General features: G+C 70.9%; 47 protein-coding genes, 1 rRNA gene and 1 riboswitch (1 of these 49 running past the window's edge). Of the genes, 25 read left to right on the top strand and 23 right to left on the bottom strand.

From position 1 onward, the window contains the following. Positions 1-657, bottom strand: partial view of a response regulator transcription factor gene (locus ACWEF2_RS21565; protein ID WP_453817746.1) — the 5' portion only. The gene continues 51 nt to the left of window position 1, outside the view; only the first 657 of its 708 coding nucleotides appear in the window; its start codon is at positions 655-657; the stop codon falls past the left edge of the window. A 35-nt stretch (positions 658-692) separates the two neighbouring features. Then, positions 693-1,883 carry an L-2-hydroxyglutarate oxidase gene (gene lhgO / locus ACWEF2_RS21560; RefSeq protein ID WP_453817744.1) on the bottom strand — a complete coding sequence of 397 codons (1,191 nt, stop codon included), beginning with the start codon at positions 1,881-1,883 and terminating at the stop codon, positions 693-695. 421 nt (positions 1,884-2,304) lie between these two features. Between lhgO and ACWEF2_RS21555 the strand changes: the two genes are divergently transcribed. Genes ACWEF2_RS21555 through thpR form a run of 3 tightly spaced genes read left to right on the top strand, consistent with a single transcriptional unit; the run spans position 2,305 to position 4,905 of the window. Continuing rightward, a complete protein-coding gene (locus ACWEF2_RS21555) occupies positions 2,305-2,763 on the top strand; it encodes a MarR family winged helix-turn-helix transcriptional regulator (RefSeq protein WP_453817742.1) in 459 nt (152 codons plus the stop codon). Then, complete coding sequence (locus ACWEF2_RS21550; RefSeq protein ID WP_453817740.1) at positions 2,670-4,376, top strand: MFS transporter; 1,707 nt, start codon at positions 2,670-2,672, stop codon at positions 4,374-4,376. The genes ACWEF2_RS21555 and ACWEF2_RS21550 overlap by 94 nt, the downstream gene beginning before the upstream one ends. Next, on the top strand, positions 4,333-4,905 hold the full coding sequence (gene thpR / locus ACWEF2_RS21545; protein WP_453817738.1) for an RNA 2',3'-cyclic phosphodiesterase: 573 nt from the start codon (positions 4,333-4,335) through the stop codon (positions 4,903-4,905). The genes ACWEF2_RS21550 and thpR overlap by 44 nt, the downstream gene beginning before the upstream one ends. Before the next feature lie 122 nt (positions 4,906-5,027). On the opposite strand, the gene ACWEF2_RS21540 is transcribed toward thpR, so the two are convergent. After that, the gene (locus tag ACWEF2_RS21540) at positions 5,028-5,996 is read right to left on the bottom strand and encodes an aldo/keto reductase (protein ID WP_453817736.1); all 969 of its coding nucleotides are present in this window, start codon (positions 5,994-5,996) and stop codon (positions 5,028-5,030) included. Between the two features lie 228 nt (positions 5,997-6,224). Between ACWEF2_RS21540 and ACWEF2_RS21535 the strand changes: the two genes are divergently transcribed. The 3 genes from ACWEF2_RS21535 to ACWEF2_RS21525 all read left to right on the top strand — a co-directional run bounded on the left by ACWEF2_RS21535 (position 6,225) and on the right by ACWEF2_RS21525 (position 11,407). Next, on the top strand, positions 6,225-7,280 hold the full coding sequence (locus tag ACWEF2_RS21535; RefSeq protein ID WP_453817734.1) for a hypothetical protein: 1,056 nt from the start codon (positions 6,225-6,227) through the stop codon (positions 7,278-7,280). Positions 7,281-7,611: 331 nt separating this feature from the next. After that, positions 7,612-10,884: an SCO7613 C-terminal domain-containing membrane protein gene (locus ACWEF2_RS21530; RefSeq protein WP_453817732.1), complete on the top strand. Its 3,273-nt coding sequence runs from the start codon at positions 7,612-7,614 to the stop codon at positions 10,882-10,884. 106 nt (positions 10,885-10,990) lie between these two features. Beyond that, on the top strand, positions 10,991-11,407 hold the full coding sequence (locus tag ACWEF2_RS21525) for a DUF2530 domain-containing protein (protein WP_453817730.1): 417 nt from the start codon (positions 10,991-10,993) through the stop codon (positions 11,405-11,407). 121 nt (positions 11,408-11,528) lie between these two features. Here ACWEF2_RS21525 and ACWEF2_RS21520 read toward each other — a convergent pair whose 3' ends face one another. Together ACWEF2_RS21520 and ACWEF2_RS21515 are read right to left on the bottom strand one after the other, a co-directional pair. Then, positions 11,529-14,762 carry a sacsin N-terminal ATP-binding-like domain-containing protein gene (locus ACWEF2_RS21520; RefSeq protein ID WP_453817728.1) on the bottom strand — a complete coding sequence of 1,078 codons (3,234 nt, stop codon included), beginning with the start codon at positions 14,760-14,762 and terminating at the stop codon, positions 11,529-11,531. Between the two features lie 139 nt (positions 14,763-14,901). Then, positions 14,902-15,717, bottom strand: a complete 816-nt coding sequence (locus ACWEF2_RS21515; RefSeq protein WP_453817726.1) for a DUF3027 domain-containing protein — start codon at positions 15,715-15,717, stop codon at positions 14,902-14,904. A 306-nt stretch (positions 15,718-16,023) separates the two neighbouring features. Here ACWEF2_RS21515 and ACWEF2_RS21510 point away from each other — a divergent pair, with 306 nt between their 5' ends. Beyond that, positions 16,024-17,739 carry an MFS transporter gene (locus ACWEF2_RS21510; protein ID WP_453817724.1) on the top strand — a complete coding sequence of 572 codons (1,716 nt, stop codon included), beginning with the start codon at positions 16,024-16,026 and terminating at the stop codon, positions 17,737-17,739. A gap of 121 nt (positions 17,740-17,860) precedes the next feature. Here the strand turns inward: ACWEF2_RS21510 and ACWEF2_RS21505 are convergent, their stop codons facing one another. Both ACWEF2_RS21505 and ACWEF2_RS21500 read right to left on the bottom strand, forming a co-directional pair. After that, positions 17,861-18,259 (bottom strand): cold-shock protein, encoded by a 399-nt coding sequence (locus ACWEF2_RS21505; RefSeq protein ID WP_355596836.1) that lies wholly within the window; start codon positions 18,257-18,259, stop codon positions 17,861-17,863. A gap of 90 nt (positions 18,260-18,349) precedes the next feature. Then, the gene (locus ACWEF2_RS21500) at positions 18,350-18,967 is read right to left on the bottom strand and encodes an HAD family hydrolase (protein WP_453817721.1); all 618 of its coding nucleotides are present in this window, start codon (positions 18,965-18,967) and stop codon (positions 18,350-18,352) included. Positions 18,968-19,136: 169 nt separating this feature from the next. Between ACWEF2_RS21500 and ACWEF2_RS21495 the strand changes: the two genes are divergently transcribed. The 5 genes from ACWEF2_RS21495 (at position 19,137) to ACWEF2_RS21475 (ending at position 27,265) form a co-directional block, all read left to right on the top strand. Further along, positions 19,137-19,820, top strand: coding sequence for a TetR/AcrR family transcriptional regulator (locus ACWEF2_RS21495; protein WP_453817719.1), 684 nt, complete (start codon positions 19,137-19,139; stop codon positions 19,818-19,820). After that, positions 19,817-22,189 (top strand): helicase-associated domain-containing protein, encoded by a 2,373-nt coding sequence (locus tag ACWEF2_RS21490; protein ID WP_453817717.1) that lies wholly within the window; start codon positions 19,817-19,819, stop codon positions 22,187-22,189. Before ACWEF2_RS21495 ends, ACWEF2_RS21490 begins: the two co-directional genes overlap by 4 nt. A gap of 117 nt (positions 22,190-22,306) precedes the next feature. Further along, positions 22,307-23,065 carry a hypothetical protein gene (locus ACWEF2_RS21485; protein WP_453817715.1) on the top strand — a complete coding sequence of 253 codons (759 nt, stop codon included), beginning with the start codon at positions 22,307-22,309 and terminating at the stop codon, positions 23,063-23,065. A 128-nt stretch (positions 23,066-23,193) separates the two neighbouring features. Beyond that, positions 23,194-24,840, top strand: a complete 1,647-nt coding sequence (locus ACWEF2_RS21480; RefSeq protein WP_453817713.1) for a DNA repair helicase XPB — start codon at positions 23,194-23,196, stop codon at positions 24,838-24,840. Between the two features lie 364 nt (positions 24,841-25,204). Then, positions 25,205-27,265 (top strand): HelD family protein, encoded by a 2,061-nt coding sequence (locus ACWEF2_RS21475; protein WP_453817711.1) that lies wholly within the window; start codon positions 25,205-25,207, stop codon positions 27,263-27,265. An 85-nt stretch (positions 27,266-27,350) separates the two neighbouring features. On the opposite strand, the gene groL is transcribed toward ACWEF2_RS21475, so the two are convergent. The 5 genes from groL to ACWEF2_RS21450 all read right to left on the bottom strand — a co-directional run bounded on the left by groL (position 27,351) and on the right by ACWEF2_RS21450 (position 32,385). Continuing rightward, on the bottom strand, positions 27,351-28,976 hold the full coding sequence (gene groL, locus ACWEF2_RS21470; protein ID WP_453817709.1) for a chaperonin GroEL: 1,626 nt from the start codon (positions 28,974-28,976) through the stop codon (positions 27,351-27,353). A gap of 318 nt (positions 28,977-29,294) precedes the next feature. After that, positions 29,295-29,495, bottom strand: a complete 201-nt coding sequence (locus ACWEF2_RS21465) for a cold-shock protein (RefSeq protein WP_127936975.1) — start codon at positions 29,493-29,495, stop codon at positions 29,295-29,297. Between the two features lie 366 nt (positions 29,496-29,861). Next, positions 29,862-30,137 (bottom strand): MoaD/ThiS family protein, encoded by a 276-nt coding sequence (locus ACWEF2_RS21460; RefSeq protein ID WP_453817707.1) that lies wholly within the window; start codon positions 30,135-30,137, stop codon positions 29,862-29,864. Between the two features lie 22 nt (positions 30,138-30,159). After that, on the bottom strand, positions 30,160-31,458 hold the full coding sequence (gene thrC, locus ACWEF2_RS21455) for a threonine synthase (protein ID WP_453817705.1): 1,299 nt from the start codon (positions 31,456-31,458) through the stop codon (positions 30,160-30,162). Between the two features lie 14 nt (positions 31,459-31,472). Continuing rightward, positions 31,473-31,613, bottom strand: a riboswitch (SAM riboswitch). 214 nt (positions 31,614-31,827) lie between these two features. Further along, the gene (locus ACWEF2_RS21450; protein ID WP_453817703.1) at positions 31,828-32,385 is read right to left on the bottom strand and encodes an RNA polymerase sigma factor; all 558 of its coding nucleotides are present in this window, start codon (positions 32,383-32,385) and stop codon (positions 31,828-31,830) included. 96 nt (positions 32,386-32,481) lie between these two features. On the opposite strand from ACWEF2_RS21450, the gene ACWEF2_RS21445 reads away from it, so the two are divergent. Both ACWEF2_RS21445 and ACWEF2_RS21440 read left to right on the top strand, forming a co-directional pair. Beyond that, a complete protein-coding gene (locus ACWEF2_RS21445) occupies positions 32,482-33,912 on the top strand; it encodes an alpha,alpha-trehalose-phosphate synthase (UDP-forming) (protein WP_453817846.1) in 1,431 nt (476 codons plus the stop codon). A 64-nt stretch (positions 33,913-33,976) separates the two neighbouring features. Further along, complete coding sequence (locus ACWEF2_RS21440) at positions 33,977-35,284, top strand: MFS transporter (protein ID WP_453817701.1); 1,308 nt, start codon at positions 33,977-33,979, stop codon at positions 35,282-35,284. Here the strand turns inward: ACWEF2_RS21440 and ACWEF2_RS21435 are convergent. The 3 genes from ACWEF2_RS21435 to ACWEF2_RS21425 all read right to left on the bottom strand — a co-directional run bounded on the left by ACWEF2_RS21435 (position 35,262) and on the right by ACWEF2_RS21425 (position 37,124). Beyond that, on the bottom strand, positions 35,262-35,858 hold the full coding sequence (locus ACWEF2_RS21435; RefSeq protein ID WP_453817699.1) for a hypothetical protein: 597 nt from the start codon (positions 35,856-35,858) through the stop codon (positions 35,262-35,264). The two genes, ACWEF2_RS21440 and ACWEF2_RS21435, sit on opposite strands and share 23 nt — an antisense overlap. 35 nt (positions 35,859-35,893) lie before the next feature. Beyond that, positions 35,894-36,661 carry a trehalose-phosphatase gene (otsB, locus tag ACWEF2_RS21430; protein ID WP_453817844.1) on the bottom strand — a complete coding sequence of 256 codons (768 nt, stop codon included), beginning with the start codon at positions 36,659-36,661 and terminating at the stop codon, positions 35,894-35,896. A gap of 217 nt (positions 36,662-36,878) precedes the next feature. Further along, positions 36,879-37,124 (bottom strand): DUF3263 domain-containing protein, encoded by a 246-nt coding sequence (locus ACWEF2_RS21425; protein ID WP_355596990.1) that lies wholly within the window; start codon positions 37,122-37,124, stop codon positions 36,879-36,881. A 254-nt stretch (positions 37,125-37,378) separates the two neighbouring features. Between ACWEF2_RS21425 and ACWEF2_RS21420 the strand changes: the two genes are divergently transcribed. Then, positions 37,379-38,182: an SAM hydrolase/SAM-dependent halogenase family protein gene (locus ACWEF2_RS21420; protein WP_453817697.1), complete on the top strand. Its 804-nt coding sequence runs from the start codon at positions 37,379-37,381 to the stop codon at positions 38,180-38,182. A 32-nt stretch (positions 38,183-38,214) separates the two neighbouring features. Here ACWEF2_RS21420 and ACWEF2_RS21415 read toward each other — a convergent pair whose 3' ends face one another. The 5 genes from ACWEF2_RS21415 to ACWEF2_RS21395 form a co-directional block, all read right to left on the bottom strand. After that, the gene (locus ACWEF2_RS21415; protein ID WP_453817696.1) at positions 38,215-39,231 is read right to left on the bottom strand and encodes an ABC transporter ATP-binding protein; all 1,017 of its coding nucleotides are present in this window, start codon (positions 39,229-39,231) and stop codon (positions 38,215-38,217) included. After that, positions 39,215-40,261 (bottom strand): ABC transporter ATP-binding protein, encoded by a 1,047-nt coding sequence (locus tag ACWEF2_RS21410; protein ID WP_453817694.1) that lies wholly within the window; start codon positions 40,259-40,261, stop codon positions 39,215-39,217. The genes ACWEF2_RS21415 and ACWEF2_RS21410 overlap by 17 nt, the downstream gene beginning before the upstream one ends. 9 nt (positions 40,262-40,270) lie before the next feature. Beyond that, positions 40,271-41,314 (bottom strand): ABC transporter permease, encoded by a 1,044-nt coding sequence (locus tag ACWEF2_RS21405; RefSeq protein ID WP_453817692.1) that lies wholly within the window; start codon positions 41,312-41,314, stop codon positions 40,271-40,273. Next, complete coding sequence (locus tag ACWEF2_RS21400; protein ID WP_453817690.1) at positions 41,307-42,245, bottom strand: ABC transporter permease; 939 nt, start codon at positions 42,243-42,245, stop codon at positions 41,307-41,309. The genes ACWEF2_RS21405 and ACWEF2_RS21400 overlap by 8 nt, the downstream gene beginning before the upstream one ends. 159 nt (positions 42,246-42,404) lie before the next feature. Then, on the bottom strand, positions 42,405-44,030 hold the full coding sequence (locus ACWEF2_RS21395) for a peptide ABC transporter substrate-binding protein (protein ID WP_453817688.1): 1,626 nt from the start codon (positions 44,028-44,030) through the stop codon (positions 42,405-42,407). A 487-nt stretch (positions 44,031-44,517) separates the two neighbouring features. Between ACWEF2_RS21395 and ACWEF2_RS21390 the strand changes: the two genes are divergently transcribed. From ACWEF2_RS21390 to ACWEF2_RS21375, 4 genes are all read left to right on the top strand, one after another. Then, positions 44,518-45,477 (top strand): ABC transporter permease, encoded by a 960-nt coding sequence (locus ACWEF2_RS21390; RefSeq protein ID WP_453817686.1) that lies wholly within the window; start codon positions 44,518-44,520, stop codon positions 45,475-45,477. Next, positions 45,470-46,324 (top strand): ABC transporter ATP-binding protein, encoded by an 855-nt coding sequence (locus ACWEF2_RS21385; protein ID WP_453817684.1) that lies wholly within the window; start codon positions 45,470-45,472, stop codon positions 46,322-46,324. Before ACWEF2_RS21390 ends, ACWEF2_RS21385 begins: the two co-directional genes overlap by 8 nt. 53 nt (positions 46,325-46,377) lie before the next feature. Further along, a complete protein-coding gene (locus ACWEF2_RS21380) occupies positions 46,378-46,899 on the top strand; it encodes a YbhB/YbcL family Raf kinase inhibitor-like protein (protein WP_453817682.1) in 522 nt (173 codons plus the stop codon). A 99-nt stretch (positions 46,900-46,998) separates the two neighbouring features. Next, a complete protein-coding gene (locus ACWEF2_RS21375) occupies positions 46,999-47,178 on the top strand; it encodes a hypothetical protein (RefSeq protein ID WP_355596791.1) in 180 nt (59 codons plus the stop codon). A 49-nt stretch (positions 47,179-47,227) separates the two neighbouring features. On the opposite strand, the gene ACWEF2_RS21370 is transcribed toward ACWEF2_RS21375, so the two are convergent. Then, positions 47,228-48,550, bottom strand: a complete 1,323-nt coding sequence (locus ACWEF2_RS21370; RefSeq protein ID WP_453817680.1) for a KamA family radical SAM protein — start codon at positions 48,548-48,550, stop codon at positions 47,228-47,230. Between the two features lie 162 nt (positions 48,551-48,712). Between ACWEF2_RS21370 and ACWEF2_RS21365 the strand changes: the two genes are divergently transcribed. The 5 genes from ACWEF2_RS21365 (at position 48,713) to ACWEF2_RS21345 (ending at position 56,030) form a co-directional block, all read left to right on the top strand. After that, positions 48,713-49,312 (top strand): DUF1707 SHOCT-like domain-containing protein, encoded by a 600-nt coding sequence (locus tag ACWEF2_RS21365; RefSeq protein WP_453817678.1) that lies wholly within the window; start codon positions 48,713-48,715, stop codon positions 49,310-49,312. Between the two features lie 99 nt (positions 49,313-49,411). Next, positions 49,412-50,419 carry a phosphate acyltransferase PlsX gene (gene plsX, locus ACWEF2_RS21360; protein WP_453817841.1) on the top strand — a complete coding sequence of 336 codons (1,008 nt, stop codon included), beginning with the start codon at positions 49,412-49,414 and terminating at the stop codon, positions 50,417-50,419. Between the two features lie 43 nt (positions 50,420-50,462). Continuing rightward, positions 50,463-52,820 carry an HAD-IC family P-type ATPase gene (locus tag ACWEF2_RS21355; RefSeq protein WP_453817677.1) on the top strand — a complete coding sequence of 786 codons (2,358 nt, stop codon included), beginning with the start codon at positions 50,463-50,465 and terminating at the stop codon, positions 52,818-52,820. Beyond that, complete coding sequence (gene argS, locus ACWEF2_RS21350) at positions 52,817-54,544, top strand: arginine--tRNA ligase (protein WP_453817675.1); 1,728 nt, start codon at positions 52,817-52,819, stop codon at positions 54,542-54,544. Before ACWEF2_RS21355 ends, argS begins: the two co-directional genes overlap by 4 nt. Positions 54,545-54,701: 157 nt before the next feature. Beyond that, positions 54,702-56,030 (top strand): hypothetical protein, encoded by a 1,329-nt coding sequence (locus tag ACWEF2_RS21345; RefSeq protein WP_453817673.1) that lies wholly within the window; start codon positions 54,702-54,704, stop codon positions 56,028-56,030. A 41-nt stretch (positions 56,031-56,071) separates the two neighbouring features. Here ACWEF2_RS21345 and ACWEF2_RS21340 read toward each other — a convergent pair whose 3' ends face one another. After that, positions 56,072-56,464, bottom strand: coding sequence for a cell division protein SepF (locus tag ACWEF2_RS21340; RefSeq protein WP_453817671.1), 393 nt, complete (start codon positions 56,462-56,464; stop codon positions 56,072-56,074). A gap of 191 nt (positions 56,465-56,655) precedes the next feature. Between ACWEF2_RS21340 and ACWEF2_RS21335 the strand changes: the two genes are divergently transcribed. Next, a complete protein-coding gene (locus tag ACWEF2_RS21335; RefSeq protein ID WP_453817669.1) occupies positions 56,656-57,444 on the top strand; it encodes a PhzF family phenazine biosynthesis protein in 789 nt (262 codons plus the stop codon). Positions 57,445-57,604: 160 nt separating this feature from the next. Here ACWEF2_RS21335 and rrf read toward each other — a convergent pair. Beyond that, positions 57,605-57,671: ribosomal RNA gene (gene rrf / locus ACWEF2_RS21330) — 5S ribosomal RNA — on the bottom strand; the annotation flags it as partial.

Here is a 57,671-nt window from a genome sequence, read left to right as displayed (position 1 = left end):
GATCAGCCGGGGGTCGGTGTTGTCGATCTTCCGGCGGAGCACGGAGACGTAGGACTCCACGATTCCGGCGTCGCCCCGGAAGTCGTAGTCCCATACGTGATCAAGAATCTGGGTCTTGGACAGCACCCGCCCGGCGTTCGCCATGAAGTAGCGCAGGAGCTTGAACTCCGTCGGCGACAGCGCCACGGACCTCCCCTCACGCCACACCTCGTGGCTCTCCTCGTCGAGCTCTATGTCGGCGAAGGTGAGCCGGGGCGGCCTGGCGAACAGGTCTCCCTGGCCGGTACGGCGGAGCACGGCCCGGATCCGGGCCACGACCTCCTCCAGGCTGAACGGCTTGGTCACGTAGTCGTCCCCGCCGACCGTCAGCCCCCGGATCTTGTCCTCCACCGCGTCACGGGCGGTGAGGAAGACCACGGGCGTGTCGGTGCCGCCACCCCGCAGGCGTCGCACCACGTCGAAACCGTCCATGTCCGGGAGCATCACGTCGAGCACGATGAGGTCGGGGCGGTGGCGCTGGACGGCCGCGACGGCCTCTGTTCCACTGCCTGCCGTGTTCACCCCGAATCCGGCGAATCGCAGGCTCGCGGCCAGCAGTTCGAGGATGTTGGGTTCGTCCTCGACGATCAGGAGGCGGGCTTCCGGGGAGTCGGTCACAGGATTTATCTTCACCCGCCCAGATGAAAAAGGAGTTAACTGGCCAACACTGAGGTTAACCCCACGATATGCCGGGCAATCGCCAAACTGGACGTCGCCGCAGGGGAGGGGGCGTTCCTCAGCAGAACCACTCGGCCATGCACATCGATCGCGAAGTCATCCAGCATGCCGCCGTCCCTGGCCACGGCCTGGGCGCGGACCCCGCCCGCCGTCCTGACCAGATCGGCCCCGGTGAGCGCGGGAACGTAACGGCGCGCGGCCGTCAGGAAGGACCTCTTGGCCAGCGAGCCGAGCACCTCCCGCACCCCGGTCCGCCAGTGCCGGGCGGCGAGCCGCCGGGTGCCCTCCCAGGCCAGGATCCGGCGCAGATCGCCGAGGTCGACGTCGCCCCAGGAGTAACCCTCCAGCGCCAGGGCCATGACCGCGTTGGGACCGACCAGCACCTCACCGTCGATCCTGCGGGTCAGGTGCACCCCGAGGAACGGGTAGCGAGGGTCGGGCACCGGGTAGATCAGGCCGCGGACCAGATCTCTCGCCGCACCGGCCAGCGCGTAGTACTCCCCGCGGAAGGGAACGATCCGCACGTCGCCCGCGGCCCCGGCCATCCGGGCGACGGTGTCGGTGCCGAGCCCGGCGCAGACGATGAGCCGGTCGAAGCTGAGCTTTCGCCGTCCCGCCAGCACGTCCACCCCGCTCGCGGTCTCCCGCAGCGCGCGGACGGGGTGCGACAGCAGGACCGACCCGCCGGAGGCGGCCACGTCCTCGGCCAGCCGGCGGGCGACGGCGGGAAAGTCGGCGATCGCGGTGTGCGGGGAGTGCACGGCCGCCACCCCGACGGCGTGCGGCTCGATCTCGCGCAGCGCCAGGGCGTCCAGCTCCGCGATGCCGGGGACGCCGTTGGCGCGGGCGCGCTCGGCGATCCTCCGCAGCCCCGCCCTCTCGGCCGAGGTGGAGGCCACGACGAGCTTGCCGACCTCCTCGTAGGGGATGCGGTGCTCGGCGCAGTACTGTCTGAGCAGGGCCACGCCCTCCCGGCAGAGCCCCGCCTTGAGCGAGCCCGGCTGGTAGTAGATCCCCGCGTGGACGACCCCGCTGTTGTGCCCGGTCTGGTGGGCTCCGACGCGGTCCTCCTTGTCGAGGACGGTCACCCTGGCCCCACGGGTCCGTGCCACCTCCCTGGCGACGGCCAGGCCGACGATCCCCGCACCGACGACCCCGACGTTCACCGCGCCGCCCTCTCGATCACAACACCGACCATCGCAACACCGACCTTCGCCATGCCGACCATAGCCACGCCGGGCAACCGCGCGGGAGCCGACGGAACAGGACGCCCCGGTCAGCGGAGCGGACCTGCTCGAAAACCGGTGGCACCCCTCCCCGGCAGGGGAGGTTCATATCCGGCCATATTGGTGATCGTAGTCATACGACCACTGCCGCCTCGCCCAGATCGCAAGGTTCGGCCGAACCACCGGAGTGGCCGGAGTGGTCGGAGCGACCGGAGTGGCCGGACCATCAGGTCGTGGCCCCGTCGCCGGGTTGGGGATCCCCCCGGCGTCTGGCACGCTGTACGGCCCGCGCCCAAAAAAGCCCGCCCGGAGGGAATCACATGCGTAGGTATATAGTTAGCAAAGGTAATGACATATGCTAATGAACCACCCACCCAGGAAGGACCTCGTCGCGAACCTGCGCAGCGACGCCGGTCTGGCTTCGGCACTGCGCGTGTCACTGGCACGGCTGAACAGACGCCTGCGCAGGCAGGCCGCGGGGCACTCACTGACCCCCACCCAGGTCGCGACGCTCGTCGCGGTGGAACGGCATTCCGGGATAACCCCCGGCGAGTTGGCCGAACACGAGAAGGTACAACCACCTTCGATGACGCGCGTGATCACCTCCCTGGAAGAGCGGGGGCTGGTGTCCCGCAGCCCGCACCCGTCCGACCGGCGTCAGGTGACCGTGAGCGTGACCGAGCAGGGCGCACTGCTGCTGAAGGAGGAGCGCCGCCGCAAGGAGGCGTGGCTGGCGCAGCGGCTGAGGGAACTGTCTCCCGAGGAGAGGGCGGTGCTCCGGCAGGCGGCTCCGATCCTGGAGAAGCTCAGCCGGAACTAGCCGAGCCCGAGGAACCCAGGGCCTCGGCGCCCCCACTGGACGCCGAGGCGCACGTTTCCGACGCCGAGCGAGACGAGGAGAAGGACCACGGGGGAGACCTCTCCCCGGCGGGCGTCGAGGAACGTGCCCCCCAGAACGACACGGGGGACAAGGGCACCAGGGGTGTCGGAGGTACCTCCGACACCGGGAACACCGGGAACACCGCCGGGACCGGGGAAACTCTCAGGACCGGCGACGCCCCCGAGACCGGCGACACCCTCAAGACCGAGAACGCTCTCAAGACCGACGACACCCTCAAGACAGGCGACACCCCCGAGACCGAGGACACCGCGACCGCGACCGCGCGGGCGACGCCGGAGGCGCGGGGCGGCATGTTCCGCTCGCTGCGCATCCGCAACTACCGGATGTTCGCGCTCGGCGGGGTGGTCTCCAACGTCGGCGGGTGGATGCAGCGCACCGCGCAGGACTGGCTGGTGCTGGAGCTGACGCACGGCAGCGCCACCGCGCTGGGCGTGACGACCGCGCTGCAGTTCCTGCCGCAGCTGCTGTTCGGGCTCTGGGGCGGCATGCTCGCCGACCGCTACGCCAAGCGGCCGCTGCTGATCGTCTCCCAGTGCCTGATGGGCGTGCTCGCGCTCACCATGGGCGTGCTCACCCTGACCGGTCACGCGCAGGTCTGGCACGTCTACGTGATGGCCTTCACCCTCGGCCTCATCCTCTGCGTCGAGATACCGACCCGGCAGGCGTTCGTGGTCGAGATGGTCGGACGGCGGGATCTGTCCAACGCCATCGCGCTGAACTCCTCCAGCTTCAACCTGGCCCGCGTGGTCGGCCCGGCCCTCGCGGGTGTGCTGATCTTCGCGCTCGGCGGCACGGGACCGATCTTCCTGGTCAACTCGCTGTCGTTCCTCGCCGTGCTCGGCGGTCTGGCGCTCATGCGCACCTCGGAGCTGACCACCCCCGATCTGGTGCCCAGGGCCAAGGGACAGCTCCGCGAGGGGTTGCGCTACGTGCTGCACCAGCCGGACCTGCTGATGCCCATCCTGCTGGTCGCCTCCGTGTCACTCTGGGCGCAGTCGTTCTCGATGTCCATCGCGCTGATGGCCCGGGGGACCTTCGGCGCCGGCGCGTCGTCCTTCGGCCTGGCCTCCAGCATGTTCGCGGTGGGCGCGCTGGGCGGCGCGCTGATGGCGGCCCGGCGGGTACGGCCCAGCCGGAAACTGCTGATCGGCGGCGCGATATCGTTCGGCCTGTTCCAGATCGCCACGGGGCTGGCCCCCTGGTACCCGGTCTACCTGCTCCTCCTCGTTCCCGCCGGGATCGCGCTGATCTCGGTCAACACGGCGGCCAACACCAGCGTGCAGCTCACCGCCTCGCCGGAGATGCGTGGCCGGGTGACGGGCATCTACGTGCTGGTGTTCACCGGCGGCGCCCCGATCGGCTCGCCGCTGATCGGCTGGGTCTCCGAGCTGGGCGGCCCCCGCGCGGGGGTCGTGGTCGGAGGCATGCTCACCCTGATCGGCGTCGGCACGGTGATAATGCTGACCAAGGCCATCGGCAGGAGGTCGCATGCGGCTGTTCGTGGGGGTGCTACCGCCTTGGCAGGCGCGTGACGAGCTGACCCGCGCGCTCGGCCCCCACCGGGCCGCGTGGCCCGCTCTCCGCTGGCTGGATCCGGCGAACTGGCACGTGACGCTCTCGTTCCTGGGAGAGGTGCCCGAGGAGATCCTGCCCGAGCTGGACACCAGGCTCGCCCGTGCCGCGGCGCGCCAGGCGCCGATGACGCTGTCGTTCGCGGGGGCCGGCGCCTTCCCCTCCGCCCGTCAGGCGCGGGTCCTCTGGGCCGGCGTGTACGGCCCCCGCCCCCGGCTCATCCGCCTCGCCGGCTCCCTGGGGGCGGGGGCGCGACGGGCGGGAGCCGTACAGACGGACCGGCGGCAGCTCAAGCCGCACCTGACCCTGGCCAGGTCCCGCACCGATGTCGACGTGCGGGACCTGGTCGAGGCGTTCGAGGCGTTCGCCGGAACCGCATGGGAGGCGCGCACCGTACACCTGGTGAGAAGCCGTCTCGGGCCCGTGGTCCGCTACGAGCCGATCGCCGAGTACGCCCTGTCGGCCTCGGCACCCGGCGGGCGGAGCTAAGCTCCAGGACGTGGATCGTCCCCGTCGCTGGCTCCTCCCCCTGGTGCTCACCCTGCTCGTGCTTCTTGTGGTGATCGGCGCCTTCGTCTCCTAGTGCGGTGACCACACACCTTTCCCACCTGTCACCAGGCGTACTCCTCGGGGGCCGTCCTGAACCCCGGGAAGATCTCGTCGAGCTGGGTGAGGGCCTTCTCGTCCAACCTGATCTCCAGGGCCCTGGTGGTGCCGTCGAGCTGGTCGAGGGTGCGCGGGCCGATGATCGGGGCGGTGACGACCTTCTGGTGGAGCAGCCAGGCCAGGCCGACGTTGGCCGGCTCCTCGCCGAGCTCGTCGCAGAACGCCTCGTACCGCTCGATCTCGCCTCGGTGCTTCTCCAGCTCCTTGGTGATCTGCTCAGAGGCCGACCTCCCCTTGTCGATCTTCCTAAGGATGCCGCCGAGCAGGCCGCCCGCGAGGGGGCTCCACGGGATCAGGCCCAGCCCGTAGTCCTCGCAGGCCGGGATGACCTCCAGCTCTGGGGCTCTGACGATCAGGTTGTAGTGCGACTGCTCCGAGACCAGGCCGAGGGTGTTGCGACGGGCCGCCGTCTCCTGGGCCTTGGCGATGTGCCAGCCCGCGAAGTTCGACGACCCGACATACAGGATCTTGCCCTGCTGCTTCAGGATGTCCATGGCCTCCCAGAACTCCTCGAACGGAGTGTTCCGGTCAATGTGGTGCGCCTGGTAGACATCGATGTAGTCGGTCTGCATACGCTTCAGCGAGGCATCGGCCGCGCGGCGGATGTTGAGCGCCGACAGCAGGTCCTCGTTGGGCCAGTCTCCCATCGAGCCGTAGAGCTTGGTGGCGATGACGGTCTTCTCGCGGCGCCCGCCCCCCTTGGCGAACCACCGTCCGATGATGTTCTCGGTGACGCCCTCGCCCCGCTTCCAGCCGTAGACGTTGGCGGTGTCGAAGAAGTTGATTCCCAGCTCATGGGCATGGTCCATGATCGCGAAGGAGTCCTCTTCCGAGGTCTCGGGGCCGAAGTTCATGGTGCCCAGACAGAGACGGCTGACCTTCAGACCGGTACGGCCAAGCTGCGTGTAATCCATGAACACACACTAAGCATCCGGAGTGCGCCCCCGTCGAGTCCCGCTCCCCTCACGGCCGTGTCCCGCCCCTGAATCCGCCGACGACGCCGGGAGACCCGCCCCCGGCGGACGGGCGAGTCCGCGGAGGAGCGACGACGGCCGGGGCGCTCCCGGGCAGGTGAGTCCAATCCCGGCCCGCGACCGTGGTGGCTTCCGCCGGTACGGCGCCACGCAGGGCATGATGGCTGGATGGTGAGTAGACCGGGGTATGTCGTCATTCGCGTGCTTGTGGTGGCCGCGCTGCTCGGGGTGGCGGCTCCACTCGGCCCGGGGGCGCGGGCGGACGGGGAGTCGCCTCTCTTCACCCTCAAGGACAGGCGGATCAACGAGTCGAGCGGCCTGGCCGTCTCACCGACGCACAAGAACGTCTACTACACCCACAACGACAGCTCCGCCGGGCCGGTCTTCTTCGCGGTCGGCGCCGACGGGCGGACCCGGGCCACGTTCACCCTCCGGGGGGCGGCGGCCCGCGACTGGGAGGGCATGGCGGCCTCCAAGGACCCCGAGACCGGTCAGGGGGTGCTCTGGTTCGCCGACATCGGCGACAACTTCGACGGAGCATGGCCCGATATCTCGGTCTACAAGGTGACAGAGCCCACCGTGCTGCGCGACGCCGTCCTCCCCGCCGTCCGCTACCGGTTCCGGTACGAGGACGGCGGCCACAACGCCGAGGGCGTCATGGTGCACCCCCGCACCGGGCGGCTCTACATCGTGAGCAAGGAGTTCTCCGGCTCGGTCTACGCGGCCCCGAAGCGGCTGCGCACCGACAGAACCAACGTGCTCCGCAAGGTCGGCTCCGCGCCCATCATGGCCACCGACGCGGCCTACGCCCCCGACGGATCGAGTTTCGTGATCCGTACCTACTTCTCCGCCACGGTCTACCGCGCGCCGGGGGACCAGATCGCCCGGATCTCGATGCCCCAGCTGGAGCAGGCGGAGTCGATCGCCTACACCCTCGACGGCAAGGCGCTGCTGACCGGCAGCGAGGGGAGGAACAGCCCGGTCTACCAGGTGCCGCTGCCCGAGAGCGTCCTGCGGGAGACGGCTCCGCCGCCCGCCCCCACACCGACGGGCGACACCGGCCGGCGCGGCGGCGTCGGTCAGGGCGGGGGCACCCCGCTGGCCGCCGACGCGAGGGAGGACGACGCCGACGCCGGGGTGCCGAGTTCGGCGGTGGTTCTCTGGCTGGCGGCAGCGGCCGGAGCCACCGGTCTCATCACCTTCATCGCCCGCCGTACCCGATAAACCCCTTCGGTGCGGCCGTGGCGTCCGATGCCGTTCTCCGCCGCCCCGGAGCCGCGACCGCCCACCGCGGAGTCGGTGTCGGCCGTCACCGGCCGAGGGATACTCAGCCGGGATTGAGTACCTCGCTGCAAGCGCCTCGTAACCTGCGTCCGGCATTCTCCGTACCATGCACGATCAAAGTCCGGTGCCGGAGCCGCGTCGCCCGCGCCCGGGAGTGAGCTGCCCGGAATGCGGCGCGCCTGTCACGGGGCCGCAGGGCACGAGGACCCGGGATCGTTGCCCGCGCTGCGCGCTGCCGCTCCACGGACCGGCGGCGGCCCAGCTGTGGCAGGTGGACAGGGCACTGGCCGATCTGCGGGTCAGGGAGGCGGACCTGCTGACCCGGCGCGACCACCTGCTCGGCCTGCTCCGCGCCGACCGGGCACGCTCGGCCCAGGACGCCCTCCGGAGCCCGGCAGCCGGGGAAGGCCGGGGAAACCCGCCGTCCCCCCCGCCTCCACGGCACACGGCGGAGCCTCCGCCGCGTAAGGACTTCTCCCCCAAGGCCGCGCAGAACCTCCTGCTGGGCCTCGGCGGCCTGCTGCTGGTCGTCGCGGCCGTGGTGTTCACGGTGGTCAGCTGGGGACACATCGGTATCGGTGGACGGGCGGTGATCCTCGCCGGAGTGACGGTGCTCACCCTCGCCACGCCCGGGCTCCTGGTGAGGCGCGGACTCACCGCCACCGCCGAGACGATCGCGATGTTCGGTGTCGCCCTGCTTTTCCTGGACGGCTACGCGGCCCGCCGGGTCGGCCTGGCCGGAGCCGACGGCCTCTCCCCGCTCGACTACGCCGCCCTGCTCTTCGGTCTGGTCGCGCTCGTCATGGCCGGATACTCGCGGCTGCTGCCGTTGCGGCTGCCGCTGCCGGTGGCGATCGTGCTCGCCCAGTTCCCCCTCCCGCTGCTGACGCTGGGGAAGACGGCCCCCTGGGTCACCGCCGCCCTCACGGTGACGGCCGCCGCCGACGCCGCTCTGCTGATGCTGGGCGCCGGGGCCAAGAGGGGGGCGGCACCGGGGGTTCCGGCGACGGTGAGGGGCTGTTTCGGGGTGACGTGGGCGCTGGGCGCGGCCTGCGGAGTCCTGGACTCGGCGCTGAGGCTGGGGGATTTCTCCCAGGTCGAGGGCCCGGCGGTCACCTTGGTCAAGGGGGTTCTGCTGGTGGCGGCGGCCGGGCTCGGGGTGGTCGTCGCCCCGAGGCTAAGGACGCCGGGGCTCGAACTCCTCGCCGCCGGATCGGCGTTCACGCTGGTCGCCGGGGTGGCCGCGCCCGTCTGGCCGCTGCTCCCGCCCGGCTGGCAGGTCGTGCCGTACACCGCCGGGGCGCTGATCACCGTGGCCGCCGCCCGGTACCTTCCGGGCCTGAACGATCCCCGGGTCCGTTCCTCCGGCGCGGTCTCCGCCGGATGCCTGGCCGTGCTCACCGCCGTCCCCTCCGCGCCAGCGGTGATCAACACGTTGCTCGCCCCGTTCACCAGGTTGGACGATGTGTGGGCGGGGCCCTACGTCCTCACCGGCGACTGGCGGATCGTGCCGCTCCCCTCCACCCCGATCGTGCTGGGGCTGCTGGCGCTCACCTCGGCGAGGGCGGCGTGGCGTCGATCGGCGAGGCCGGAACCCGTGGAACCGGGATCCGTGAAGCCGGAGCCCGCGGAAGAGGGCCCCATAGAGCGGGCGCCTGCCGGACAGGGGCCGGTGAGACGGCGGCCGACTCCCATGGGACTGTTCGCCCTGGTCACCGGTACGGTCGCGACGGCCGTCGCCCCGGTCGCCCTCGCCTGGGGCCATCCGGCGAATCTCGCGGTCCTTCTCGCCTTGACAGCCGTGCTCGTGGCCTGCCTGACCTTGACCGGGAACCCCCGGTGGGCGCGTGCCCTCACGGTCGCGGCCGTGCCGGTGGCCTCGGTCGCGGCCGCCACCGCGACCGCCGACCGAACCGGCACATACCTGGCGCTCGCCGTCCTGCTGGTCGCATGGGGTGCGGCGACGTTCACCGCCCGGGTGCCGGAGGTCGCCGCGACGGCCCTGGTCGTGGCGGTGCTCTCGGCGACCGGCCTGATCTGGGCGGTGACCACCGGGATCGGATGGCAGCCGGTGAGCGACGGGCTGTCGCTGGCCCTGGCGGTCGGCGCGGTACTGGCCGCGCTTCTCCACCTCCACCGATCCCGGCCACAAGCCGGAACGGCGCCGGATGAAACCCCCCAGCCCGAACGGCGGTCCGGGCCGACGGCGGATGGAGTCTCCGATCCTCGGCGGCGGGCCGGGGTGGTGCTGAGTGTGGTGCTGGCCGCGTCCGCGGTGCCACCGATACACGACGCCCTCGCCGGGATCCTCGGCTTCTACGGCCCGCTCGCCCACCCGTGGTCGGCTCCGGCCGCCCCCCACGCCCGCTATCCGCTCCTCATCGTGATCGCGGTTCTCGTCGCGGTCGCGGCGGTGACGGCCTCCTGGCGGCTCGCCGGGCGCAGGGGCGCGTTCGGGGCCGGGCTGGTGGCCTGGCCGGTGGTGTCGGCGGCACTGCCGGTCTCGGTCGGCCTGCCGTACGGGCTGGAGGTGGGGCTGTTCGTCGCGGCTCTCGGACCTTCGGCGTGGATGGCCGCGCGCAGCCGTACGAACTGGGTGTTCGGTGCCGCGGCGGCACTGGCGACGGTCTCGCTCGCGCTCTCCTGGGCGCTTGCGAGCCGATCCGCCACGCTGGTCGCGCTCCCGTCGGTTGCGGTGATCGCCGCGGCGACGGCCTTCCGGGGGCGGGAGCGGGCCGTACGGGCCGGTGGGGCCGCCCTGGCGGTGCTGCTCGCCGGCGCGGAGGCGCTGTCCGCCGGGATCGCCCTGGAGTGGCCGGTACGGCACGCGGCGTTCGCCGTGCTCGCCGTGGCCTGCGCGGCGACGGCGGTGGCCGGCGGGTTCCGGCGTTCGTCGTTCGCGGTGGGGGTGGAGGGGGCCGGGTACACCCTGGCCGTCGTGGGCCTGGCTCTCGCCGCAGACGGCCTGCCCCTGGCCTCCCTGGCATGTGCGACCGTCGGTGTGCTGATGGCGGGTACGGCGCTGCGGCCCGACCGCCGGTGGGCCGGATACGTGGGGACGGGCCTCCTGCTGACCGCCTCGTGGCTGCGGCTGCTCGCCTCCGACATCACCGTGGTCGAGGCGTACACGGTGCCGTTCTCGCTGGTCCTGCTGGCGTTCGGCTGGTGGCGGGCGCGTGGCCGTGCCGTCTCCTCCTGGGCCGCCTACGGGACCGGGCTCGCCTCCAGCCTGCTGCCCAGCACGATCGCGATGCTCGTCGGCACCGGCTGGGTACGGCCGCTGCTGCTCGGCGTGGTCTGCCTGGCCGTACTGTCGGCCGGGGCGCGTCTGCGGCTTCAGGCTCCGGCGCTGCTCGGCGGCCTCACCCTGACGGTCGTCGCCCTGCACGAGCTGGCGCCGTGGATCGCGCAGGTCGTGATGGCCGTACCGCGCTGGGTGCCGATGGCCGCCGGAGGGGTGCTGCTCGTCGTGCTCGGCGCGACCTACGAGGCGCGGCTACGGGACGTGCGCCGCCTGCGGGCGGCCGTCCTCCGCATGCGCTGACCATCCCGCGCTCCGGCCCGTACCCGGTACCGCAGACCGTGAAGGCGCCAGGCTCGGGAGCAGGGCGCGGACAGGACGGCGGCCGTCCGCCTCAGGGGTGAACCACTTGACGTTGCCCGGTATCTCCCGTGGCGACGCCCTGGAGATCGATCCGCGGCTTCACCGGGGGCGTTCCACCTGCGGCGAGGCCGCGTCGCCTACGCTGGAGCACGTGAACCAGCCTCGCCTCCCGGATCTCCAGCCGTTGAAGACCAACGACTCGGTCACGATCGGTGTGGGAACCGGTCTGTGGGCGGCGGCCCTGGTGGTGCTTCTGATCGCGCGGCCGGCTCCGGAGCACCAGTGGTGGATCTGGACCTGCGTGTCGGGCATATGCGGCGGCCTGTTCGGCCTGTGGTTCGTCCGCCGCCGCGACCGGCGGGACCCGCCTCCCACCCCGCAGGCATCGGACGGACAGGGAACGGCGACGCCGCCCGCCTCCTCCACGCCTCCGCCGTCCCGCCACGGTGACGTGGCACGCTGACACGGCGGCCGGCCCCGACGCGGCGACCGGGTGCCTCCGGGGTGGTGGGATGACGGCCGCCTGACCCGCCGAGCGCTCCGACCGGCCGGGCGGTGTCACACCGCCCGGCCGGGACGCGTGGTCAGGTGCCGGTCGACGCGGTCCAGCTGTCCAGGTCGGCCTCGGCGAGCAGCAGCGGGACCGCGGCCGGGTCGCGCAGCAGGGCCGCGACCGCGAGCCGGTCACCCCACTGTCCCGAGGCCCACGCGAGTCCGCGCGCCAGCCCCTCCACGCCCGAGGCGTGCACGGTGCCCTCGAAAAACCGCCAGGTGGAGGGGACGCCGTCCACCAGCAGCCTCTCGTGCTCCACATAGGTCGCGGGCGCGGTCGGCAGCAGTGACCGGACCGCCGCCGGGACCTCGCGGACCGCGCCCGTGGAGGTCACCTCACCGGCTGCCTCCTCCCCGGCCAGCGGCAGGTCGAGCAGCTCCGACAGCGCCTCGGCCAGGTCGAACGGGGCCAGGATCAGCGGCCGGCCCGCGACCAGCGGAAGCAGGTCCGGGGCCTCGACCACGACCGGCTCACCCGCCCCGCCTCCGCCCCCCTCCGCCACGCCGGACAGCAGGTGGCCGTCCTCGACGTCGACGACGACGATCTCACCGTTGAGGACGGCACGCACCGCCCGGGGCGGGGCGACGCGGGCGGGGGCGACCCCGGCGAGGGCCACCCACAGGGCGCGGAGCTGGGCCCGGTCCACCTCGACGGCCGGATCGCCCAGCAGTTCAAGGACCTCGTCGGGACCGCCGTGCGAGGCGAGCAGGTCGGGCAGCGTGGTCCGGACGCCGATCATCGCCAGCGCGGCCTCGTCGAGCCCGGTGGGAGCGTCGCCGTACAGGCCGAACAGCAGGGGGTCGGCGGCCGGAAGCCGCAGCTGGGTGGGACGCCGCCCGCCGAGCACCGGGTGGGTGGAGAGCCACCACGCGGTGTAGGAGGGCACCTCCACGACCTCGCCGGCGACCAGGACGCGGAGCGGGTGCAGCACAGCGCGGAGCGGCGGGCGGACGAGCAGGGCGAGGGCCGCGGACCAGTCCGCGACGTACTCCAGGTCACGGACGGCGGAGAACTCCCTGGCGACCGGCGGCACGTCCACCTCGGGCAGCAGGTCGAGAACGGCCTCCAGCCACTCGTCCTCGCGGTCCAGGTCGTGGTCGCAGTCATCGGGGTCGATCATGGCGTCGGTGTCGTTGACCACGGCGAAGCCGTCGAGCACCCCGGCCGCGGCCAGCACCCGGGAGCCGTACCGGTCCACCAGCCCGGGCGCGGCCGTGCCGAAGTGCGTCTCCTCGCCCAGCAGCCCGGCCAGCGCCCCCTCGGCCAGGAGCAGCTCACCGGCGGGGTACAGCTCGCCGTCGGCGCCGCGCAGAGCCAGGTCCGACAGCCATGGCTCCTCACCGGCGACCAGCCCGGCGGCGTCCACCAGGGCGAGCACCGCCTGGGCCACCGCCTCGGAGTCGGGGCTGTCCAGCGACTCGGCGACGGCGGCGCGGGTCAGCGGGTCCTCCAGGACGGTCCTGGGCGTCGCCTCGCCCGCGCCCAGTCGCAGCAGCAGCGGGTGGGCCGCCTCGGGGTGGACGACGCGCAGCCCGAGCGGGGCCAGCACGGCCGGGTCCAGCGCGGAGCCGTCGGTCAGCAGCAGCGTGCCCCTCGGGCCGCGGACCAGGCGGCCGTCGGCCAGCGGCACCGGCAGCGCGCCCAGCGCCTCGGGGTCGTCGGCGGGCAGCACCTCGTACAGCGACCGCCACCAGGCGGGTGCCCTGTCCTTGACGGCGTCGCCGGAGAGCATGTCCACGACGTCGGCGAGCTCCACCCGCCTGACGCCGAGCGAGGTGATCGCGGGGTGCCGGGACGGCCAGCCCGCGGGCAGCAGACCGGGAACCATGTCGGAGATCTTCTCCAGCAGCTCGCCCGGGGCCGCGACCACGGACGCCTGCCGCCCGGCCACGACCAGCTCACTCCCCTGGCCCGCCTCTTGGCCCGTCCCCCGGCCCATGCCGTGATCCGCGTCGCCGACCGGCCGCCCTTCACGGTCGGCCTGCGGGCTCTGGCCGTCGACGGACTCGCCGTCCATGGACCAGCCGTCGGTGGGCGGACCCTCGTGGTAGCTCTCACGGCCGGCGGGCAGGCCCCTGTCGGCGGCGGGCGGGGAGAGCGCGGGCAGCAGCGGGGTGGCGGGGAGCCTGCGCAGGATCGCCCGGCGGATCTGGGCGTCGAGCTCCCCCTTGCCCATCAGGCCGGGGACGAGGTCGAGCAGCCTGGGCGTGCGGGGCAGCCCGGCGAGCAGTTCGAGGTAGGCGTCGGCGGCGCGCTCGACCAGGAAGTCGGTCAGCGGGCCCATGGCCACGTGCCGCCGGTCGGTGGCCATGGGGAAGGAGGCGATCAGCAGCGCGGGCAGGTCGAGCGGCTCGTCGCTCGGCGTCGGCGCGTGCACCACGGGCGGCACCCGCGCGGGCAGCGGACGCGGCTCGCCCTCCACTTCACCGGCGGACGCGGCTCCGCCGACGGGTACGGCCCAGCGGACCAGCCAGTACGGCCGGGCCCGCTCCTCGGTCGGCCGGTCGGCGAACAGCTCGGTCACCTGCTCGGGGGTGAACCCCCCGGAGGCCGAGACCACCCGCCAGCCGTCGGGCAGGACCGTCCTGACCTCGCCGCCCAGGTCGATCTCGATCGCCTCAAGCGCGGGCAGTCCCAGCAGCAGCGCGGGGCTGGTCTCCTGGAGCATCCGCCGGACCGCGTCCTCGGCGGCCTTGTCGCGCAGCGGCAGCCGTACCAGGGTGTCGAACCCCGCCGGCACCTCCACCGGCCCCGAGGAGAACGGCAGGCGCAGCAGCGGCACGTGCCCGCCGCGCTCGGCGAGCTCCTTGGCCAGCGCGGGCTCGGCGGCCACCAGGGCCGCGGTCTGGTCGCGGGACCAGCGGACGACACCCGACCTGAGCGAGCCGATGACCGGCTCGTCGCAGACCGAGACCACGGCCGCGAAGCCGACGCCGAACCGGCCCGCCGCGCCCGACTCTCCGCGTTTGCCGGAGACGCGCAGCGTGGACAGGCCCTCGATCCCGGTGGCGTCCACCGGGGCACCGGTGTTGGCGGCCGACAGCACCCCCTCGCGCAGCGACAGCCGGAGCCGGCCGGGCACCCCGGCCCGGAGCGCGGCGTCGGCGGCGTTCTGGGCGAGCTCGACGATCAGCCGGTCACGGTAGCCGCCGAGCGCGAAGTCCTCCTCCGCGTTGGCGTCCTCGCGGAACCGCGCGGGCGATGCCGTCCAGGCCGCGAGTACGGCGGAGCGCAGTCGGTCGGTGCCGAAGATGTCAGCAGTCACAGCGATGAGTCCAAAGGTCGGGGGCCCCACAGGTCACGTCGCGTCGCGGATCGCCGGATCACCGGGCCGCGGGCGATTCGGCGGCCCGGCGGCTCGGCGCCCCTGCGGCCGGTGAACGGCCTGTGAGGACGGCGTCGGATCAGGAGTGGCCCAGCGGCTCGGCGGCGGTGTCGTCCACGGAGCCGGCCAGGTCGGCCTCCGAGGAGTCCTCGGTGAGGTCGTAGGCGTGGTCGTCGAGGATCGGTGAGGTCGGCTCGACCTGGTGCGGCAGCACGGCGGCCTCGGAGTGCGCGCCGCAGCCGTGGTCGGCGGCGACCACCCGGCCGTCGTCGGGAGCGTACTCGTTGGTGCAGACACCGAAGCCGATGCCCAGCGCGCCGGCGAGCGGCCAGTAGAAACCGCAGGTGGAGCACTGGGCGGGGGCTGCGTGCGCAAGCGGGGTGTGCGGGCCGGACTCGCCGGCGTGCCAGCGCCGCACGGCGCGGTCACGGCCGATCGGGGAGAGCACCCTGGCCCGGCCGAGACCGTACTCGAAGATCATTTGATGGTCGAAGTCGTCGTCGGTCTCGGTGAAGCCGGGCGCGAGCCGGGCGTCGTCCGCGGGGGTGGGCAGCAGGTCGCCCACGCCGAGGTCGCCGGGGCGCAGCCGCTCACTCCACGGCACCCAGTCGGGGGGCAGCAGCGCGCCCGCGCCGGGCAGGAGCACGACCTCGCTGACCGTCACGTTGCGCGCCCGGGAGGCACGGACGACGGTGACGGCCCAGCGCCAGCCCCGGTAGGCGTGATCGAGGCAGGTGAAGTAGTGGGTGACGATCCGCTCACCCTCGGCCTCGGCCCCGAGGTGCTCACCCACCTGGTCGGGCCTGACGTTCTCCTGGATCACAGAACGGGCCAGGTCGACGGCGGCGGCGCAGGCCGGGTCGAGGACGATGGCGCGGGTTCGGGGGCGGTTCACGAGTCCTCCTCCGCCGGCTTCGCAACCGGACGGCTGCTGTGCCTACTGCCTAGCTCGCTGCGCTGACTCACAGTTCATTCTCACCTATGCCCGGAGCGAACGGCACCGGATACCCGTTCATCGGCGACGTGCCGCCGGGACGGCCCGCGGGTCCGGCTCTGCGGGGCGACGCTCTCGGGACCGAGGGTACCCGCACCGGCCGGGAACGGGGGCTACCGGGCGCGCCCCCACCGCACGGGGCATCCCATCCGGCATTCGGGTAAGACTTGATGCGTGGCAGGTGGGTGGGAGCGAACGCGTGAAACGGTGGGTGCCGCCTGCCGTCTGGTCGGCCGTTCGGCCGTCGGGGCGGGGCGGGCGACCGTGCGGGCGGGCAGGAGCGCGGGCCGGACGGCCGTGCGGGCGGGCAGGGGCGCGGGCCGGGCGACGGTGCGGGCCGGGCGCGGCACGGCGAACGGAACGCGGCGGATCGGCAGCGCCTCCAGGCGGCTGACCCACGCCCAGGGGGCGGGCCGTACCGGGCTGGGCCAGCTGATCGAGTTGACCGCGGCGCAGAGCGCGGGCGACGCGCTGGTCACCGCGGCCCTGGCCGGGACGCTGTTCAAACTCCCCGTCAACGAGGCCCGGGGCCAGGTCGCGCTCTATCTGCTGATCACGATGATCCCGTTCGTGGTGGTCGCGCCGTTCGTCGGCCCGGTCCTCGACCGGTTCCGCTCGGGCAGGCGCTTCGTGATGGCGGGCACCCTGTTCGGCCGGGGCCTGCTCTGCTTCGCGATGGCGGCGGCGATCGTCCCGGGTGACGTGTTCACCATCTTCCCCGCGGCGCTGGCCGTTCTGGTGCTGTCCAAGGCGTACAACGTCTCCCGCGCCGCGATCATGCCGAATGTGCTGCCGGCCGACATCGCTCTGGTCACCGCCAACGCCAGGGTCGCCCTGTTCGCGCTGGTCGCCGCAGGGGTCGCGGTCCCGATCGGCGCGGGCGTCAGCGCGTGGCCCGGCCCCGAGTGGGCGCTGCGCGGGGCGGTGGCGGTCTTCATCCTCCTGGGCGTGCTGGCCGTACGGCTCCCGCGTCACGTGGACTCCCCCGACTTCGAGGAGCGGGAGGGGGACGGGCAGGAGCGCCCGCACCGCTGGCGCACCCTGCTGAACGTGGGCCCGGTGGTCGCCGAGGGCGCGGGCGCCAACGTGGCCGTCCGCCTCTACTCCGGGTTCCTGCTGTTCTACCTGCTCTTCCTGGTGCAGGACGGGAACCTTCCGGGCCTCGCCCCGGCGGTCACGATCGGTGTGCTCGCGGTCGCCGCCGGAGCCGGGGGGCTGGCCGCCACGGCGGTGGCCTCCTGGACGCGCAACCACTCCCCGCAGGTCATCGTGCTGGCCACGCTCGCCCTGGCGACCGTGGCCACGGTGGCGGCGGCGATCGTGTTCACCCTGTGGACCGCGGTGGCCGTCGCGCTGACGGCCGCCTTCGCCCAGGGGCTGGGCAAGCTGGCGCTGGACGCGATCGTGCAGCGCGAGATCGGCGAGGAGGTGCGCTCGTCGACCTTCGGCGTGGTGGAGGCGTTCCTGCAGGTCGCCTGGGTGGTCGGCGGGCTGGTCGGGCTGCTGCTCTCCCTGTTCACCGACGGGACCGGAGGGCTGTCGGTGATGGCCGTGCTGCTCGGCGGCTCACTCGGCTGGCTGGTGGTACGGCGGCGCAGGCGGATCAGCGCGCGGGACGCCAGGGTCAGGGCCGCCAGGGCCGCCACGACCACGACCTCGGACGATCCGCGCTCCGGCTCCGGCGTTCCGGATGGCTCCGGCGCCTCACCCGCGGCCACCTCGCCGGCGGCCGAAAACGCCGCTCCGGCTCCGGACGCCGGATCAAAGAGCCCCGAGGCCCGGCCCGCGGGCTCCGACACCCGGCGTCCCGCCCCCTGGGAGAGGCGGCGGCCGGAGACCGGGGGAACGACGACCGCGATCGTGCGGCGCGACGATCCCCCGGCGGAGAAGCGGACCAAACCGCTGACCAACCCCCACGGCTGAGCCGCGAACAGGCCGGGCCGCGAACAGGGGGGAGGGTCGGCCACCCATCGGCCACCCGGACGGCCACGGGGGCGGGCGTCCGGTTCACCGGCCGCCCGGGGTGGCCGAATGGTCGTCCGGGTCAGTCGTCCAGGTCGTCGGCCACGGCGCGGAGCACCGCGGCGATCTTCCTGGCGTGCGTGGCCTCCGGGTGCTTGCCCTTCTGATAGGAGGTGGAGACCGTGTCCAGGAGCTTGATCAGGTCTTCCACGATCACCACCATTTCGTCGGGCTTCTTGCGCTTACCCTTCGGCTTTGCGGTCTTGGCGAGCGTGGGGGGCTGGTCGATCACGCGTACCGAGAGCGCCTGCTGACCGCGGCGCCCTTCGGCCACACCGAACTCGACCTTCTGACCCGGCTTGAGGGAATCCACGCCATCGGGCAGCGCGGAAGAATGCACGAAGACCTCACCGCCGTCGTCGCGGGTGAGGAAGCCGAAACCCTTGTCGGCGTCGTACCACTTGACCTTGCCACTCGGCACAGGGGTGACCTCGTTCAGACTGTCGTGAAAGGGAATGGATGTAGGTTATGCCCAGCGCGAGCCCAGGGCGACCGTCTAATCAAGTCTGAATTACACGAGTGCGGCGGGAATCCTCCAGCCGTCGAACCATTCCCCGAACTCGGTCAGATCACCGAGTACGACGTCGGCCCCGTGATCACGCAGTTTTCCTACCGGATAGTGGCCGGTCGCCACCGCCACGCTGACGACGCCTCCCGCCCGTGCCGCGTCGATGTCGGCGATGTGGTCCCCCACGTAGGCGAGGGCGCCGAAGTCGGTGATGGCCGGGCCCTTGGCGGCTCCGAACACCGAACCGGCGATCTCGTCCACCTCCAGGCCGAGAAACTCGACCGTCCTGGCCGCGTCGAGAGGGTTCTTCCCGGTCACCACGATGACCCTGCCGCCGGCCCGCCGTACGGCGTCGACGGCCTGGCGCGCGCCGGGCATCAGGGTGGTGGCCGGGACCGCGGTCGAGGGGTACAGCGACCGGAAGACGGCGACGGCGGCGGGGATCTCCTCCGCGGGCAGCCAGTTGGCCAGCTCCCACTCCAGCGGCGGCCCGAGCCTGGCCACCACGGCCGCGCTGTCGATGGCCACGCCGACGCGCAGCGCCAGCTCGTCGTAGACGGCGGCGATGCCGGCACGCGTGTCGGCCAGCGTCATGTCCAGGTCGAACCCCACCGAACCCATTCGGTCTTCACCGCTCCTCGTCCGCCCGGCGGCGGACTCCGCTCCGCCCGCCTATCGCAGGATGCCAAACCATCGGGGAAAGAGGTAACCCCGGAATGCCGTACGCGGCGACCTCCGCTCGGGTGAGTTCGTCAGTGGGTAGGGTCACGATGGAGGTATCGGCAGACAAATGACGAGATCAACGCGTGAGCGGATCATCGACGAAGCTCTGCGCCTGTTCGCCGAACGCGGTTATTCGGCGACCTCGGTGGCCGAGATCGAGGCCGCCTCCGGGCTCTCCCCGGGCGCGGGAGGTCTCTACCGGCACTTCAAGTCCAAATACGAGGTGCTGGCCGCGGCCGTGAACGAGCACGCCACCCGGACCCGGACGCAGATCGCCGAGACCCTGGCGGAGACGAGCGCCGCCGACGCCTCGATCGCCGTCGAGGAGCGCCTGGCACACCTGTGCAGGGCCGGGCTGTCCAAGGTCCGCGAGGAGAGCGAGCTGACACGCGTCTTCTTCCGCGACCTGAGCCAGTTTCCCGAGCTGGTGGTGGTCGTGCGCGAGGGGCTGCTGCAGCCCATGTTCGACGCGATCACCACCTGGTTCCACGCCCAGCCCGAATACGCCGGGACCGCCCCCGACTGGCCGGCGATCGGCGCGGTGCTCGGCGGCGCGGTGGTCCACTACCGGCTTTTCCAGGAGACCGTGGGCGAACCTCCGGGACGCGCGGAGCGTGATCGTTTCGTCGCCGCCTGGGTACGGCTCGCGCTCGGCCTGCTACCCCGGCCCCCGGTTCAGGCGATCAGCCGGGACGACGGATTTCCTCGGACGCCGCTCTGTCGGTCATGCCTCCTACCATTAGCGGAATGAGCACGGAGTTCACCGAATGGCTGCGCGGCCGGAGCGACGACCAGTTGCGGGCTCTCGTCGCCGTGCGACCCGAGCTCATCACCCCCGTCCCGGCGCACGTCGAGGGGCTGGCCGGGCGAGCGAGCAGTCCGTCGGCGATCGGGCGCGTCCTCGACCGGCTCGACCGCTTCACACTCTCGGTGGTGGAGGCGCTGGTCGTGCTTTCCGCGCCCGTCGACTACCGGCGGCTGCGCACCCAGATGGCCAGGGCGCTGCCGGAGGGCGTCGCGGCCCCGACGCTGCAGGCGGCCCTGAAGGAGACGGTCGAGCGGCTGCGGACCCTCGCCCTGGTCTACGGGCCGCACACCGCCCTGACCCCGGCTCCGGGGGTGCGGGAGGTGCTGGAGGCCCCCGCCGGGCTCGGCCCGCCCGCGGCGCAGGTGTTCCGGCACCACCCCGCCGAGCGCCTGACCGAGCTGGTCCAGGACATCGGGGGTGGGGGCGGTGACACCGGGCAGGCCCTCGCCGGGCTGCTCGGCGATCCGCAGGTCGTCGGACGGCTGATCCAGGAGATCTCGCCGCAGGCCAGATCCGCGCTGAGCGAGCTGGCCTGGGGGCCGGCCAGCGGCCGGGTGCCCAACGCGCGCCGGGAGGTGCGGGTCGCCGCCGCCCAGTCGCCGATCGAGGAGCTCCTATCCCGCGCACTGCTCGGTGCCACCGGCACCGAGACCGTCGTCCTGCCCCGCGAGATCGGCCTGTTCCTGCGCGGCGGCCGGATCCACCGGGAGCTGTCCCCGGTCCCGCCGGCGCTCAGCGGGGCCGCCCGTGACCGGAGGCTCGCCGACCGCACCGCGGCGGGGCAGGCGTTCGCGTTCACCCGGTCGGTGGAGGAGCTCTGCGAGCGGTGGGGCGCCGACCCGCCCGGCGTGCTCCGCAGCGGCGGTCTGGCCGTGCGCGACCTGAAGCGGACCGCGGGCCTGCTCGACCTGCCCGAGTGGGTGACGGGGCTGGTCATCGAGGTGACGTACGCCGCCGGACTGGTGGCCACGAGCGGCGGGGTTGACGGAGACTGGCTGCCCACCCCGGCCTACGACGGCTGGCGGGTGAAGAGCACCGAGGACCGCTGGGTGATGCTGGCCTCGGCCTGGCTGACCATGGACCGGGTGCCCGGGGTGATCGGTGAGCGCGACGAGCGCGACCGGCTGCTCAACGCCCTCCACCCCGACCTGCGGCGCTCGGCCGCGGCCGAGGTCCGCGCCACGACCCTGGGCCTGCTCCGCGCGGCCGGGCCCGGCGTCGCCCCCGCCCTGGAGTCGGTGCGCGGGCGCCTGGCCTGGGAGCAGCCCCGCCGTCGCGGCGGCCGGCGCGACCAGCTGGTGGAGTTCACGCTGCGCGAGGCCGAGCAGATCGGGGTGACCGGCCTGGGCGCGCTCACGGGCCACGGCTGTGCCCTGCTGCCCGGCGGGGGCCGCGCCGAGCCGGCGGGCGCGCTGCTGGCCCCGCTGCTGCCGGAGCCGCTCGACCACGTGCTCCTGCAGGCCGACCTGACCGCCGTCGCCCCAGGGCCGCTCACCGGCGACCTGAGACGCTGGCTGGCGCTGGCCGCCGAGGTGGAGTCCACCGGCGGTGCGACGGTCTACCGGTTCGGCGAGCGGTCGATCCGGCGGGTGCTGGACGCCGGTCAGGGCGCCGACGAGATACTGGCCATGCTGGAGCGCCATTCGACCACGCCCGTCCCGCAGCCGCTCAGCTATCTGGTCACCGACGTGGCCCGCCGCCACGGCCGCATGCGCGTGGGTACGGCGAGCGCGTACATCCGGTGTGACGACCCCTCGCTGCTGGACGAGGTGATGGCCGACAAGCGGACGTTCCCGCTGCGGCTGCGCCGGCTCGCCCCCACCGTGATCGCCTCCAAGTCCGCCAGAGCGACCCTGGTCGACTCGTTGCGCGCGATGGGTTACGCCCCGGCCGCCGAGTCCCTGGACGGTGACGTGATCATCGCTCAGCTCGACGTCCGCAGGACCGACTCCCAGCCCTCGTCGCGCTCCTCCGGAACGTTCAACGGCCCGGAGGCCGACGTCGTGGCGGCGGCGGTGCGCGCCGTACGCGCCGGTGACGCGGCTCATCGATCCCGCCGCGCCCCGGTGGACGCCCCGGAGGGCCAGGTGCCCCGCTCCCCCGCGACCGCCACGCTCAACGCCCTGCGCGACGCCATCCGGCAGGGCTCCCAGGTCTGGATCGGCTACCTCGACTCCCAGGGCAACGCCACCAGCCGGATCCTGGAGCCCGCCCGGATGGAGGGCGGCTACCTCACCGCCTACGACGAGACCCGTGCGGCGGTGCACCGCTTCGCGCTGCACCGCATCACCGGGATCTCCGACATCAACTGATTGCGCTGGTCGTGACCGTGCGAGCCACCCGGATCGACCGGCTCCACCACGGGGCGTAATCCCCATATCGTGATATGCGTTGACGTTCCAAGTTCAACAGAAGCGAGACGATCCAGAGTGAGCGGTCACCCCGAAGGTCCCAGCACCAACCCGGACGACTGGAAGAGTCCGTACAGCACCGGCCCCGGCCAGACCCCGGGATACGGGCAGGGGTACGGCGGACACGACCAGGGACAGCAGGACCACGGACAGCGGGGATACCCCGGACAGGACCCCGGCGGGCAGGGGCACCCCGGGCAGAGCCCCGGCCACCAGGACCACGGCGGACCGGGGTACGGCGGCCAGGATCCCGGCGCGCCGGGATACGGCGCCCAGGGGTACGGCGCGCCGGAGTACGGCACGCAGGGATACGGCACGCAGGAGTACGGCACGCAGGGATACGGCACGCAGGAGTACGGCACGCAGGGATACGGCACGCAGGAGTACGGCGGCCAGGGATACGGCACGCCGGGGTACGGCGAACGCCCCTACGGCGTGCAGGGCTACGACCAGCAGGCGTACGGCGAGCAGCCCTACGGCCGGTACCCCCCGCAGTACGGTTACGGGCCCGCGCCCCACCAGAACAACGAGGGCGTCAGGACCCACGCGATCGTGGCGCTGGTCATCAGCATCGTGCTCGGCCTGACCTGCTACATCAGCCTCGGCGGCATCGCCGGGGCCATCATGTCCGGTATCGCGCTCGGCAAGGTCGACACCGACCCCCGGGGCGCCAGGAACCTGCTCAAGTGGACCTGGATCGCCATCGGCGTCAACGTCGCCCTGCTCGTGCTGGGCGTCGGCGCCCTCATCGTCGTGGGCGTGGCCAGTTCCTCCTGAGGCTGAGCGGGACGGGGACTGCCGGCGGGCACATCCGTCGTTGGACATACGGAGCGGGGAAACGAACGGGCGAGTCTCCCGCGTGAGTGCGACCATGGGCTGGCCAGCCGTACACGAGGGAGAAGTCTGTGACTAATGGACCATTGATTGTCCAATCGGACAAAACCCTGCTTCTTGAAGTCGATCACGAGAGGGCGGACGAGTGCCGTAAGGCGATCGCGCCCTTCGCCGAGCTGGAACGCGCCCCCGAGCACGTGCACACCTACCGGGTCACCCCGCTGGCCCTGTGGAACGCCCGCGCGGCCGGGCACGACGCCGAGCAGGTGATCGACGCGCTGATCAGCCACAGCCGCTACCCGGTGCCGCACGCGCTGCTGGTGGACGTGGTCGAGACCATGGCGCGCTACGGCAGGCTCCGGCTGGAGAAACACCCCGTCCACGGCCTCGTCCTGACCAGCACCGACCGGGCCGTGCTTGAGGAGGTGCTGCGCTCCAGGAAGATCCAGCCGCTGCTGGGCGAGCGGCTGGACACCGACGGCGTGGCGGTGCACCCGAGCGAGCGCGGCAACATCAAGCAGCACCTGCTCAAGCTGGGCTGGCCGGCCGAGGACCTGGCCGGATACGTCGACGGCGAGCACCACCCGATCGCGCTGAAGGAGGAGGGCTGGCGGCTGCGCGCCTACCAGCGGGAGGCCGCCGAGGCGTTCTGGCACGGCGGTTCGGGCGTGGTGGTGCTCCCCTGCGGCGCGGGCAAGACGATCGTGGGCGCGGCGGCGATGGCACAGGTCAGGGCGACGACGCTGATCCTGGTGACGAACACGGTCTCGGCGCACCAGTGGAAGCAGGAGCTGCTCAATCGCACCTCGCTCTCCGAGGACGAGATCGGCGAGTACACCGGTACCAAGAAGGAGATCCGGCCGGTCACCATCGCCACCTACCAGGTGATGACGACCCGCAGGCAGGGGGTCTACCGGCATCTGGAGCTGTTCGACGCCCGCGACTGGGGCCTGATCGTGTACGACGAGGTGCACCTGCTGCCCGCGCCGATCTTCCGGATGACCGCCGATCTGCAGGCCAGACGGCGGGTCGGGCTGACCGCGACGCTCGTGCGCGAGGACGGCCGGGAGGGTGACGTGTTCTCCCTGATCGGCCCCAAGCGCTACGACGCGCCGTGGAAGGAGATGGAGAACCAGGGCTGGATCGCTCCGGCCGACTGCGTCGAGGTGCGGGTGACGCTCAGCGACGAGGAGCGGCTCGCCTACGCGATGGCCGAATCCGAGGAGCGCTACCGGTTCTGCGCGACCACCCCGTCCAAGATCCGGGTGACCGAGGCGCTGGTCCGGCGCCACCTTGACGAGCAGGTTCTGGTCATCGGCCAGTACATCGACCAGCTCGACGAGCTGGGCGAGCACCTGAACGCGCCGGTGATCAAGGGGGAGACGAAGATCAAGGAGCGGGAGCGGCTGTTCCAGGCGTTCCGCGACAAGGAGATCCAGGTCCTGGTGGTCTCCAAGGTGGCCAACTTCTCCATCGACCTGCCGGAGGCGGCGGTGGCCATCCAGGTGTCGGGCACCTTCGGGTCACGTCAGGAGGAGGCCCAGCGGCTTGGCCGGGTGCTGCGGCCCAAGTCGGACGGTGGCGGGGCGCGGTTCTACTCGGTGGTCAGCCGGGACACTGTGGACCAGGAGTTCGCCGCCCACCGGCAACGGTTCCTGGCCGAGCAGGGATACGCCTACCAGATCATCGACGCGGACGACGTGCTCGCCGGCGATTGACGTCACATGGCGAACACGTCGTCGTCTGTGTCAGGTCCACGAGATACCGCAGGCTTTCGACAAAGCAAACACCCCCTCGCTAGGCCGCGATGGCCACTGGCGACATACCCCATGATCTGCGCGAGTCACTGGATTTGCCCGGCTTTTTAGCGTTTTTGGCGCACAAACACGGACCGTGCCAACGCGGTCACCCCGCCGACCCTGCCGGAGACGGACGGCGTCATCTCCTTCGGCCGCCGAACGGCCATCGCGTCCCATTGGGGAAACGCGAGTAATTCTTTTGAGCGGCGCGAAGGGCATCGGTAGGCTGGTCGATTCGCTGCCTTACGACCACCTCCGTTTATCGAATGGGAGGCGCTTTCGCGTGCCCGCACATCAACTGTCCCCCCGCATAACCGGCGGCCCATCCGGCGACGGCGCGGATACCGCCGACCCCGCGGAGATCCTCACCGCCGAACGCGAGCATCTGGCCGCCTCCAGGGCCGCGCTGCGCGCGATGCGCGAACACGCCCGATCCCTCTCCTCCGACGCCGCCGGAGACTGGGTCTCCCAGCAGATCCTGCAGGCGCTGCTGGACCAGCGGGTCGCGGCGCTGGCCGATCACTCAGGCACCCCGCTGTTCTTCGGCCGCCTGGACCGGTCGGCCGACGACGATCTTCCCGTGACCGTCCACGTCGGGCGCAGGCACGTCCACGACGACCGCAGCCGCCCCCTGGTGATCGACTGGCGGGCCCCGGTCTCGCGGGCGTTCTACCAGGCGAGCCCGTCCGACCCGATGGGCGTCGCGCTCCGCCGCCGGTTCGGCTACCACGCCGGCGACCTGACCGCCTTCGAGGACGAGCGTCTCGACCAGGGGGAGGTCATCCGGCAGTCGAGGATCCTGACCGAGGAGATCGAGCGTCCCCGCTCGGGGCCGATGCGCGACATCGTCGCCACCATCCAGCCCGACCAGGACGAGATCGTCCGCTCCGAGCCGGGGCTGACCGTGTGCGTCCAGGGGGCGCCGGGGACCGGGAAGACCGCCGTCGGCCTGCACCGGGCCGCCTACCTGCTCTTCACCCACCGGGAGAGGCTCGCCCGGTCCGGAGTGATGATCGTCGGCCCGAACCGGGCCTTCCTCGCGTACATCTCCTCGGTTCTCCCCGCGCTGGGCGAGGTCAAGGTCGACCAGACCACGGTCGCCGGCATCCTGGGCGACCACCGGGCGCCCGAGGATCCCGCGGTCGGCACGGTCAAGGGCGACGCGCGGATGGTGCCGGTGCTCAGGCGGGCCCTGTGGACGCACATCGTCAAACCGGACGAGGGCGTCCTGTTCACCAAGGGGGTCAACCGCTACCGGGTGGCCGATCACGAGGTCCGTGAGATCGTCGCCTCGCTCCGCGGCACCACGCGCTACGGTCCGGGCCGGGCGGCTCTGGCCCAGCGGCTGGCCCACCTGGTGCTCGTCCGGATGGAGCAGCGCGGGGAGGCCCCCGACGACCGGGTGCAGGACGCGGTCGCCCGGTCCAGGCCGGTCAAGCAGCTCGTGGACCGGGTGTGGCCCAAGGTGACCCCGGAGCAGGTGCTCCACCGCCTCTTCAGCGACCCCGGCTTCCTCGCCGCCGCGGCCAAGGACGACCTCACCGCCGACGAACAGGCCCTGCTGCTCTGGACCAGGCCCCCCAGGTCCTTCCGCTCGGCGAAGTGGTCGGCGGCCGACGGCGCGCTGATGGACGAGCTCGGCGACCTGATCGAGCGGACCACCCCGCTGGGGCACCTGGTCGTGGACGAGGCCCAGGACCTGTCGGCGATGCAGCTACGCGCCCTGGGGCGGCGCTGCCGTACCGGCGCGGCCACCGTGCTGGGCGATATCGCGCAGGGCACCACCCCCTGGTCGGCCCGCTCGTGGCGGGAGGTCCTGACGCACCTGGGCTTCGAGGACGGCACGGTCACCGAGCTCACCCTGGGCTTCCGCGTCCCCCGGGAGGTCCTCGACTACGCCGCGCGGCTGCTGCCCTCGATCGCGCCCGATCTGGCGCCTCCCCGGTCGCTCCGCCCCGGCGTGGGCTCGCTGTCCGTACGGCACGCGCCCGAACCGGCCACCGGCCTGACGGAGGCGGTGCTGGAGACGGCGCGGGAGACACTGTCCCGGGAGGGCTCGATCGGCGTCATCGTCCCGGACGCCTCGGTCGTCGCGGTGTCGGAGGCGCTCTCCGCCCTGGAGCACCGCGTGCTGAGCCAGGACTCGGCCGAGGAGCATCGTCTCCTGGTCGTCCCGGCGACCCTGGCCAAGGGCCTGGAGTACGACCACGTCATCGTGGTCGAGCCGGCCGACATCGTGGACGCCGAGCCACGCGGCCTGGCCCGGCTCTACGTGGTCCTGACCCGCGCGGTCACCTCGCTGACCGTCCTGCACACCCGGGAGCTGCCCGCGCAGCTGCGCTGACCGGGCTCCGCCGGAGAACACCGCGGACGCCAGAAGAGGCGGCCCCTGCACCTCGGGGTCGCCTCTTCCGTGAAAGCGTCAGGACTTAGAAGTCCATGTCGCCGCCGCCCGGCATCGCGGGAGCGGCACCGGCCTTCTCGGGCTTCTCGGCGATGACGGCCTCGGTGGTGAGGAACAGCGCCGCGATGGACGCCGCGTTCTGCAGAGCGGAACGAGTCACCTTGGCCGGGTCGATGATGCCCGCCTCGAACATGTTGACGTACTCACCGGTGGCGGCGTTCGGGCCCTCACCCGGGGTGAGGTTGCGCACCTTCTCCACCACGACGCCGCCCTCAAGGCCGGCGTTGACGGCGATCTGCTTCAGCGGCTCCTCAAGAGCCTTGCGCACGATCGCGGCACCGGTGGCCTCGTCGCCGGGGAGCTCCAGCTTGTCGAACGCCTTGGCGCCGGCCTGCAGCAGGGCCACGCCACCACCGGGGACGATGCCCTCCTCGACGGCCGCCTTCGCGTTACGGACGGCGTCCTCGATGCGGTGCTTGCGCTCCTTGAGCTCGACCTCGGTCGCCGCGCCGGCCTTGATGACGGCCACGCCGCCGGCCAGCTTGGCGAGACGCTCCTGGAGCTTCTCGCGGTCGTAGTCGGAGTCGGTGTTCTCGATCTCGGCGCGGATCTGGTTGACCCGGCCGGCGATCTGCTCGGCGTCACCGGCACCGTCGACGATGGTGGTCTCGTCCTTGGTGACGATGATCTGGCGGGCGCGGCCGAGCTGGTCCAGCGTGGTGGACTCCAGCTTGAGGCCGAGGTCCTCGCTGATGACCTGGGCGCCGGTCAGGATGGCGATGTCGCCCAGCATGGCCTTACGGCGGTCACCGAAGCCCGGGGCCTTGACCGCGACCGAGCGGAACAGGCCACGGATCTTGTTGACGACCAGGGTGGCCAGGGCCTCGCCCTCGATGTCCTCGGCGATGATCAGCAGCGGCTTGCCGGCCTGCACGACCTTGTCGAGGACCGGGAGCAGGTCCTTGTTGGCGGAGATCTTGGAGTTGACGACGAGGATGTACGGGTCGTCGAGAACGGCCTCCATACGCTCCGGGTCGGTCACGAAATAGGGCGAGATGTAGCCCTTGTCGAAGCGCATGCCCTCGGTGAGCTCAAGCTCCAGGCCGAAGGTGTTGCTCTCCTCGACGGTGATGACACCTTCCTTGCCGACCTTGTCCATCGCCTCGGCGATCATCTCGCCGATCTGCGGGTCGCCCGCGGAGATGGAGGCGGTGGAGGCGATCTGCGCCTTCGTCTCCACGTCCTTGGCCAGCTTGGAAAGCTCCTCGGAGACGCGCTCCACGGCGGCCTCGATGCCCTTCTTCAGGGACATCGGGTTGGCGCCGGCGGCCACGTTGCGGAGGCCCTCACGCACCAGGGCCTGGGCGAGCACCGTGGCGGTGGTGGTGCCGTCACCGGCTACGTCGTCGGTCTTCTTGGCGACTTCCTTGACGAGCTCGGCCCCGATCTTCTCCCACGGGTCCTCAAGCTCGATCTCCTTGGCGATGGAGACACCGTCGTTGGTGATCGTGGGAGCGCCCCACTTCTTCTCCAGCACGACGTTACGGCCCTTGGGGCCGAGGGTCACCTTGACGGCGTCCGCGAGCTGGTTCATACCACGCTCGAGACCGCGCCGGGCGTCCTCGTCAAACGCGATCATCTTGGCTGCCATACGGCTAGACCTCCCAAACACAGGGTGGCTTGCACCAGATCGAGCCGACGCCCGCGACGGCATACGGGTCCGCGACTCCGTTCGGCGGACCCCATCGTCTCGATCCAGGGTTTGGCACTCACCAATGGAGAGTGCTAAGCAACTGTTTAGCACTCCCCCCTGCCGAGTGCAAGCCAGAGTCCCCCTGACCTGGCCCCAGCCTAGACGAAGGCCCGGCCCGCCGATCGAAACGACGAGCCGGGCCGACGCGCGGGAGGATCCGCACGGACTGCGCTGCCGCGGGGTCCACCGGCACTTCCCGACGAACTGACGGACGAATCAGACCGCCCTGACGGATTCCGCCTGGGGGCCCTTCTGTCCCTGCGTGATCTCGAACTCGACCCGCTGGCCCTGTTCGAGCGCACGATAGCCATCCATCAGGATCGCGGAGTAATGGACGAAAACATCCTTACCACCGTCTACCGCGATGAAGCCGTAGCCCTTGTCCGCGTTGAACCATTTGACGGTGCCTTGCGCCACTTCCGACTCCTCTTACTGGACTTGAGGACGCCGCCCATTCCTCCGCGAAGTCCTCAATCTCCGAGGCGGAGACATCGCCTACGTCGATCGTCCTCGACCATACCTGTGATAGAGCATTGGGCAACAGAGCCAATCAGCAAACTACTGCTTTACGGACGCATTCAACACGCAGGCAGAGTTTTGCTATCACGATTAGTTAGTTAAATATTGCACCATGTCCCGGCTCAACAAATATGAGCTTGCGTCATAAAACACGACACCCGCACGCGGCCGGGCCGGTGCGGGTGTGGTGGACGGGATGTACGGGGACAGATCGCCGGGACAGGAGACGGACCCGCCGGCGGACGGCATCCGACCAGGGAGGGGTCAGCCTCCGGCGACCGCCGGGATGATGGAGACCTGAACGCCGGCGGGGGTGGCCGTGTCCAGATTGTCAGCGAATCGGACATCCTCATCACCGACGTAAACATTGACAAAACGACGAATCTTCCCCGTTTCATCAAGAATTCGGGCACCGATCCCCGGGAAGTCGACGTCCAGCTTCTGGAGAACATCACGCAGGGTCTCGCCCTCTCCGCCGACCTCGGCGGAGCCGCCGGTGTACGTACGGAGAATCGTCGGAATCCGCACAGAAACGCTCATAATTAAGTACCTTTCACGAGTTCTAGGCGATAGCCGCACGGAATGCGTCAAGAGACGGCCGGATGACGGCGGTGGGGCGCGCCTGGTCGGCCACCGCGTCGAGGGTCTTCAGGCCGTCGCCGGTGTTGAGGACCACGGTCTCGGCGTCGGGGTCGAGCCGCCCCGAGGCGACCAGCTTGCGCAGCACCCCGACGGTGACGCCACCGGCGGTCTCGGCGAAGATGCCCTCGGTCCTGGCCAGCAGCCGGATCGCCTCGACGACCTCGGTGTCCGTGACGTCCTCCACCGCGCCGCCGGTGCGCCGGGCGATGTCGAGCACGTAGGGACCGTCGGCCGGGTTCCCGATCGCGAGCGACTTGGCGATCGTGTCGGGCTTGACCGGGCGGATCACGTCGTGACCGGCCCGGTAGGCGGCGGAGACCGGGGAGCACCCCTCGGCCTGGGCGCCGAAGATCCGGTACGGCGTGTCCTCGACGAGACCGAGCGTGATCAGCTCCTTGAACCCCTTGTCGATCTTCGTGAGCTGGGAGCCCGAGGCGACCGGGATGACGATCTGGTCGGGGATCCGCCAGCCGAGCTGCTCGGCGATCTCGTAGGCCAGCGTCTTGGAGCCCTCGGCGTAGTAGGGCCGGAGGTTGACGTTGACGAAGCCCCACTTCTCGCCCAGCTCGTCGCCGATGAGCTCGGAGCAGAAGCGGTTGACGTCGTCGTAGCTGCCGTCGATGCCGACGAGCCTGCCACCGTAGACCGAGGCCATGACGATCTTGGCCTGCTCCAGGTCCGACGGGATGAACACGCAGGCGTCCAGCCCGGCCCGCGCTGCGGCCGCGGTCACGGCACCGGCCAGATTGCCGGTGGAGGAGCAGGAGAGGGTGTGGAAACCGAAGTTACGGGCCGCCTCGACGGCGATGGCCACCACGCGGTCCTTGAAGGAGTGCGTGGGGTTGCCGGAGTCGTCCTTCACGTGCAGCGAGCGGATGCCCAGCTCACGCGCGAGGTTGCCGGCCTTGACGAGCCTGGTCCAGCCGGGCGCCATGTTGGGCTTGGTGGCCACGTCCGCCGGGACCGGCAGCAGGGAGCGGTAACGCCAGATGCTGGCCGGCCCCCGGGCGATCTGCTCCCGGGTCACCCGGCCGAAGTCGTAGGCGACCTCCAGAGGACCGAAACACTCGGCGCAGGCGAAGTCGGGGCCGAGTCCGGAGCGGGCACCGCACTCGCGGCAGGACAGCGCGACGGCCGGGCCGAACCGCGGGCTCCGCGGGTCGTCGACATGGTCGGCCTGGTCGAGGGGGACGGTGGTTTCAGTGTTCGCGAGCGCCATGAAGCGAGGCCTTTCCCTCATCTTCGTCTGCGACCACCCTGGTCACAGACCGGAATTGGCACCTGTCCCGGCCGACCTCGCCAGATCGCGAGTCTTGAACCGGGAGGGTTGCCGGGGCTTCGCAGGGCCGGTCCCTCCACCCCTCTGGATGAGCAATATGCAGTTGTGGACCTGACGCGCAGGTCTCATGCACTCTACCCCGACCCGCGGCCACCCTGACCAGTCGTCTCACTCCGCGAGACGCATCGTGTTATCTTTCGGACGGCGCTTCCCGGGCCACAAGCCGTTGAACAGCCGCTGGACCGAGGGCGCCCTCCCGTCCCCGGTGAATCGGCGACCGCTACGGCACGGCCGGCACGCGCGGCGGGGTCAGAAGCCGTAGGCGTCGCCCAGCGCTCCCTGGACGTACTTACGGGCCTGATGGATACGGGACTTGGCCGTGCCGAGCGGGATGCCGAGCTGCTCGGCCACCTCGCTGTAGTCGAGCTGGCAGATGTCGCGGAGCACCAGCGCCTGGGCCAGGTCGGGCTTGTCGGCCTCCAGCGCCTCCATCGCGTCGAGCAGGTCCAGCCGGGAACCGGCGATCACGCTCACCCGGGCGACGTCGGGCTTGTGCAGCGGCAGCTCGTCGGAGGCCTGCTCGGCCGAACGCCGCTTCAGCGAGCGGTAGGTGGTACGGGCGCAGTTGGCGGTCACGATGTGCAGCCACGTGCTGAACCTGGCCCGCCCCTCGAAGCGGCCGATGTTGCGGGCCACCGCGAGCAGGGTGTCCTGGGACGCCTCCTCGGCGTCCTGCCGGTAGGGGAGGATCCGCCCGCAGTGCCGCAGCACATCGGGCTCGATCCGCTTGAGCAGCTCACCCAGCGAGCGGTGGTCGCCTCGGGCTGCCGCGCGCGCCAGTTCCTCGGTCGTCTCGTCCAGCGCCATCGCGAGCCCCCATCAGCGGTCACAGTCGCCCGACATCCTATGGTCGCCGGTTATGTTTGGTTAACCTTCAGGACAAGCACCTCCCCAGGCGAGGGGATCCATATGAGCGCGATCCTGGTGGCCTCGAACCGCGGCCCCGTCTCCTTCACCCTCTCCGAGGACGGCTCGCCGACCATGCGCCGGGGCGGCGGCGGCCTGGTCTCCGGCCTGTCCGAGGTGGCCAGGGGGCTCGACATCCTGTGGGTCTGCGCCGCCCTGTCCGACGGCGACCGCGGCGTCGTACGGCTGGCCCCCGGCGGCCGGCTGGACGAGGCCGGTTACGACACCGGGGCGCTGCGGATGCTCGACATCCCCCCGGCGACCTTCCAGCGGGCCTACAACGCGGTCGCCAACTCCACCCTCTGGTTCGTGCACCACCTGCTGTACGACGCCCCCAACCGGCCGCAGTTCGACGCCAGATTCCGCCGGGAGTGGGAGTCCTACCGGGCGTACAACGAGGCGTTCGCGACGGCGCTGGCCGAGGAGTCCCCGCCCGGGGCCAGGGTGATGGTGCAGGACTACCATCTGGCCCTGGTCCCGGCCATGCTCAGGGGCGAGCGGCCCGACCTGCGGATCGCCCACTTCTCGCACACCCCCTGGGCGCCGCCGGAGTACTTCCGCCTGCTGCCCGACGAGGTCGCGGCCGAGTTGCTTGAGGGCATCCTGGGCTCCGACCACGCGGGGTTCCTGACCCACCGCTGGGCCGGGGCCTTCATGGACTGCTGCGAGACCGTGCTCGGCGCGAAGGTCGACCGCGCCCTCCGTACCGTCGCCCACGGTGGCCGGACCACCCGGATCGGCGTGCACGCCCTGGGAGTGGACGGCGACGCGCTCTGGGCGCGGGCGTCGGAGCCCGACGTGGAGTCCCACATGAGGGCCCTGCGCGAGCTGGTCGGCGACCGCAGGCTGATCGTGCGGATCGACCGGACCGAGCTGTCCAAGAACATCGTCAGGGGCCTGGCCGCCTACCGGGAGTTCCTCGCGGCCCACCCCGAGTGGCACGGCAGGGTGGTGCACCTCGCCTTCGCCTACCCCTCCCGCCACGACCTGCCCGAATACCGCGAGTACACCGCGGCGGTGCAGCGCTGCGCCCTGGAGATCGAGGACGAGTACGCCACCGAGGACTGGGATCCGCTGATCCTCAACGTGCAGGACGACTACCCGCGCTCGCTGGCCGCCTACCGGCTGGCCGACGTGACGCTGGTCAATCCGATCCGCGACGGCATGAACCTCGTGGCCAAGGAGGCCCCCGTCCTGTCCCCGCGCAGCGCGCTGGTGCTCTCCCGCGAGGCGGGCGCCGCGGCCGAGCTGGGTGAGCACGCGCTGCTGGTCAACCCCTACGACGTCTCCGCCACGGCCCGCGCCATCCACCGGGGCCTCACCATGCCGGAGGACGAGCGCGCCCGCAGGGGCGTCCGGCTGGCCGGCGCCGCCACCGCGCTCCCCCCGCACCGCTGGTTCGCCGACCAACTCGCCGCACTCCAGTGATTTTCAATCGACCATGAGATAGTTCGGGGGACTTCTCACGACAACTGCCTTACCGGGGAGACCCTTGGCCTCGATCGCCCCCGTCCGGCTCACCCGCGATCGCGCGACCTGGCTCATCTACCTGCAACTCGGCGTCTTCGCCACCTACCTGTACGGCCTCAGCGCCGCGCTCCCGATGCTCCGCGCCGACCAGGGGGTCTCGCAGACCGTGGCCGGCCTGCACGGCACCACGATGGCGATCGGCGGCATCCTGACCGGGTTGGCGCTCCCTGGGCTGACCAGGAGGATCGGCCGCAGGGCCACCACCTGGACGGGCCTGACCGGAATGAGCGCCGGGGTGCTGCTGGTGTTCTCCAGCGACGCGCTGCCGATCACGCTCCTCGGGTACGGCGTCGCCGGCGGGATGGGCTCGGTCAGCCTCTACACCGGCATGTCGGTGCTCAGCGACCACCACGGCCCGGCGGGTCCCGCGGCGATCAGCGAGGCCAACGCGGTCGGGGTGAGCGTCGGCCTGGGAGCGCCGTTCGTGGTCAGCGTGGCGGCGCAGAGTGTGCTCGGCTGGCGGGCGGCCCTGCTGGTGACCCCGGCGCTGACCGTACTGCTCGCGCTGGTCCTGGGCCGCGTCTGGGTCCCCGAACGCGGAAAGACCGCCCCCGGGAAGACAGGGCACGGAAGGCGCGGGGACACCGGAGACGGAGGCACCGAACGCGAAGACACCGGACAGGAGAACACCGGGCACGGGGACGCCGGGCACGGAAAAGCGGAGCGCGGGGACGCCGAGACTCGTACCGCTCAGAGGAACGGGAAGGGCGCCGGGGCAGGGCTCGGCCGGGGGTTCCACCTGGCCGGGGCGGTGCTGTTCTGCTGCGTCGCCCTGGAGTTCTCCTTCAACCTCTGGGCGGCCAAACTGGTGGCCGACCAGACGGGACTGTCGGCGGCGGTGGCGGCCACCGCGCTGACCGCGTTCACGACCGGCCTGGCGGTCGGACGGTTCGGCGGGGCCAGGCTGGCTCTGCGCGTCCCACCCGCCCCCCTGCTCGTCGGCGCGCTCGCGCTCACCGCCGCCGGATGGGCGCTCTTCTGGGTGAGCACCGACCCGGTGCCGTCCTACGCGGGGCTGGTCCTGTCCGGGATCGGGGTCTCGCTGCACTTTCCGCTGGCGCTCTCCCTGGTGCTGACGGCCGCGAGCGCGCGACCGGAGCGGGCCGCGGCCGCGGCCTCGCTCTTCGCCGGTGCGGCGGTGGGCGCCGGGCCGTTCCTGCTGGGTGCGCTGGCCGACTCGTTCGGCACCCAGCAGGCGTTTCTCATGGTCCCGGCCCTGATCGGGCTGGCCGTCGGCGGGATCCTGGTCAGCTCCAGGTGGCGTACTTGAGCCTGCCGGCCAGCCCCGGCGTGTTCCACACGTCCACGACGAGGATCTTGGACTTGGGCAGGTACCACTCACGCTGGTTGAAGGTCGCGGTCTGCCGGCCGTCGCTGAACGTGACGCACCGTCCGGCCCAGGAGCGGTAGTGCGCCCTGTGCCCGGGGCCGACCTGCCGGAGACCTGCCACGGTGGCCTTCCCGAGGACCTGACCGTACTTGCCGTTGAAGGGGCAGCGCTGCACGTCACTGGCGGGATAGAAGGGCCGGTCGGGCGTGTAGGCCGAGAAACCCTCGTGCCCGCGCTTGAGCACCTTCGGGCCGAACAGCCAGAAGGCATCACACCTCGGTGTGAAATATCCGGAGGACGGCTTACGGCACGCCCCGGTTATCACCTTGACCCGGTCGCTGTCGCGGTAGACCGTCCAGCCGACGGGGATCGTCAGGTGCAGGCCGCGGAAGGACAGGGTCTGCGTGACCGAGGTGGAGACGGAGGAGGTCGAGGCGGAGGCCGAGGCGGTCATCGGGGCGACGAGCACCGCGGCGCCGGCCAGCGCAGCGAGGGCGAGGGAGCTCTTTCTCATGCCGGGCAAATTACCCGCCTTCGCTTGCCGACGGCTTAAGACTCGATGGCATCGGCGATCGAGCGGAGCAGTTCCATGATCCCGTCGGGGCCGTCCACCACGATGTCGGCCTCCACGGTGATCTCCGCCGACCCGCTGAACACCGTCACCCCGGGCAGCCCGGACTCCCGCACGGCCGCGAACGCCGCCAGATCGCCCAGGTCGTCCCCGGCGAACAGCACCGACCGCGCCGACCGCTCCCGCAGGAAGGCGCCGAGCGCCCTGCCCTTGTCCATCCCGGGCGGCCGCAACTCCAGCACGAACTTGCCCGGCTCCACCGCCAGTCCGGCCTCGGCCGCCAGCGTGGCGACCGGGCCGCGCAGCGCGTCGAGCGCGGCCCGCGGATCGGCGGCCCGGCGGGTGTGCACGGCCACCGCCCGCTGCTTGTCCTCGATCCTGACGCCCTCGATCCCCGAGACCAGCGCGGGCAGCTCGGCTCGGACCCGGGCCAGGCCGGGGTGGACGGGAGGCGCGGTGAGCCCGCCGGCCTCCCAGCGTTCGAGACCGTAGTGCCCGAGCACCACCACTCCCGGCACACCGGCCAGGGAGCCGTACTCGACCGCCGTGGCAGCCGGGCGGCCGGTCACGATCACCACGGCGCCGACCAGCCCGCCGAGTCTGGTCAGCACCGCGGGGCCGTCCGGGTGGATCCTGGCCGCCTCGGGGTCGGGCACGATCGGGGAGAGCGTGCCGTCGAAGTCGAGGCCGATCACCGCTCCCGCGGGGTCGGCGAGAATCGCCCGCAGTCCTCCGGGGGTGTCCATGGTCACGCCTCTCCCGATCCCTCGTCGTCTCGCGGGGCCGTTTTCGGGCCCCGACGGCCCGCTCCGCGGCGGGGCGGCCAGCGACCCGGTGGCCGCCGTGCCCCAGGGCCCGCGTGGCCGCCGTACCCCGAAGGTCCGTGCCCTGCCGTACCCAAAGATCCCATGTGCCCTGCCGCGCTCCGTGCCGGGATCCCGTGGCCCTGCCGTACCCCAAAGGTCAGGGGCGCAAGCCCGGCCTCCTGGCGGCGCGGTCGTCTCGGCGCGTCTCGCGGAGCCGGCGCAGGCGCTTGACCAGCATCGGATCGTGGGCGAGCGCCTCGGGCCTGTCGATGAGCTCGGCGAGCAGCTGATAGTAGCGGGTGGCGGAGATGTCGAAGATCTCGCGGATGGCCTGCTCCTTGCCCCCGCTATACCGCCACCGGCGGCGCTCGAAGGCCAGCAGCTCCCGCTCCCGGTCCGTCAGAGCCCGCGGGGCCGGCCGGTGCGCGGCCCCGTCCGCGGGGGTCCGCGTGGTCTCCCCGCCCCCGGGAGCCGGCTCGGCGTTCCCACCGCCGGGGGGCGGTGCCGTGTCCCCGCCGCCGGGAGTCGGCGCGGTGTCCATTGCTCTCCTCCTCGGTCGGCCATGCGGTGACCACACCGCGTCCACAGAGCCGATGCCAGGATAGTCGGGAATTTCCCGCTGTTCACGGCCGAGGTCCAGACGTACAGTCACCAGATGTGACCTCTGTCATCACCCTTCTCACCGACTACGGCCTGGCGGACGGCCATGTCGGCGCCTGCCACGGCGTGATCGTCGGACTCTCCCCGGAGTCCCGGATCATCGACGTGTGCCATCTGATCCCCTCCGGGGACGTACGGCGAGCCGCCGCGATCCTGGCGCAGACGATCCCCCATCTCCCCCCAGGAGTGCACATCGCCGCGGTGGACCCCGGGGGCGGCTCGCGCAGGGCCGTGGCGGTCGAGGCGGGCGACCACGTGTTCCTCGGCCCGGACAACGGGGTGCTGTCATGGGCGGTGCACGCCAGCGGCGGCGCGAAGGCGGCCCACGAGCTCGCCAACGAGGATCTCTTCAGGAGACCGGTGTCGCCGACCTTCCGCGGGCGCGACATCTTCGCCCCCGTGGCCGCGCACCTGGCCATTGGGCGCCCCCTGGCAGACCTGGGACCGGAGGTCCCGCCGAACCGGCTGGTCTCGCTGCCCCCGCCGACCTCGCTGGTGCACCGGGACACGGCGGAGGGCGAGGTGCTCTCGGTGGACGGCCACGGCAACGCCCAGCTGTCGATCAGCGCGGGCGACCTGGCCACGCTGGGGGTGCGGCCGAGGGGCAGGCTGACGGTCTGGCTGGGCAGAAGGCACCTCTCGGTGCCCTTCGGGGAGACGTCCGGCGCCGCACCCCCCGGAGAACTGATCGCCTTCACCGACTCGGCGGGCCTGGTCGTGCTCGCCGTCGGCTCCGGCAACGCCTCCCAGCGGCTCGGGCTTCCGCCCGGAGCGCGCGTGCGACTGTCCCGAACCCCGTGACACCCGCGCCACGCCGGGGGACGGCGGGGAGGTCAGGGGGTGTGCGCCGCGCCGTGGGTCTCCGCGAAGTGACAGGCGCTGGCGTGCGCGACGCCGGGCCGGATCCGCAGCGGCGGCTCCTCGGCGGCGCAGACGTCCCGCGCCTTCCAGCAGCGGGTGCGGAACCGGCAGCCCGACGGCAGCCCCGCCGGTGACGGCGGGTCCCCCCGGAGGACGATCCGCCGGCGCCGCTCCCGCCCTTCCGGGTCGGGCACCGGCACCGCCGACAGCAGCGCCTGGGTGTAGGGGTGGGCGGGCCGGCCGTAGACCTCGCCGTTCCCGCCGAGCTCGACCAGCTTGCCCAGATACATCACCCCGATCCGGTCGGAGATGTGGCGGACCACCGACAGGTCGTGGGCGACGAAGACGTAGGCGAGGCCGAACTCGTCCTGCAGCCGTTCCAGCAGGTTGACGATCTGGGCCTGGATCGACACGTCGAGCGCGGACACCGGCTCGTCGCAGATCAGGATCTCCGGCCGGAGCGCCAGCCCCCTGGCGATGCCGACGCGCTGGCGCTGGCCGCCGGAGAACTGGTGGGGATAGCGGTCGATGTGGTCGGGGTTGAGGCCCACCACCTCCAGCAGTTCCCGGACCCGGCGACGGCGGTCGCCCTTGGGGACGACCTCCCGGTGGATCTCGTACGGTTCACCGACGATGTCGCCCACGGTCATCCGGGGGTTCAGTGAGGTGTACGGGTCCTGCATGACCAGCTGGATGTCGCGGCGGATCCGCCTGAGCTCGCCTCCCCGCATCCGGGCGACCTCCCGGCCGTTGACCCGCACCGAGCCGGAGGTCGGCCGTTCCAGCGCCATCAGAAGCCTGGCCAGGGTGGACTTGCCGGAGCCCGACTCGCCCACGATGCCGAGCGTCTCACCGCGTCTCAGGTCGAAGGAGACCCCGTCCACGGCCTTGATGGAACCGATCCGCCGGCGCAGCAGGGCGCCCTGGGTCAGCGGGAAGTGCTTGACCAGGTCGCGGACCTGGAGGATCGGCTCACCCGTGACTGCCATGGAGCACCTCCCGCCAGTAGTGGCAGGCGCTGCCGCGGGTCGGGCCGATCGGGTGGAGCGGTGGCGCGTCCGTGACGCAGTTGTCCTGACGGTAGGAGCAGCGGGGGTGGAAGACGCAGCCCGAGGGCATGGCCAGCAGGTCGGGCGGCATGCCCTTGATGGTGTACAGCTCCCCCGGGCCCCCGCGGTCGCTCCGGGGGACGGAGTCCAGCAGGCCCTTGGCGTACGGGTGGGCGGGGGCCCGGTAGATGTCGTGCACGAGGGCGTTCTCCACGATCCGCCCGCCGTACATGACGGCGATCCTGTCGGCCACGTCGGCCACCACGCCGAGGTCGTGGGTGATGAGGATCAGGCCCATGCCGCTCTCGCGCCGCAGCTCCGTCAGGAGCTCCATGATCTGGGCCTGGATCGTCACGTCGAGCGCCGTGGTCGGCTCGTCGGCGATCAGCACCTCCGGGTCGAGCGCGATCGACATCGCGATCATGACGCGCTGGCGCATGCCGCCGGAGAACTGGTGCGGATAGTCGTGCACCCGCTGCCTGGCGCCGGGGATGCGGACCCGGTCCATCAGCTCGATCGCCGTCCTCTCGGCGTCCCGCCTGGAGGAGCCCCGGTGCACCCGGAACATCTCGCCGATCTGCGCGCCCACGGTGAGCACCGGGTTCAGCGCGGAGAGCGCGTCCTGAAAGATCATCGCGATCCGCCGGCCACGGACCTGGGAGCGGGCGTCCTCCCGCAGTCTGAGCAGATCTGTGCCCCGAAAGCGGATCTCCCCCCGGGTGATCCTGGCCGGCGGCATGTCGAGAATACCCATGATCGCCTGTGCGGTCGTCGACTTTCCCGAACCGGACTCGCCGAGCACGGCCAGCGTCTCGCCGGGGTTCAGCGAGTAGCCGACCCCGTTGACCGCCTTGACCACGCCCCGCCTGGTGACGAACTCCACGTGCAGGTCGTCGACGACGAGCAGCGGCTCACCGCCCGGGACCATCCCGGCGGGCGACGTCGCCCCCGGCGCCACGGTCTTCTTCACGGCGGTCCCCTAGCGCAGTTTCGGATCGAGGGCGTCGCGCACCGCGTCACCCAGCATGATGGCGGCCAGCACGGTCAGGCTCAGGAACAGCGCCGGGAAGAGCAGCGGCCCCGGAGCCTCCAGGAAGCGCTGCCGGGCGTCGGAGATCATCAGTCCCCACGAGATGTCGGGCGAGCGCAGTCCGACGCCGAGGAACGACAGGCCGGCCTCCGCGGCGATGAAGCCGCCCAGGTTGATCGTGGAGACCACGATCACGGAGGCGACCGCGTTCGGCAGGATGTGCCGGAACATGATCCGGGGGGCCGAGGCGCCGAGCGCCCGGGCCGCGACCACGTAGTCCTGTCCCTTGACGGTGATCACCGCGGCCCGCATGACGCGGAACGTCATCGGCCAGGCCAGTACGGCCAGCGCCGGCACCACGGTCCAGACGTCACCGGTGCGGAGGATCGACAGGATGAGCAGGGCGCCGAGAATCGAGGGGATCGCGAAGAAGATCTCGGTGACCCGGGAGAGCAGGGTGTCCGCCGCCCCGCCCCCGAACCCGGCGACGAGGCCGAGCAGGCCGCCCACCAGCGCGGTGACGACGGTGGTGGTCACGCCGACCACGATCGAGTTGCGGGCGCCGTAGACGGTGCGGGCGTAGACGTCACAGCCCAGGTTGTCGGTGCCGAACCAGTGGAGGTCGCTCATGCCCTGCCGGGCGTCGCCGAGCAGGCAGGTCGTGGCGTCGAACGGATCCACCGAGGTGAACAGCCGAGGGAATGCCGACATGAGCAGAAAAATGCCGATGAGAAGGGCGGAGCCGATGAACATCGGGCGGCGACGCAGGTCGTCCCAGGCGTCGCCCCACAGGCTCGCCGGTCTGAGAGGCCCGGACGGTCCGGACGGTACCGGCGCCCCCGATCCCCCCGACGGCCCCGGCCACCCCGGCGACTCGAACAACCTGGACAGCCTGGACAGCCTGGACAGGCCGCCGTGCCCGCCGTACCCGGGGTGATCCGAGTGGCCGGGACGGCCGGGGTGGTCGTCGGCGTGGGCAAGGACGTCACTCATAGCGAATCCTCGGGTCAAGCGCGGCGTAGAGCAGATCGACGACCAGGTTGGCCAGGATGTACACCAGCACCAGGAGGGTCACCGTGCCGACGACCACGGGCTGTTCACGCAGGTAGATCGAGTCGAACAGCTGCCGGCCGACACCGGGCAGGTTGAAGACGGTCTCGATGATCACCGTGCCGCCCATCAGCGTGCCGAGGTCGGCGCCGAGGTAGGTGATCAGCGGGATCAGCGCGTTGCGCAGGGCGTGCCGCCCGATGACCCGGCGCCGGGACAGCCCCTTGGCCACCGCGGTGCGGATGTAGTCGGCGCGCAGCGTCTCCATCAGATTGGCCCGGGTGAGCCGGGTGAGGTAGGCGATCGACGTCCCGGCCAGCACGGAGCCCGGCAGGAGATAGCCGCGCCAGCCCTCGGCGATGCCCGCGACGGGGAAGAGGTCGATTCCGGCCTGCCTGAGCCTGACCCCCAGGAGGAGCTGGAGCACGAAGCCGGTGACCAGCGCGGGAACGGAGATCAGCACCAGGGTCGACGCCAGGACCAGCGAGTCCTGGGCCCTGCCGTGCCGCAGCGCCGCGTACAGGCCGAGGCCCACCCCGATGACCGCCTCCATGACCAGGGCCGTCACCGTGAGGTTGACGGTCACCTGGAACTTGCCGGCCATCAGATCGGCGACCGGAACACCGGCGGAGGTGACGCCGAAGTCGCCGTGGAACAGGCCGGTGAGATAGTGCCAGTACTGGACCAGGAACGGGTCGCCCGGACGGTGGTGCTCCCGCAGGACGGCGGCGACGCCGGGGTCCACCCGATCGCCGGCCGCCGCCGCGGCGAGGGGGTTGCCCGGCAGCGCGAAGACGACGGCGTAGATGAGCAGGGTGGCACCCAGCAGGACAGGTATCGCCTGGAGCAGGCGCCTGATGATGTAACGGCCCATTCAAGCCTCCCGTACCCACCGCCCGAGACCGCCCCCGGCGGCGGATCGCACGGCGCCGGGGGTGCGCCGAGGGGCCGACGACGCCGGGGCGCGCCAGGATGCCGGGGCGTGCCGGAGACCCCGGCGCCGGGAGCCGGCGCACCCGGCCCCCGCGGTCCGTCAGCGAGTCTTCTCGATCTTGGCCCACTCGACCTGGTTGAGCATGTTGATCTTGAGTCTCCTGATGTTCTGGGAGAACGCGGCGTTGGTCCGGTAGAAGTAGACCGGGATGTACGGCAGCTGCTTGATCAGGATGTCGTCGGCCTGCTGGTAGTACTTCAGGCTCTCCTTCTGCGACGGGGCGGCGTCGCCCTTGGCGAGGAGGTCGTCGAACTCCTTGTCGGACCAGCCGGAGAAGTTGGAGCCGGTCTTGATCGCGACCGTGGAGAACATCGGCGACAGGTAGTTCTCCGCGGACGGGTAGTCCATCGCCCAGCCCGCCCGGAACATGCCGCCGTACTTCCGATCCGCCAGATCATTGAAAATCGTGGCGAACTTCTCGAAAGGCTTGACCTTGACCTCGACACCGAGGTTGGCGCGGAGGTTGTTGGCGACGGCCTCGACCCACTCCTTGTGCGCGTCGTCGCTGTTGTAGCCCAGCTCCACCAGCTTGGGGCCGTTGTTCTCGGCGTACTGCCTCCTGGCCTTGGCCGGGTCGTAGGTGCAGACCGCGCAGGCGTTCGGGCGGTAACCGTCGATCAGCGGGCTGACGAAGTCGTCGGCCAGGGCGCGGGTGCCGGAGAAGACCGTCTCGGCGATCGTCCTGCGGTCGATGGCCATCGAGATGGCCTCGCGGACCTTCACGTTGTCGTAGACCTTGTTGAACTGCAGCGGGAAGCCGATGTAACCGACGCCCGCGTCCTCCTGGTCGATGTAGCGGTCACCGAACTCGGCCCTGGCGCTGGAGATCGCCGCCGGGGACAGGGAGTCATGGATGTCCAGGACGCCCGCGCGCAGATCGTTGAACGCGACCTCGGAGTCGGTGTAGATCCTGAACTGGAGCTTGTCGAACTTGGGCTTCTCCCCGGGGAACCTGTCGTACCGGCTCAGCTCGATCACCTGGTCGACACCCTTGTTGTACGGCTTGTCGAACTTGAAGTACCCCTGCCCGATCGGCTTCTTGACGTACTCCTGGGTGATCTTGCCGTCGGGACCGAAGGCGGCCTTGGGCGCGGGGAAGAACACCCCGTAGCCCAGCATCGTCTTGAACTGGGAGAACGGCTTGCTGAGCGTGACCTGGAAGGTGTGGTCGTCGATGACCTTCAGGCCCCGCATCTTCTTGGTGGAGAGCGCCTGGCCCGCCGGGGGGTTCAGGTCGGCCCAGCCGTCGACGCGGCTGAAGAAGCCGTTGGCGCCCTGGGCGTTGTCCCGGTTGGCGTTGTAGTTCCACGAGTCGACGTAGTTCTCCGCGATCAGCGGCTCACCGTTGTGCCAGGTGTAACCAGGTTTGAGCTTGATCGTCCAAACCTTGCTGTCGGAGGACTTGATCGACTCGGCGACGTTGTCGACCACCCGCCTGTCGTCGGTGTAGTTCACCAGCGGGGCGAAGACCGCGGCCATGACCTCGGAGCCCTCGGTTTCGATGCTGTCGCCGGGATAGAAGAGTTTCTGTGGCTCACGGAGCTCCATGCTCACGGGCTGGTCGCCCGTGGCCCCGCTCGTGGCGGCCTGCCCGCCGCACGCCGCCGCCCCGAGAGCGAGCAGCGCACTGCCGGCGATGATCCGTGCGCCTCTGGTAACGCGCATTACGGTGTTCCTCCCTCTACAGGCGGACGTCGCCATGAGCTCCCGAAGTCCGGGCGACCCGGCGGGGGATCTCACGGTCCCCCGGTCCCTGCCGTCCCGGCCGACGCACCAACGCCACACCAGTCGGACGCGACTATTCCGCACCGCTCCACACCGAGCCGTCTCTGTGATGTTGCAGTTCGGTCACGCGCGTACCAGTCGGACACCATGCGCCTGTCAACATGGCCGTCCCCGGCCCTCAAGAAGACATAAAACCGACATAGAGCTATATGTGGGAAGGGAACGGCCACGCCAAAATACCTCGGACCCGGGGATGCTCGCGTCCATCGCCCTCGGGCGACCCACGCCTGGGCTAACGTTGACGGCGTCGCAGGGGCCGGAGGCTCGCCGGCGAACCGCACAATTACCCTGGAACCTCCTGTCCAATGTGTTCGGCGGAGCACCGCCGCAGGCACTTCATCCACTCGCATCCAATAGAGTCCTTGCCATGAGCCAGCCGGAATCCGCGGTCGCGGACGCCCAGGCGGGCGGCCCGAATGACGGCACCCCTGCGAACCGACAGGAGCCGCTGGCCAAGCTCGCCGAGCGTTACGGACTTCGGCGTGCCATCGCACGCCCCAGCCTGCCCGCCTACCTGCGCCAACTGTGGGAGCGGCGACACTTCGTCACGACGTACGCGACCTCGCGGAACGTCTCGAAGTACAGCGCCTCGGCCCTGGGCCAGCTCTGGCAGGTCCTCACGCCCCTGCTCAACGCCGGCATCTACTGGGTGATGTTCGGCCTGATCCTGGGCGCGAGCAAGGCGATCGAGAACTATCCCGCGTTCCTCATCACCGGGATGTTCGTCTTCACCTACACGCAGCGCTCGGTGAGCGGCGGCGCCAAGTCGATCTCCGGCAACCTGTCGCTGATCCGCGCCCTGCACTTCCCCCGCGCGGCGCTCCCGCTCGCCTACACGATCCAGGAGTTCCAGCAGCTCCTGATCTCCATGGGCGTGCTGCTCACGCTGGTTCTGGTCACCCAGGAGCCGATCACCTGGCTCTGGCTGCTGATCCCGGTCGCCCTGCTGCTGCAGACGATGTTCAACATCGGCGCCAGCCTGGCCCTGGCCCGGATCGGCTCCACCGCCCGCGACCTGAACCAGCTGCTGCCCTTCATCATGCGCACCTGGCTCTACGCCTCCGGCGTGTTCTTCTCGATCCAGTTCAAGGTCGTCTCCCCTCCCCCCGGGACGGGCTCCGCCACCGGGGCGGGTCTGCCGCAGTGGGTCGCGGACGTCATGTACTTCAACCCGGCCGCCGCCTACATAGAGCTCATGCGAGGTCTCCTCATCGGGGGCGGTGTACGCCCCTGGGTCTGGTTCGTCTGCGTATTCTGGGCGGTGTTCGCCCTGATCGGCGGCTTCTGGTACTTCTGGCGAGCCGAGGAGAAGTACGGCCGTGGCTGAGTTGACCGAGGAGCTGCCCCAAGTGAAGGCCGACGATCCCGGCGCCGAGAACACCGACGTGAGAGTGCACCCCGCTCCGGAGCCCGCCCCCGACTCCCCCCCGGGCACCCCGACGGTCGTCGTGGACGACCTGCACATCATCTACCGGGTGTACGGCGCGGCCACCGAGGCGGAGAAGGGCAACGCGGCCAACGCCCTCATGCGCCTGCTGAAGCGTCAGGGCAGGCCGCAGATGAAGGAGGTCCACGCCGTCCGCGGCGTCTCCTTCGTGGCCCACCACGGCGACGCCATCGGCGTCATCGGCCGTAACGGCTCCGGCAAGTCCACCCTGCTGCGCGCCATCGCCGGGCTGCTGCCGCCGCACTCGGGCGCCGTCTACACCAACGGGCAGCCCTCCCTGCTCGGCGTCAACGCCGCGCTGATGCGCGAGCTCACCGGCGAGCGCAACATCGTCCTCGGCTGCTACGCGATGGGCATGAACCCCGCGCAGGTCAAGGAGAAGTACGAGGAGATCGTCGACTTCTCCGGCATCGGGGAGTTCGTGCAGTTCCCCATGTCGACCTACTCCTCCGGCATGGGGGCCAGGCTCCGCTTCGCGATCGCCTCGGCCAAGGCGCACGACGTGCTGCTCATCGACGAGGCGCTGGCGACCGGCGACCGCGACTTCAAGCGCAAGAGCCAGGAGCGCATCAAACAGATGCGCGACGAGGCCGGCACCGTCTTCCTGGTCGCGCACAACCTTGACGTGATCGAGGAGACCTGCAACCGGGTCATCTGGTTGCACAAGGGCAAAATCAAGATGGACGGCGACCCGCAGACGGTGCTCACCGCGTACAACAGCGTCTGATCGCAGGGCAGGATGAGGAGCGACCGACAAGACGCTCCCATCGGAGGTGAACCGTGCCCTCACGAGCACCGATTCCATATGACTTCCTGCCCAGGGTCCCGGCGCTGACCGTCGAGAGCGACGACGTTCACGACGGCCGGCCCCTGTCCGAGGCCCAGGTGTTCGACGGCTGGGGGTTCAGCGGGCGGAACATCTCGCCTCGGCTGCGCTGGTCGGGTGCCCCGGACGGCACCCGTGGCTACGCGGTGACGTGCTTCGACCCCGACGCCCCCACCGGCAGCGGGTTCTGGCACTGGCTGCTGTTCGACATCGCCGCCGACGTGACCGAGCTTCCCGCGGGCGCGGGGAGCCCCGGCACCTCCTTCGGCGTGCACGGCCCCAACGACTACGGCATCAAGGCGTACGGCGGCGCCGCCCCGCCCCCCGGCCCGCCGCACCGCTACGTCTTCGCGGTGCACGCCCTTGATGTGGACAGGCTCGGCGTGGGTCCCGACGCCTCGGCGGCCGCGGTGGGCTTCACCGTCACCGCCCACACCCTGGCCCGCGGATACATCACCCCCGTGTACGGAGGCTGAGCGCCCGCCGATCGCGGAGCGTCCCCACCGGCAATCAACCGACACCGCGATCGACCTTCCGCTATGATTCGAACGTTGTTTCGAACCTAGGAAGCCGTCATGGAGTGGGGGCGCGCGATGCGAGAGCTGTCGACCGCGATCGACCACCTGGCCGCGGAGGACCCGTCCGGGGTTCCCCGCCTCCAGCTCACCGAGCAGCTCATCGAGCTGCACTGGCAGATGGCCAGACTCCAGGCGCAGATCGCCCGCCGCACCTCCGTGCGCCCGCCGGGCCGGTAGGCCACCGGGCGGCCGTGGCGGGCCGCCCGGCTCCGCCCATCCGGGCGGGTCAGGCGAACATCGGCCGGACGGTCGCCGCCGACTCGAAGGGGAAGCGGTCGGCGAACGCCGGCCGCAGGTCGGTGAGCCACACGGCCGTCGGGTCGTACCGGGCGAAGAAGGGGCGCCCGACCAGGTCCGGGTCGCGCGCCTGGATGAAGTGGAGCACGAAGACCTCCTCCCCGGCGATCTCCGCGACACCGTCCACGCAGACCTTCCCCGGTGTGGCCGACATGGAGGGCCCCCGCACCGTGCGGCAGAGCCCCGAGACGCTCGCGTAGGCGTCCCTGAAGATCTCGTATCCCCTGGCCAGGGGCACGGCGAAGTAGTCCTGCGGCCCGGTGTCGCGCTCGACGAACATGTAGTAGGGCACCATGCCCATCGTGAGCTGCCTGCGCCACATGGACGTCCAGGTCCCGGGGGTGTCGTTGATCGACCTGATCAGCGGCGCCTGGGTCCTGATCACCGCGCCGGTGGCGAGGATGCGGGAGACCGCGGTCTCCACGACGGGGGACTCCATCTCCCTCGGGTGTGAGAAGTGCGCCATGAAGGCCAGGTTCTTGCCCGCCCCCACCACGGAGGCGAACAGGCGCAGCGTGTCGTCGGCGTCCGGATCGGAGACGAAGCGCTGCGGCCAGTAGCCCAGCGACTTGGTGCCGATGCGGATGGATTCAAGCTGCTCAACGGCGAGCAGCGGCTCCAGATAGCGGCGGAGCACCGGCTCCCCCATGATCATGGGATCTCCGCCGGTGAGCAGCACGCTGGTCACCTCCGGATGATCCTTCAGATAGCCGACCAGACCTTCGACGTCGTCGGAGGCGAACTTCAGGTCGGGCTCCCCGACGAACTGCGCCCACCGGAAGCAGTAGGTGCAGTAAGCGTGACAGGTTTGCCCCTGCTTTGGAAAGAAAAGCACCGTTTCTGGATACTTGTGCTGCATGCCGGGGATCTGTTCTCGGCCGACCATCGGGACGTTGAGGTCGAGCTGGCCGGCCGGGTGCGGGTTGAGCCGCATCCTGACGTTGTGCGCCGCCGCCTGGATCTCGGCGTTCGAGGCGCCGTTCCCGAGGAGACCCGCCAGCCTGGTGACGTCCGCCTCGGGCAGCATGTCCTCCTGGGGAAAGACCAGGCGGTACATGGGGTCGTCGGGCACGGCCGACCAGTCGATGAGCTGGTCCACCACATAGGCGTTGGTGCGGAAGGGCAGGACGGTCGCCACCGCCCTGACCCGGATCCGCTCCTCCTCGTCGAGACCGGCTCGGCAGAGCAGGTCGTCGAGATGCTTCGCGGTATAGGCCCGGAATCCGCGCGTGGGGCCCTCTTTCAAGATCACTGAGGCTTTCCCTCCGATTTTTTGTTGCTCTTGGTGTAAACCTCTCCAACCAGTCGCGCGTCCTCGGCGCTTATATACCCGACGTAATCACCCTTACATCGGTTCCATTACCCCACAAGATTTCTATCGCGATATATCTCGAATAGCCGTACAATCCCTCCCATGACGTCCCTAGCCCCCGTCCCTCACACATCCGGCGTCGACCCCGGTCTGCGCGCGTCCGACGCCGACCGCGACCGCGTGGCGGGCGTGCTGGCCGAGGCCCTCGCGACCGGCCGCCTCACCAGCGTCGAGCACGCCGACCGCCTGGAGGCGACCTACAACTCCGTGACCGTGGGCGAGCTCGCCCCGATCATCCGCGACCTGCCCGAGGCGGCACCCGCGGCCGGTGGGCCCACCGCCGTCCGGCAGGAGGTGAGCGCCGTCTTCAGCAAGGTCGTCAGGGGTGGTCGCTGGATGGCCGGGCGCCACACGACGCTCAACGCCACTTTCGGGGCGCTGATCGTGGACCTGTCCGACGCGGTGCTCCCGGGCCGGGAGATCACCCTTGAGGTGAACTCCCGCTTCGGCAAACTGATCGTCAGGGTTCCCGAGAACGCCCACGTCATCGACGAGGTTAGCGCGCTCTTCGCAAAGCGCAGCATATCGGGCGGTCATGGCATGGATGGCGGCCCTGTCATCAGGGTCACCGGTCAGGCCGCCTTCGGAAAGATCATCGTCTCCCGGGAGAGAAGCGACTGGAACCTCCCGGACAGGCCCTGATCCCCCCGACTGCACCATCCAGCGTCAACCCCGCCTACGATGCGGACAAACCATCCCGCACGAGGTGACCGCTTGCCTGATACCCACGCTCCCGGCGTCATGCCGATCGCCTTGGACGCGATGGGCGGCGACCACGCCCCCGACGAGATCGTGGCGGGAGCCGTACAGACGGTCAGAGAACACGGCATCCCCGTCGTCCTCGTCGGCGCGGCCCGCCCACTCCAGGACGCGCTCTCCCTGCACGGCGCGACCGCCGAAATCCCGATCATCCGGGCGGAGGAGGCCCTGGCCATGGACGAGGGCGCCCTCGCCAGCCTGCGCCGCCCCCGCTCCAGCATCGCCGTCGCCTGCCACCTGGTACGGCGGGGCGACGCCTGCGCCGTGGTCTCCGCCGGATCCACCGCCGGGGTCGTGGCCACCGGCAAGCTCAGGCTCCGCAGCCAGCCGGGAGTGCTCAGACCCGCCATCGCCGTCGTCCTGCCGACGCTCCCCACCCCCACCATCCTGCTGGACGCGGGGGCGAACGCCGAGGTCAAACCAGAGATGCTGGTGCAGTTCGCCCACCTGGGCGCCGCCTACGCCGAGGCCGCCCTGGAGATCGACCGCCCCAGGATCGGCCTGCTGACCATCGGCAGCGAGCCGGAGAAGGGCAACAAACTCGTCAAGCGGGCACACGAACTGCTCTCGGCCACCCCGGGGCTGGACTTCGCGGGCAACATCGAGGGGCACGACCTGCTCACCGGAGCCGTGAACGTCATCGTCACCGACGGCTTCACCGGCAACGTGGCGCTCAAGACCATGGAGGGCAGCGTCCGCTACGCCTTCGCCGAACTCCGCGAGGTGATCAAGGAGAGCCGTACGGCCCGGCTCGGCGGACTGCTGCAGCGAAAACAGCTCAGGGAACTCCACCGCAGGCTGGACCCCGATGTCCACGGCGGGGCCGTACTGCTCGGGCTGAACGGCACCGTGGTCATCGCGCACGGCGCCTCGCGGGCGAAAGGGGTGAGCGCCGCCTGCGTACTCGCCGCCACACTCGCCCGGCAGGGGGTGGTGGCCCGCATCGGCGAGCACCTGGCCGCCTCCCATCGCCCCCACCGCCTCTGGTGATCCCGCGTATCGTGATAAGGCCGCACAAATCTCGGGGGGTCGCGTGGATCGGCTGGCGGAGCGGGGGCTGACCACGGGGGAGGTCGCCGAACGGGTGGCCCGCGGACAGGTCAACGAGGTCCGTCGCCGATCGAGCAGATCCCTGTGGGCGATCATCCGCGCCAATGTCCTCACCCTGTTCAACGGCGTGATCGCCGCCCTCTGGGCCCTGATCATGATCTTCGGACAGTGGCAGGACGGCCTGTTCGGCCTGGTGATCGTCGCCAACTCCGCGATCGGCATCGTCCAGGAGCTCCGGGCCAAACGCACCCTGGACCGGCTCGCCGTGGTCAACGAGGCCCCGGTCAGGGTCCGGCGGGACGGCACGGACGTCGAGATCCCGCCCCGCCGGATCGTGCTCGGCGACCTCATCCTGCTCGGCCCCGGCGACCGCCTGCTGGTCGACGGCGAGATGACCGGCTCCGACGGGCTGGAGGTGGACGAGTCACTGCTCACCGGCGAGGCCGACCCCGTGCACAAGGACCCCGGCGACCAGGTGCTCTCCGGCAGCTTCGCGGTCGCCGGGACCGGATGCTACGTCGCGACCCGGGTGGGCGGCGACGCCTACGCGGCCAGGCTCGCCGAGGAGGCCAGCAAGTTCAACCTGTCCCACTCGGAGCTGCGTGCCGGCATCACCCGGTTCATCACATACATCACCTGGCTGGTGATCCCGATCGGCGCGCTGCTCGTCTGGAGCCAGCTCAAGGAGGCCGACGACTTCGGCCAGGCCATCACCGGCGCGGTGGCGGGCATCGTCACCATGATCCCCGAAGGCCTGGTCCTGATGACCAGCATCGCCTTCGCCGTCGGAGTGGTCCGCCTGGGCCGCCGTCACTGCCTGGTCCAGGAGCTGCCCGCGATCGAGGTCCTGGCCCGGGTGGACGTGCTCTGCCTGGACAAGACCGGCACGCTCACCGCGGGTGGCATGAGCCTCGGCGAGGTCCGCCCGCTCCGCGACGACCTGCCGGTGCGCGACGCCCTGAGCGCGCTGGCCAACCTGGACCGCGACCCCAACCCCACCGTCCAGGCCATCCGCGCCGAACATCCGGGCCCGTCCGGCTGGACTCCCACCGCCAAGGTGCCCTTCTCCTCGGCCCGCAAGTGGAGCGGGGCCGAGTTCTCCGGGCAGGGCGCCTGGGTCCTCGGCGCCGCCGACGTCCTGCTCACCCCGGACACCCCGGCGTACGCCGAGGCCGACGAACTGGCCGCCACCGGCCTGCGTGTGCTCGCCCTGGGCCGGGCGGCCTCCCTGCGCGACCCCGACGACCTCGGTCCCGTCGAGGCCGCGGCCATCGTCGTGCTCAAGCAGCGGATCCGCCCGGAGGCGGCCCAGACCCTGCGCTACTTCGCCGAGCAGCACGTCACCATAAAGGTGATCTCCGGCGACAACCCCGAGTCGGTGTCGGCCATCGCGACCTCCCTGAACATCCCCGGAGCCGAGCACGCGGTGGACGCCCGCACCCTGCCGGAGAACGATCCCGGCAAACTGGCCGAGATCCTGGACGCCAACACCGTCTTCGGCAGGGTCACCCCGCAGCAGAAACGGCTCTTCGTCGGCGCCCTGCAGTCACGCGGGCACACGGTCGCGATGACCGGCGACGGCGTCAACGACGTCCTCGCGCTCAAGGACGCCGACCTCGGCGTGGCGATGGGCTCGGGCAGCGGCGCCACCCGGGCGGTCGCCCAGGTCGTGCTGATGAACGACGACTTCAGCAGCCTGCCCTCCGTGGTGGCCGAGGGACGGCGGGTGCTGGCCAACATCGAGCGCGTCTCCAGCCTCTTTCTCACCAAGACCTTCTACGCGCTCGTGCTCTCCCTGCTCACCGGGGTCATCGGATTCGCCTTCCCGTTCGCCCCCCGGCACTCCACGCTGGTCAACGCGCTGACCATCGGCATCCCCGCGTTCTTCCTCGCGCTCGCGCCGAGCAATGAGCGGGCCAGGAGCGGGTTCGTGCCACGCGTGCTCCGCCTGGCGATCCCCGCCGGAGTCGTCTGCGCGACCGCCGTCTACCTGTCGTACCTGCTCGCCCAGAACGGCGGCTCCAGCCTGGCGGAGAACCGCACCGCGGCGGTGATCACACTGTTCATCACCACCTGGTGGGTGCTGGTCCTGATCGCCCGGCCGTACGTCTGGTGGAGGGTCGCGCTGGTGGCCGCGATGGCCGCCCTGTTCGCACTGGCCGTCACCGTCCCGTTCAGCCGCGAGTTCTTCGCGCTCGCCCCGGGTGACCTGGGCGACGACCTCGTCGCGGTCGCGGTCGGCGTCCTCGCCTCGGCCGTGCTGACGGCCGTTTTCAAGATCGTACGATCGTCCGACGGGACGGTGGTCCACAACGGGCCAACCGCTACCCTTAGGTCATGACCGACCCGCAGCTCGTACTCACCGAGCGTGTCCAGCAGGCGCTGGCAGCCGCCTTCGGTACCGAGTACTCCGACGCAGACCCGCTGATCCGTCCCTCGCAGTTCGCCGACTACCAGGCGAACGTCGCGATGAGCCTGAGCAAGCGACTGCGACGAGCCCCGCGGGAGGTCGCCCAGGCGATCGCCGACCACCTCACCGACTTCCCGGGAACGGTCGAGGTCAGCGGTCCCGGCTTCCTGAACCTCACGCTCTCCGACGACTGGATCGCCGGCCGGGCCGGGGAGGTCCTGAAGGACCCTCGGAGCGGCGTCGCCCCGCCCTCCTCACCGCAGACCGTCGTGATCGACTACTCCGCGCCCAACGCGGCCAAGGAGATGCACGTCGGCCACCTGCGCACCACCATCGTCGGCGACGCGCTGGCCCGGGTCCACGAGCACCTGGGCAACAGGGTCGTCCGGCAGAACCACCTGGGCGACTGGGGCACCCCGTTCGGCATGCTCATCGAGCACCTGCTGGACATCGGGGAGAAGGCGGCCGTCGCCCAGCTTGAGGCCGGTGAGGGCAACGCCTACTACCAGGCCGCCCGGGTCAAGTTCGACAGCGACCCGGAGTTCAACCGGCGCGCCCGCACGCGGGTGGTGACCCTGCAGGCCGAAGACCCGGAGACCATGCGCCTGTGGCACATCTTCATGGACGCCACGGTCCGCTACTTCAACAAGGTCTACACCCAGCTCGGCGTGACGCTGACCAACGACGACATCGCCGGTGAGAGCATGTACAACCCCATGCTCGCCCAGGTCTGCGACGAGCTGACGGAGCGCGGCATCGCCGTCGTCAGCGACGGCGCGCTGTGCGTCTTCCCGCCCGGCTACACCGGACGCGAGGACCAGCCCCTCCCCTTCATGATCCGCAAGAGCGACGGCGGGTACGGCTACGCCACCACCGACCTGGCCACCATCCGCTACCGCGTCCAGGAGCTCAAGGCCGACCGGCTGCTCTACGTGATCGGGGTGACCCAGGCCCTGCACATGTCGATGCTGTTCGACTCCGCCAAGATGGCCGGCTGGCTGCCCGAGCACGTCCGGGCCGAGCACGTCCAGATCGGCAGCGTGCTCGGCGGCGACGGCAAGATGTTCAAGACCCGTAGCGGCAAGTCGATCAAGCTCCTGGACCTCCTCGACGAGGCCGAGACCAGGGCCGCCGAAGTCGTCCGCGACAGCGAGTACGGCGAGGTGGAGCGGAGGGAGATCGCCCACGCCGTCGGCATGGGCGCGGTCAAGTACGCCGACCTGTCGGTCAGTCACGACAGCGAGTACGTCTTCGACTTCGACCGCATGCTCGCCCTGACCGGCAACACCGGCCCCTACCTGCAGTACGCCCAGGCGCGGATCCGCTCCATCTTCCGCAAGGGCGGGGTCGACCCGGCCGAGGCGACCGGCCCGATCGTCATCGGCCACCCGGCCGAGCGCGCCCTGGCCCTGCGGCTTCTCGGGTTCGGCTCGGTCGTGGCGGAGGTCGCGGAGGGCTCGGCGCCGCACCGGCTCGCCGCCTATCTCTTCGACGTCGCGAGCGCCTTCACCGCCTTCTTCGAGAACTGCCCCGTCCTGAGGGACGACGTCGCCCCGGCCACCCGCGCCTCACGACTCGCCCTGTGCGCGCTCACCCTGCGTGTGCTGGAGACCGGCCTGGACCTGCTCGGCGTGCCGGTGCCCGAGCGGATGTGAGCCACCCAGCGGATGACAGATAGCGGATGATCGCCTTGATTCACCAAATCAAGGCGATCATCCGGCAAAGTTGGGTTCGGCGCGCCTCCCGACGGGAATGACCGAATCGCATTACGCTGGCGCGGTCATCGGTCACAACTTCGGAGAGTTCTCTGCCTTGAGCACGGACCTGACCGCGAACCCTCACGCCAGGACGGAGTTGCGCCGTTACGCCAAGGCGCTCCTGGCGGAGCTGGCCGTCGACGCCACCTGCCCCCCGATGCCACCGGGGATCACCCACGTTCCCGACTACTGGCTGGCCCCGGCCGTCGAGGCGCTCACGCTGCTCACCCGCGGTGAGGACGCGCTCGTCCCCCTGGGCCGCGCCGGCCGGCTCGACGAGCAGCGAACCGCCCTCTTCCTCTGCCTGGCCCTGGCCTCCTCCGGGCAGGGCGACAGGATCCACGCCTCCTGGCTCGGCATCGCCTTCGGCGAGCTGTCCCTGGAACGTCAGGTGACCCCCGGCCAGCGCGCACTCTGGGTAGCCGCCGCCGGAGGCGCCTACGGCCCCGCGGGCAAGATCTTCGTGCTCCGCAAACTCGACACGGTCAACGTCCCCTCACACTGCGAGCCCGGCCGGTGGCTGGGCGCGCTGACCCCGCACGAGCCGGCGACGGTGGTGCCGCCGTCCCTCGCCGACTTCCCCGAGCTCGCCGAGATGCCGGAGCTCGCCCAGCCCGTCCAGGCCTCGGCCCAGCTGACCCGGCTGCTCGGCCGCTGCACCGAGATCACCTCGACCCAGGTGGGGTCGGCGGAAAGTCCGGTTCGGCGCTCGGGCGGGGCCGCCCCCGTCCGGGGCGAGGACGAGCAGTCGGCCGTGCTGCGGCAGCTGATCGACACGGACGGCCCCGAGCCGCCGACGAGCTCGCTCACCGATCACCTCATCGCCGACCTGCGCCCCGGCTCCGCCCCCTCGCTCGCCGCCCTCGCCCTGCACGTGGCCGCGCCGATCGTCCGGGGTGCCGCCGAGGAGCTGGTGAAGGCCACCCAGGTCGACCCGCCGGAGTCCGTCACCATTCCGCTGCTCGGACACCGGGTGGTGCTGCGCCCCGAAGGTCCGGACCCCGAGTCGCTGGCCGCCGCCGAGGGACGCATCACCGGGGAGGGCCTTCCCGCACGCGGCAGGCCCTGGCTCGCCCACGTGCTGCTCGTTCTCGGGGTCGCGGCGCTGCTGACCGCGCTCGTCATCCCGGCCACGCTGCCACTGGCCGCGCTGGCGCCGGTCCTGGTCTTGGGAGGGGTCCAGCAGCTCTGGCGCCGCCGCAGGCGTGAGCGGGCGGACGTCGAATACGTCACCGCCCAGCTCTCGGAGCTGAGGGAGCTGGCCGACAGCGCGGTGTGGGCACTCCATGAATACGCGCGCGAGGCCGAGAAGCGGGCCCAGGGCGCCACCTCTGACCTGGGCGAACTGACCCGCCTGCTCCGCAGGGGCCCCCGGGCCGGCTGATCGGGGGCGTCGGTCCGGAAGCGGAGCGCTCCATTCCGGAATCAGCCGGTGGTGATCTCCACCTCTGCGGGGGCCAGCAGGAAGACCTTCTCGGCGATCCGCTCGATGCGGCCCTCACAGCCGTAGGCCAGTCCCGCGGCGAAGTCGACCATCCGGGTGGCCTCGGCGGTGCTCATGCCGTTGACGTCCATGATGACGGTCTGGCCCTCGCGGAAGTGCCGTCCAATGATCGGTGCGTCGTTGTACTTACGCGGTGTGAGCATGACGATCCGTGACGGCTCTACCATCGCTCGCCAGCGCTTGGCCGCACGCTCCGAGGCCGGCTGCCAGTCCTCACTCTCGTCGTCGACCTCGTCCTCGTAGTCATAGGACTCGTCGTAGTCCTCTGCACCGCCCAGGCCAAGGTAGCTAGCCACCTTACGCACTGCCCCCATCGGCTCGTCCTTTCCTCAGGACCACGCCGCGCCCGGCCTGTCCTACACACCTTGGACGGTAACCGACGAACTGAGGTTCGCCCTGCGACACGCCCAGCGCATATTCCCACTTTGTACGGCTAGCGCACTGGTCTATATGTCCTCCATACCCGTTTTGGGCCGTATATCCCCGAACAGACTAGGGTTACGTCATGCGTATCTATACAGTCGATTCGTTTACGGACCAGATTTTCAAGGGTAACCCCGCAGGGGTCTGCCTACTGGACAATCCAGTTCCGGACGCCTGGATGCGGTCCCTCGCCGCGGAGATGCGGCACTCCGAGACAGCCTTCGTGCTCGGCGGGGAGGACGGCGAGCCGTACTCGCTCCGCTGGTTCACGCCGACGGTCGAGGTGGCCCTCTGCGGGCACGCAACCCTGGCGACAGCGCACGTGCTGTATTCCACAGGATCCGCTCCAGAAACCCTCAAGTTCACCACGAAAAGTGGCATCCTGTCCGTGACCAGGGACGGAACAGGTCTAATCAGCATGGATTTCCCAGCCAAGGTCCTTGAAACGGCGATACCTCCGGCGGGGCTGGCGGGGGCGCTCGGGGTCGAACCGCGCTGGGTCGGCAGGAACGAGTGGGACTATCTGGTGGAGGTCTCCTCCGAGGAGGAGGTGCGCACCGTCTCCCCCGACTTCGCCGCGCTGGCAGCCCTGGACGCCAGAGGGATCATCGTGACAGCCCGAGCATCGCAGCCCGGCGCCGACTACGTCTCCCGGTTTTTCGCCCCCCGGGTCGGTATCCCCGAGGACCCGGTGACCGGCTCCGCGCACTGCGCCCTGGCTCCCCACTGGTCGGCCAAACTCGGCGCGGCCACCCTGCTCGGCGCTCAGCTCTCCGAACGCGGCGGCCGGATCCGCACAACCCTGCGAGGCGACCGGGTCGAACTGGCCGGCCGTGCGGTAACCGTACTCTCCGGCGAACTTCACCTCTAAAACGAAACCTCGGTAGCTCCCCACTCCGCACCCCGACGGTTCACCGCGTCGCCCCCGCCGGGGAAACCCGTCCCTCCCCCACACCCCCGGGAACATCCCCCCGACAACGCGAAAAAGGGCCACCCCCCACCAAAGGGGGGTGACCCTTCCTCTAAAGATTGTCCGGCGGCGACCTACTCTCCCACACCGTCCCCGGTGCAGTACCATCGGCGCTGAAGAGCTTAACT

Source organism: Streptosporangium sp. NPDC004631 (genome assembly GCF_053601935.1).
This window is presented reverse-complemented; position numbering and strand designations above follow the sequence as displayed.

What these genes read in the sequence shown, in the direction of transcription:
- ACWEF2_RS21365 (WP_453817678.1), top strand. Translation starts at nt 48,713, where the DNA reads ATGACGTCCCTAGCCCCCGTCCCTCACACATCCGGCGTCGACCCCGGT.
- ACWEF2_RS21375 (WP_355596791.1), top strand. Translation starts at nt 46,999, where the DNA reads ATGGAGTGGGGGCGCGCGATGCGAGAGCTGTCGACCGCGATCGACCAC.
- ACWEF2_RS21460 (WP_453817707.1), bottom strand. Translation starts at nt 30,137, where the DNA reads ATGAGCGTTTCTGTGCGGATTCCGACGATTCTCCGTACGTACACCGGC.
- ACWEF2_RS21540 (WP_453817736.1), bottom strand. Translation starts at nt 5,996, where the DNA reads ATGGATTACACGCAGCTTGGCCGTACCGGTCTGAAGGTCAGCCGTCTC.
- ACWEF2_RS21340 (WP_453817671.1), bottom strand. Translation starts at nt 56,464, where the DNA reads ATGGGGGCAGTGCGTAAGGTGGCTAGCTACCTTGGCCTGGGCGGTGCA.
- ACWEF2_RS21335 (WP_453817669.1), top strand. Translation starts at nt 56,656, where the DNA reads ATGCGTATCTATACAGTCGATTCGTTTACGGACCAGATTTTCAAGGGT.
- ACWEF2_RS21435 (WP_453817699.1), bottom strand. Translation starts at nt 35,858, where the DNA reads ATGAGAAAGAGCTCCCTCGCCCTCGCTGCGCTGGCCGGCGCCGCGGTG.
- ACWEF2_RS21490 (WP_453817717.1), top strand. Translation starts at nt 19,817, where the DNA reads ATGAGCACGGAGTTCACCGAATGGCTGCGCGGCCGGAGCGACGACCAG.
- ACWEF2_RS21500 (WP_453817721.1), bottom strand. Translation starts at nt 18,967, where the DNA reads ATGGGTTCGGTGGGGTTCGACCTGGACATGACGCTGGCCGACACGCGT.
- ACWEF2_RS21400 (WP_453817690.1), bottom strand. Translation starts at nt 42,245, where the DNA reads ATGGGCCGTTACATCATCAGGCGCCTGCTCCAGGCGATACCTGTCCTG.
- ACWEF2_RS21405 (WP_453817692.1), bottom strand. Translation starts at nt 41,314, where the DNA reads ATGAGTGACGTCCTTGCCCACGCCGACGACCACCCCGGCCGTCCCGGC.
- ACWEF2_RS21495 (WP_453817719.1), top strand. Translation starts at nt 19,137, where the DNA reads ATGACGAGATCAACGCGTGAGCGGATCATCGACGAAGCTCTGCGCCTG.
- thpR (WP_453817738.1), top strand. Translation starts at nt 4,333, where the DNA reads ATGCGGCTGTTCGTGGGGGTGCTACCGCCTTGGCAGGCGCGTGACGAG.
- ACWEF2_RS21450 (WP_453817703.1), bottom strand. Translation starts at nt 32,385, where the DNA reads ATGGCGCTGGACGAGACGACCGAGGAACTGGCGCGCGCGGCAGCCCGA.
- ACWEF2_RS21535 (WP_453817734.1), top strand. Translation starts at nt 6,225, where the DNA reads ATGGTGAGTAGACCGGGGTATGTCGTCATTCGCGTGCTTGTGGTGGCC.
- otsB (WP_453817844.1), bottom strand. Translation starts at nt 36,661, where the DNA reads ATGGACACCCCCGGAGGACTGCGGGCGATTCTCGCCGACCCCGCGGGA.
- groL (WP_453817709.1), bottom strand. Translation starts at nt 28,976, where the DNA reads ATGGCAGCCAAGATGATCGCGTTTGACGAGGACGCCCGGCGCGGTCTC.
- ACWEF2_RS21555 (WP_453817742.1), top strand. Translation starts at nt 2,305, where the DNA reads ATGAACCACCCACCCAGGAAGGACCTCGTCGCGAACCTGCGCAGCGAC.
- plsX (WP_453817841.1), top strand. Translation starts at nt 49,412, where the DNA reads ATGCCGATCGCCTTGGACGCGATGGGCGGCGACCACGCCCCCGACGAG.
- ACWEF2_RS21390 (WP_453817686.1), top strand. Translation starts at nt 44,518, where the DNA reads ATGAGCCAGCCGGAATCCGCGGTCGCGGACGCCCAGGCGGGCGGCCCG.
- ACWEF2_RS21415 (WP_453817696.1), bottom strand. Translation starts at nt 39,231, where the DNA reads ATGGCAGTCACGGGTGAGCCGATCCTCCAGGTCCGCGACCTGGTCAAG.
- thrC (WP_453817705.1), bottom strand. Translation starts at nt 31,458, where the DNA reads ATGGCGCTCGCGAACACTGAAACCACCGTCCCCCTCGACCAGGCCGAC.
- argS (WP_453817675.1), top strand. Translation starts at nt 52,817, where the DNA reads ATGACCGACCCGCAGCTCGTACTCACCGAGCGTGTCCAGCAGGCGCTG.
- ACWEF2_RS21395 (WP_453817688.1), bottom strand. Translation starts at nt 44,030, where the DNA reads ATGCGCGTTACCAGAGGCGCACGGATCATCGCCGGCAGTGCGCTGCTC.